The organism is Arenimonas sp. (assembly GCF_035721105.1).
Classification (GTDB): Bacteria; Pseudomonadota; Gammaproteobacteria; order Xanthomonadales; family Xanthomonadaceae; genus Arenimonas.
Genome location: NZ_DASTNG010000069.1, coordinates 1 through 40,814 on the forward strand (window position 1 = coordinate 1; position 40,814 = coordinate 40,814).

Annotated in this window: 35 protein-coding genes; 20 read left to right on the plus strand and 15 right to left on the minus strand. The window is 70.8% G+C overall.

What is annotated here, in order from left to right; translation table 11 throughout:
• The coding region (gene rhlB, locus VFQ84_RS11285; protein WP_325131730.1) for an ATP-dependent RNA helicase RhlB at positions 1 to 1,390 on the minus strand (1,390 nt) is incomplete at its 3' end.
• A gap of 168 nt (positions 1,391 to 1,558) precedes the next feature.
• Between rhlB and trxA the strand changes: the two genes are divergently transcribed.
• The 3 genes from trxA (at position 1,559) to VFQ84_RS11300 (ending at position 5,779) form a co-directional block, all read left to right on the plus strand.
• Positions 1,559 to 1,885, plus strand: coding sequence for a thioredoxin TrxA (gene trxA, locus VFQ84_RS11290; protein ID WP_325131731.1), 327 nt, complete (start codon positions 1,559 to 1,561; stop codon positions 1,883 to 1,885).
• Between the two features lie 158 nt (positions 1,886 to 2,043).
• Positions 2,044 to 3,810: a transcription termination factor Rho gene (rho, locus tag VFQ84_RS11295; protein WP_325131732.1), complete on the plus strand. Its 1,767-nt coding sequence runs from the start codon at positions 2,044 to 2,046 to the stop codon at positions 3,808 to 3,810.
• Positions 3,811 to 3,973: 163 nt separating this feature from the next.
• The gene (locus VFQ84_RS11300) at positions 3,974 to 5,779 is read left to right on the plus strand and encodes a monovalent cation:proton antiporter-2 (CPA2) family protein (RefSeq protein ID WP_325131733.1); all 1,806 of its coding nucleotides are present in this window, start codon (positions 3,974 to 3,976) and stop codon (positions 5,777 to 5,779) included.
• Between the two features lie 32 nt (positions 5,780 to 5,811).
• Here the strand turns inward: VFQ84_RS11300 and VFQ84_RS11305 are convergent, their stop codons facing one another.
• Both VFQ84_RS11305 and VFQ84_RS11310 read right to left on the minus strand, forming a co-directional pair.
• Complete coding sequence (locus VFQ84_RS11305) at positions 5,812 to 9,108, minus strand: ankyrin repeat domain-containing protein (RefSeq protein WP_325131734.1); 3,297 nt, start codon at positions 9,106 to 9,108, stop codon at positions 5,812 to 5,814.
• Positions 9,101 to 9,355: a YcgL domain-containing protein gene (locus VFQ84_RS11310; protein WP_325131735.1), complete on the minus strand. Its 255-nt coding sequence runs from the start codon at positions 9,353 to 9,355 to the stop codon at positions 9,101 to 9,103. The genes VFQ84_RS11305 and VFQ84_RS11310 overlap by 8 nt, the downstream gene beginning before the upstream one ends.
• A gap of 120 nt (positions 9,356 to 9,475) precedes the next feature.
• On the opposite strand from VFQ84_RS11310, the gene VFQ84_RS11315 reads away from it, so the two are divergent.
• A complete protein-coding gene (locus VFQ84_RS11315; RefSeq protein ID WP_325131736.1) occupies positions 9,476 to 11,824 on the plus strand; it encodes a S9 family peptidase in 2,349 nt (782 codons plus the stop codon).
• 157 nt (positions 11,825 to 11,981) lie between these two features.
• Here VFQ84_RS11315 and VFQ84_RS11320 read toward each other — a convergent pair whose 3' ends face one another.
• Positions 11,982 to 12,935 carry a pteridine-dependent deoxygenase gene (locus tag VFQ84_RS11320; RefSeq protein WP_325131737.1) on the minus strand — a complete coding sequence of 318 codons (954 nt, stop codon included), beginning with the start codon at positions 12,933 to 12,935 and terminating at the stop codon, positions 11,982 to 11,984.
• 67 nt (positions 12,936 to 13,002) lie between these two features.
• On the opposite strand from VFQ84_RS11320, the gene hemF reads away from it, so the two are divergent.
• Positions 13,003 to 13,929 carry an oxygen-dependent coproporphyrinogen oxidase gene (gene hemF / locus VFQ84_RS11325; protein WP_325131738.1) on the plus strand — a complete coding sequence of 309 codons (927 nt, stop codon included), beginning with the start codon at positions 13,003 to 13,005 and terminating at the stop codon, positions 13,927 to 13,929.
• A 341-nt stretch (positions 13,930 to 14,270) separates the two neighbouring features.
• Here hemF and polA read toward each other — a convergent pair whose 3' ends face one another.
• Positions 14,271 to 17,003: a DNA polymerase I gene (polA, locus tag VFQ84_RS11330; RefSeq protein ID WP_325131739.1), complete on the minus strand. Its 2,733-nt coding sequence runs from the start codon at positions 17,001 to 17,003 to the stop codon at positions 14,271 to 14,273.
• 100 nt (positions 17,004 to 17,103) lie between these two features.
• Here polA and VFQ84_RS11335 point away from each other — a divergent pair, with 100 nt between their 5' ends.
• Genes VFQ84_RS11335 through VFQ84_RS11345 form a run of 3 tightly spaced genes read left to right on the plus strand, consistent with a single transcriptional unit; the run spans position 17,104 to position 19,312 of the window.
• Entirely contained in the window at positions 17,104 to 17,421 is a 318-nt protein-coding gene (locus VFQ84_RS11335; RefSeq protein ID WP_325131740.1) for a DUF2782 domain-containing protein, read from the plus strand.
• The gene (locus tag VFQ84_RS11340; protein WP_325131741.1) at positions 17,412 to 17,933 is read left to right on the plus strand and encodes a TRAP transporter small permease subunit; all 522 of its coding nucleotides are present in this window, start codon (positions 17,412 to 17,414) and stop codon (positions 17,931 to 17,933) included. Before VFQ84_RS11335 ends, VFQ84_RS11340 begins: the two co-directional genes overlap by 10 nt.
• Positions 17,930 to 19,312, plus strand: a complete 1,383-nt coding sequence (locus VFQ84_RS11345; protein ID WP_325131742.1) for a TRAP transporter large permease subunit — start codon at positions 17,930 to 17,932, stop codon at positions 19,310 to 19,312. Before VFQ84_RS11340 ends, VFQ84_RS11345 begins: the two co-directional genes overlap by 4 nt.
• 6 nt (positions 19,313 to 19,318) lie before the next feature.
• Here VFQ84_RS11345 and VFQ84_RS11350 read toward each other — a convergent pair whose 3' ends face one another.
• The 7 genes from VFQ84_RS11350 to VFQ84_RS11380 form a co-directional block, all read right to left on the minus strand.
• Entirely contained in the window at positions 19,319 to 20,218 is a 900-nt protein-coding gene (locus tag VFQ84_RS11350; protein ID WP_325131743.1) for a c-type cytochrome, read from the minus strand.
• A 115-nt stretch (positions 20,219 to 20,333) separates the two neighbouring features.
• Complete coding sequence (locus VFQ84_RS11355) at positions 20,334 to 21,431, minus strand: TRAP transporter substrate-binding protein (protein WP_325131744.1); 1,098 nt, start codon at positions 21,429 to 21,431, stop codon at positions 20,334 to 20,336.
• A 116-nt stretch (positions 21,432 to 21,547) separates the two neighbouring features.
• Positions 21,548 to 23,722 (minus strand): DNA helicase II, encoded by a 2,175-nt coding sequence (gene uvrD / locus VFQ84_RS11360; RefSeq protein ID WP_325131745.1) that lies wholly within the window; start codon positions 23,720 to 23,722, stop codon positions 21,548 to 21,550.
• A gap of 96 nt (positions 23,723 to 23,818) precedes the next feature.
• On the minus strand, positions 23,819 to 24,454 hold the full coding sequence (locus tag VFQ84_RS11365; protein ID WP_325131746.1) for a TIGR00645 family protein: 636 nt from the start codon (positions 24,452 to 24,454) through the stop codon (positions 23,819 to 23,821).
• Positions 24,455 to 24,466: 12 nt separating this feature from the next.
• On the minus strand, positions 24,467 to 24,685 hold the full coding sequence (locus VFQ84_RS11370; RefSeq protein WP_325131747.1) for a hypothetical protein: 219 nt from the start codon (positions 24,683 to 24,685) through the stop codon (positions 24,467 to 24,469).
• 86 nt (positions 24,686 to 24,771) lie between these two features.
• On the minus strand, positions 24,772 to 25,815 hold the full coding sequence (locus VFQ84_RS11375; protein ID WP_325131748.1) for a saccharopine dehydrogenase family protein: 1,044 nt from the start codon (positions 25,813 to 25,815) through the stop codon (positions 24,772 to 24,774).
• Position 25,816: 1 nt separating this feature from the next.
• A complete protein-coding gene (locus tag VFQ84_RS11380) occupies positions 25,817 to 26,614 on the minus strand; it encodes an SDR family NAD(P)-dependent oxidoreductase (RefSeq protein ID WP_325131749.1) in 798 nt (265 codons plus the stop codon).
• A 100-nt stretch (positions 26,615 to 26,714) separates the two neighbouring features.
• On the opposite strand from VFQ84_RS11380, the gene VFQ84_RS11385 reads away from it, so the two are divergent.
• The 9 genes from VFQ84_RS11385 (at position 26,715) to VFQ84_RS11425 (ending at position 35,592) form a co-directional block, all read left to right on the plus strand.
• The gene (locus tag VFQ84_RS11385; RefSeq protein ID WP_325131750.1) at positions 26,715 to 27,476 is read left to right on the plus strand and encodes a glucose 1-dehydrogenase; all 762 of its coding nucleotides are present in this window, start codon (positions 26,715 to 26,717) and stop codon (positions 27,474 to 27,476) included.
• 12 nt (positions 27,477 to 27,488) lie between these two features.
• Complete coding sequence (locus tag VFQ84_RS11390; RefSeq protein WP_325131751.1) at positions 27,489 to 28,175, plus strand: glutathione S-transferase N-terminal domain-containing protein; 687 nt, start codon at positions 27,489 to 27,491, stop codon at positions 28,173 to 28,175.
• A 25-nt stretch (positions 28,176 to 28,200) separates the two neighbouring features.
• Positions 28,201 to 29,118, plus strand: a complete 918-nt coding sequence (locus tag VFQ84_RS11395) for an MBL fold metallo-hydrolase (protein WP_325131752.1) — start codon at positions 28,201 to 28,203, stop codon at positions 29,116 to 29,118.
• Positions 29,115 to 31,334: a S9 family peptidase gene (locus tag VFQ84_RS11400; protein WP_325131753.1), complete on the plus strand. Its 2,220-nt coding sequence runs from the start codon at positions 29,115 to 29,117 to the stop codon at positions 31,332 to 31,334. Before VFQ84_RS11395 ends, VFQ84_RS11400 begins: the two co-directional genes overlap by 4 nt.
• A 209-nt stretch (positions 31,335 to 31,543) precedes the next feature.
• Positions 31,544 to 32,068, plus strand: coding sequence for a hypothetical protein (locus VFQ84_RS11405; RefSeq protein ID WP_325131754.1), 525 nt, complete (start codon positions 31,544 to 31,546; stop codon positions 32,066 to 32,068).
• Positions 32,065 to 32,745, plus strand: a complete 681-nt coding sequence (locus VFQ84_RS11410; RefSeq protein ID WP_325131755.1) for a PspA/IM30 family protein — start codon at positions 32,065 to 32,067, stop codon at positions 32,743 to 32,745. Before VFQ84_RS11405 ends, VFQ84_RS11410 begins: the two co-directional genes overlap by 4 nt.
• Before the next feature lie 59 nt (positions 32,746 to 32,804).
• A complete protein-coding gene (locus VFQ84_RS11415; RefSeq protein ID WP_325131756.1) occupies positions 32,805 to 33,464 on the plus strand; it encodes a YqiJ family protein in 660 nt (219 codons plus the stop codon).
• A gap of 11 nt (positions 33,465 to 33,475) precedes the next feature.
• Positions 33,476 to 35,332, plus strand: coding sequence for a flotillin domain-containing protein (locus tag VFQ84_RS11420; protein WP_325131757.1), 1,857 nt, complete (start codon positions 33,476 to 33,478; stop codon positions 35,330 to 35,332).
• 17 nt (positions 35,333 to 35,349) lie between these two features.
• Positions 35,350 to 35,592, plus strand: a complete 243-nt coding sequence (locus VFQ84_RS11425) for a hypothetical protein (protein ID WP_325131758.1) — start codon at positions 35,350 to 35,352, stop codon at positions 35,590 to 35,592.
• Positions 35,593 to 35,660: 68 nt separating this feature from the next.
• Here VFQ84_RS11425 and xth read toward each other — a convergent pair whose 3' ends face one another.
• Positions 35,661 to 36,440 carry an exodeoxyribonuclease III gene (xth, locus tag VFQ84_RS11430; protein ID WP_325131759.1) on the minus strand — a complete coding sequence of 260 codons (780 nt, stop codon included), beginning with the start codon at positions 36,438 to 36,440 and terminating at the stop codon, positions 35,661 to 35,663.
• 110 nt (positions 36,441 to 36,550) lie between these two features.
• On the opposite strand from xth, the gene VFQ84_RS11435 reads away from it, so the two are divergent.
• The 3 genes from VFQ84_RS11435 to VFQ84_RS11445 all read left to right on the plus strand — a co-directional run bounded on the left by VFQ84_RS11435 (position 36,551) and on the right by VFQ84_RS11445 (position 38,824).
• Entirely contained in the window at positions 36,551 to 37,084 is a 534-nt protein-coding gene (locus tag VFQ84_RS11435; RefSeq protein WP_325131760.1) for a cytochrome b, read from the plus strand.
• A 62-nt stretch (positions 37,085 to 37,146) separates the two neighbouring features.
• Entirely contained in the window at positions 37,147 to 38,163 is a 1,017-nt protein-coding gene (gene ltaE, locus VFQ84_RS11440) for a low-specificity L-threonine aldolase (RefSeq protein ID WP_325131761.1), read from the plus strand.
• A gap of 31 nt (positions 38,164 to 38,194) precedes the next feature.
• On the plus strand, positions 38,195 to 38,824 hold the full coding sequence (locus VFQ84_RS11445; protein ID WP_325131762.1) for a class I SAM-dependent methyltransferase: 630 nt from the start codon (positions 38,195 to 38,197) through the stop codon (positions 38,822 to 38,824).
• Between the two features lie 186 nt (positions 38,825 to 39,010).
• Here VFQ84_RS11445 and VFQ84_RS11450 read toward each other — a convergent pair whose 3' ends face one another.
• Both VFQ84_RS11450 and VFQ84_RS11455 read right to left on the minus strand, forming a co-directional pair.
• A complete protein-coding gene (locus VFQ84_RS11450) occupies positions 39,011 to 40,441 on the minus strand; it encodes a DHA2 family efflux MFS transporter permease subunit (protein WP_325131763.1) in 1,431 nt (476 codons plus the stop codon).
• A 142-nt stretch (positions 40,442 to 40,583) separates the two neighbouring features.
• Positions 40,584 to 40,814: M3 family metallopeptidase (locus tag VFQ84_RS11455; protein ID WP_325131764.1), on the minus strand; the 231-nt coding region annotated here is incomplete at its 5' end.

Consider the following 40,814-nt stretch of genomic DNA (forward strand, 5'->3'; position numbering starts at 1 on the left):
CGCGCTGCGCGCCCGGCCGCGGGCCGCTGCGCTCGCGCGAACCGCCGCCCGGACGACCGCCGTCACGACCGCCACCGCTGCCGCCGCGGCCACCGCGGCCGCGCTTCTCGTCCTCGGCGGCCTTGGCCTCGCGCACTTCGCGGAAGATCGCGGTCACGCTCTCGGCCTCGCCGTCGTCCTCGCCCTCGACCTTGGGTCGCGGCGCGCGCGGCTTGGCGACCAGCAGCTCGGGCTCGACCTGGGCCACCGGCAGCTTCTGCTCGATGTAGGCCTCGATGTCGGGCAGCGACATCGCGTAGCGCTCGCAGGCGAAGCTGATGGCGTCGCCCTCGGCGCCCAGGCGCGCGGTGCGGCCGATGCGGTGCACGTAGTCCTCCGCGTCGAACGGCAGGTCGTAGTTGTAGACGTGCGACACGCCGTCGATGTGCAGGCCGCGGGCGGCCACGTCGGTGGCGACCAGCAGGTCCAGCTGGCCCTTCTGGAAGCGGGCCAGCAGGGTTTCGCGCTTCTTCTGCGGCACGTCGCCCGAGAGCACGCCGACCCGGAAGCCGGCGCGCTCGAGCGCCTTGGCCACGCGCTCGACCCACACCTTGGTGTTCACGAACACCATGGTGCGGTGGCCCTCGCTGCGGGTCAGCAGGCCGATCAGCAGCGGGATCTTCTCTTCGTCGGACGGGAAATAGACCAGCTGGCGGACCTTGGCGGCGGTGATGAACTCGGTCTCGACCACGAGCTTCTCGGGCTCGTTCATGTGTTCGTAGGCCAGCTCCAGCACGCGGTGGCTGAGGGTGGCGGAGAACAGCAGGGTCTGGCGCTCGGTGCGGATCGGCATGCGGCGCAGCAGGAAGCGGATGTCCTTGATGAAGCCGAGGTCGAACATGCGGTCGGCCTCGTCGAGCACGCAGACCTCGCAGGCGTGCAGCGAGACGACCTTGTGCTGCTTGACGTAGTCGATCAGGCGGCCGGGGGTGGCGATGATCACGTCCACGCCCTGCTGCAGCAGCTCGCGCTGCTTGTCGTAGTCGACGCCGCCGTAGACCAGGGCGAAGCGCAGGCCCAGGTCGGAGCCGAACTTCACGGCGTCCTTGTGGATCTGGATGGCCAGCTCGCGGGTCGGCGCGAGGATCAGGGCGCGCGGGTCCTCGGGCTTGCGGTCGGCCAGGGCCGGGCGCGTCAGCAGCCGGTTGATCAGGGCGACCAGGAAGGCCAGGGTCTTGCCGGTGCCGGTCTGGGCCTGGCCGGCGACGTCGCGGCCGCCCAGGGCCAACGGCAGGGTCAGGGCCTGGATCGGGGTGCAGCGGGTGAAACCGGCGGCTTCGAGGCCAGCCTGCAGGGCCGGATGCAGCTCGAAGTTCGAAAATGCGATATCAGTCAGGGGTTTATCGGACATGGGACTCTCTTGGGGCGCGTCTCTGCGCTTGCGCGGCCTGTCCGGGAATCGCAAACTCGTGGCGTCCGGGGGTGCCGCTGGCGGTTGTTTGTCGGTGAAAGCGCCCCAGTTTAACCCAACGGCGGCGGCAACCGGCCGCATCCCCCAAGAAAATCAGGAGTTTGAGGCATGAGTGACCAGGTGCTCCACGTGGGCGACACCGACTTCGAAGACCAGGTGCTCAAGTCCGACACCCCGGTGCTGGTGGATTTCTGGGCCGAATGGTGCGGCCCCTGCAAGATGATCGGCCCGATGGTCGACGAGCTGGCCGGCACCTACGCCGGCAAGGTCAAGGTCGTGAAGATCAACATCGACCACAACCCGCAGACGCCGCGGCAGTACGCGGTCCGCGGCATCCCGACGCTGATGATGTTCAAGGACGGCAAGGTGCACTCGACCCAGGTCGGCGCCGTCGGCAAGTCGCAGCTCGCGCAGTTCATGGACAAGGCGCTCTGAGCGCCCGCGCCCCGGCCACGCCGGGGCGTTCCGCCCCGCGCGGGTTGTCGCCGCGGGGCGGCCAGTGTTAGCGTAAGGCCGTCGTGGCGCCCCGGGCGCCCACTCTCTTCTGCAAGAACCCCTCCCTCCCCCACGCTCGCTTTCGCGAGGTGAATCCTGTGTCCGATAACGAAAACGAATCCGGCGCCAGCGCCGAGAAGCGCCCGCGCAAGCCGCGCAGCGCCCCCGCCCAGAACCCCGCTGAATCGGCACCCGCCGCGGCTCCCGAGCGCGCTTCCGCGCCGGCGCCCGCGTCCGGTGGCGGCGATGCCCCGTCCGCGGCCAGCGGCCAGGAGGGCGGCCCGCCGCGCTCCGGCGGCGGCCAGGGCGGCCGTGCCGAAGGCGGAAGCCAGGGCGGCAGCGAAGGCGGCGGCGCCGGCAACGGCGGCCCGTCCGGCGACGGCGGCAATGCCGGCGGCGGCGGCGGCCAGGGCGGCGAAGGTGGCGAAGGCGGCTTCCGCGAAGGTCGCCGCAACCGCCGCGACCGCTTCCGCGACAAGCGCGACCGCTTCCGCGACCGTCCGCGCGACGGCGGTGGCGACGACGAGGCCGGCAACGGCGGCGGCAATGGCGGCGGCGAGCGCAACGATCGCCCGATGCCGCAGCTTCCGCCCGACTTCCCGACCTACAGCCTCAACGACCTCAAGCGGATGCCGGCGCACAAGCTGCTGGAGATCGCCGACAAGCTGAACCTGCATGAGGGCGTCGCCCGCATGCGCAAGCAGGACGTCAACTTCGCCCTGCTCAAGGTGCTCACCCGCCACCCCGCCGGCGTGGCCGGCGACGGCGTGCTGGAGATCCTGCCCGACGGCTACGGCTTCCTGCGCAGCGACGACGCCAGCTACCTGGCCGGCCCGGACGACGTCTACATCTCGCCCAGCCAGATCCGCCGCTTCAACCTGCGCACCGGCGACCACATCGCCGGCCGCATCCGCAGCCCGAAGGACGGCGAGCGCTACGTCGCGCTCAACATCGTCGACACCATCAACGGCGAACCGCCGGAGGCGTCGAAGGGCAAGGTGCTGTTCGAGAACCTGACGCCGCTGTTCCCGCGCGAGCGCTTCCGGCTCGAGCGCGGCAACGGCTCGTCCGAGGACATCACCGGCCGGGTGATGGACCTGATGTCGCCGCTCGGCAAGGGCCAGCGCGCCCTGATCGTCTCGCCGCCCAAGGCCGGCAAGACGGTGCTGATGCAGAACCTGGCCCAGGCCATCATCCACAACCACCCCGACGTGCACCTGATCGTGCTGCTGATCGACGAGCGGCCCGAGGAAGTGACCGAGATGCAGCGCACCGTCCGCGGTGAAGTCATCTCGTCCACCTTCGACGAGCCGGCCGCGCGCCACGTGCAGGTCGCCGAGATGGTGATCGAGCGCGCCAAGCGCCTGGTCGAACACAAGCGCGACGTGGTGATCATGCTCGACTCGATCACCCGCCTCGCCCGCGCCTACAACACCGTGGTGCCCAGCTCCGGCAAGGTGCTCACCGGCGGCGTCGACGCCAATGCGCTGCACCGCCCGAAGCGCTTCTTCGGCGCGGCCCGCAACGTCGAGGAAGGCGGCTCGCTGACCATCATCGCGACGGCCCTGGTGGAAACGGGCTCGAAGATGGACGAAGTGATCTACGAAGAGTTCAAGGGCACCGGCAACAGCGAAGTGCACCTGGACCGCCGCATCGCCGAGAAGCGCGTCTACCCGGCCATCAACATCAACCGCTCCGGCACCCGCCGCGAAGAGCTGCTGATCGAGCCGGACATGCTGCAGAAGATCTGGATCCTCCGGAAGCTGCTGCACCCGATGGACGAGCTGGCCGCGATGGAGTTCCTGCTCGAGAAGATGAAGAACACCAAGTCCAACGACGAGTTCTTCTCTTCGATGAAGCGCTGAGGCCCCGGCCCCGGCAAGAAAAAGCCCCGCCTAGGCGGGGTTTTTTCGTTTCCCCTGTGGGAGGGACTTCAGTCCCGATGCTTCTTGCCGGAAAGCATCGGGACTGAAGTCCCTCCCACAGGGGCGGTTCCGTGGCGACGGGCGGGCAGCGCATAATCCGGCCATGCACGGCTCGGGCTACCTATCGATCATCCTTGTCTTCCTGGTCGCGGCCGTGGTCGCGGTGCCGCTGTTCCGGCGGCTGGGCCTGGGCGCGATCCTCGGCTACCTCGCCGCCGGCGTCGCCATCGGCCCGATGGGGCTGGGCGTCGTGCCCGACCCGGAGGACGTGCTGGCCGCGTCCGAGTTCGGCGTGGTCATGATGCTTTTCATCATCGGCCTGGAGCTGAGCCCGCCGCGGCTGTGGGTGATGCGCCGGCAAGTGTTCGGCACCGGTGGCCTGCAAGTGCTGGTGTCGGCCGCCGCCATCGGCCTGCTGGCCGCGACGTTCCTCGAGGGCTGGAAAGCCCCCTTCGTGGTCGGCATGGGCCTGGCGCTGTCGTCCACCGCGGTGGGCCTGCAGCTGCTGGCCGAGCGCAAGGAGCTCACCGCGGCGCACGGCCGCGTCGCGTTCGCGATCCTCCTGTTCCAGGACCTGGTCGCGATCCCGCTGCTGGCCGCCATCCCGCTGATGGGCGAGGCCAAGGCACTGGCGCGGTCGGCGCCGCCGCTGGAATCGGTCCTCAACGCCGTGGTGGTGATCGCGGCCGTGGTGGTCGGCGGGCGCCTGCTGCTGCGGCACCTGCTGCGCGTGGTCGCGCGCGCCAATTCGGTCGAAGTGTTCACGGCCACGGCGCTGCTGGTGGTGGTGGGCAATGCCTGGCTGATGCAGTGGGCCGGGCTGTCGATGGGCCTGGGCGCCTTCCTGGCCGGCGTGCTGCTGGCGGACTCGGAATACCGGCACGAGCTTGAATCGCACATCGAGCCGTTCAAGGGCCTGTTCCTGGGCCTGTTCTTCATGGCCATCGGCATGAGCATCGACCTGGGCGTGGTGGCGCGCGAGCCGGCCGTCATCCTGGGCGGCGTGGTCGCGCTGCTGGCGCTCAAGACCGGGCTGCTGTTCGCCGTGGGCCGCTGGACCGGCGGGCTGCCGGTGCGCGAGGCGCTGCGCCTGGGCGCGGTGCTGGCGATGGGCGGCGAGTTCGGCTTCGTCATCTTCGCCGAGGCGCTCAAGGCCGGGCTGATCGAAAGCGACCTGCGCGACAAACTGTTCGTCGTGATCGGCCTGTCGATGGCGGCCACGCCGCTGGCGCTGCTGGCGGTGTCGCGCTGGCTGCGCACCCACCCCGAGCACGTCGAGAAGCGCGCCCCCGACACCATCGACGACGCCCATCCGCGGGTGATCATCGCCGGCTTCGGGCGCATGGGCCAGATCGTCGGCCGCATGCTGCGGGCGCAGAAGATCCCGTTCACCGCGCTGGAAACCAGCGCCGAGCAGGTGGACTTCCTGCGCCGGTTCGGAAACAAGATCTACTTCGGCGACCCGGCCCGGCCCGAGCTGCTGCGCGCGGCGCGGGCCGACCTGGCCGAGGTGTTCGTGCTCACCACCGACGATCCCGACGCGAACGTGCGCACGGCGCGGCTGGTGAAACGCATGTACCCGCACCTGAAGGTCTACGCCCGCGCCCGCAACCGCCAGCACGCCTTCAAGCTGATGGACATGGACGTGCAGGTGACGCGCGAGACCTTCCACTCCAGCCTGGTGCTGGGGCGGCGGGTGATGGAGGCACTGGGCGTGCCGGCCGAGGAGGCCGCGCGCAACACCGAGACCTTCCGCGCGCACGACGAGGCGCTGCTGCGCCAGCAGCACCTGGTCTACGACGACGAGGCCGCGCTGGTGGCCTCCGCGCGCGAGGCGCAGCGCGAGCTGGAAACGCTGTTCGAGGCCGACATCGAGCCCGCCGACGACGACGGCGACGCCGGTCGCTGAGCCGGCGGTCCGGGCGGCAGTGCGCGGCCGACCTACCTGGGGTCGCGCAGGAAACGCGCCAGCGACGGGGTTCCCGTGCGCGCGGGCTCGAACTCGGCAGCGACGTCGACGAAACCGCGCAGCACCGCCAGGTCGTGCGGCGTACGGCCCAGGCCGTCGCGGGCCTGGCGGTTGCCGCCCTCGCGCAGCAGGCGCTGCACCACCCGCGGCAGGCCGTGCATGGCCGCCAGGTGCAGCGGGGTGTAGCCGCGCTGGTCCTGCGTGTCCAGGCTCACGTCCTCGGCCAGCAGGCGCTCCAGCGCGGCCAGCAGCACGTCTTCGTCGCAGGCGGCGCCGGGCTCGGCGCGCGCGCCCAGCAGCAGCAGCAGCGGCGTCTGCCCGAGCGCGCTGGCCTCGTCGGGCGCGGCGTCGGCCAGCAGCAGGATGTCCATCAGGGCCAGCACGCGCTGGCGATCGCGCGAAGAGAAGGCATGCAGCGCCGCGCAGTGCAGCGGGCCCAGGCCCTGGGCGTCGCGCGCCTGCGGGTCGGCGTCATGCGCCAGCAGGCGCGACACCAGTTCGGGCTGGCCCAGCGCGGCCGCCAGCATCAGCGGCGTGACTTCGCCGGGCAGGGCCAGGTCGGGCTCGGCGCCGGCGCGCAGCAATTGGTCGACGACGCCGACATGGCGCATCGAGATCGCCGCGGACAGCGGCGTGGCGCCGGTCCGCGCGGCCCGCCGGGTGTCGGCGCCGCGCTCGAGCAGCAGCGCTACCACCACGTCGTGGCCGCCGCCGGCCGCGCGCAGCAGCGCGGTGCAGCCCTGGGTGTCGGTGCCGTCCACCGGCAGGCCCAGTTCAAGCAGGCGCAGCACCGCCTCGGCGTCGCCGGCCATCGCCGCGGCCGGCAGGTCGGCCGCCTGCAGCGTCCGGCCCGGCAGCTGCCACTGCCGCCATTCCAGCCAGTGCGACAGCTCGCGGCGGTCGGCCGCCAGCGCCAGGCCCAGCGGCGTCTGGCCGTCGGGCGCGGCCAGGGCCGGCGAAGCGCCGTGGCGGATCAGGACCCGCAGCGCGCTTTCGCGGCCCAGCGTGGCGGCGACGTGCAGCGCGGTGTGGCCGCGGCCGTCGCGGGCATTGGGATCGACGCCCGAGGCCAGCAGGGCCTCGGCCAGGCGCAGCCAGCCAAGCTGGATCGCCAGCCCCAGCGGCGGGTCCGACGGCGCGCCGCCGAAGGCATCGGCGCCGCGTTCGAGCAGCGCCAGGGCGAAGTGTTCGTGGCCGCGCGTGGTGTGCTCGCCGGCCAGGCAGGCCTGCAGCCAGCGGGCCAGGCCGCCGCGTCCGCCGACCGGATGCGCGACTTCCAGCAGCCGCTGCAGCGCGCCCATGGCGTGCCCGCCGCGGCCCAGCAGATGGAAGAAGACGCTGAGCTCGCCGTCGATGACGACGTCGGCGCGGGCGCCGTGGCCCAGCAGCCAGTCGAAGCTGGCGGCATCGCCCTCGCCGGAGAACTCCAGCAGCAGCGAGGCCAGCCCCGCCGCGTCGGGACCGGCGCCCAGGCGCTGCATCGCCTCGGCGGATTCGCGCCGGCCGGACTGCAGCGCCTCGCGCAGCAGTTCGCGCGGGGTCTTCTCGAAGTGGCCCTCGGACAGGCCCTCGGCGACGCTCGCGGGCAGCGGGTAGGACGGATCCAGCACCGCCACCAGCGGCCAGCGGCCGGCGCCCAGCGCGTGCTCGAGAGCGCGGCGGCCGTCGCCGTCGCGCTGTTCGGGATTCACGCCGAGCGCGATCAGATGCCGCAGCAGTTCGGGGGGCGCCCCGGCCTCGGTCGCCAGCACCAGCGCGTTGCGGCCGTGGCCGTCGACCGCGGCGACGTCCGGCCGCGCCAGCGCCAGCCGCGCCAGTACGCCGGCGTGGTTGCCGCGCGCGGCCTCCAGCAGCGGGGTGATGCCGTCGGCATCGTGGGCGTTGCGGTCGGCGCCGGCGTCGAGCAGTTCACCGACGATGTCGGCGTTGCCGGCCGCGCAGGCCAGCAGCAGGGCCGTGCGCTGGCGGGTGCCGCGGGCGTCGACCCGCGCCTTGTGCCGCAGCAGCAGCTGCACGCCGGCGGTGTCGTCGTCGCCGACCACGGCGGCCAGCAGGGCCGGCTGGCCGTCCTTGGGCTCGGGCTTGGCGCCGCGCTCGATCAGGAAGCGCGCGAGCCGCCAGTTACCGGCGACGCAGGCGACGCCCAGCGGGCTGAAGCCTTCGGCGTTGAGCGCCTCGAGGGTGGCGCCGGCATCGAGCAGCAGCGCCGCCACCGCGGCATCGGTGCTGCGCGCGGCGTGGTGCAGCGGCGTGTTGCCCTCGGCGTCGGCGCGGCGGGCGTCGGCGCCGTTCGCCAGCAGGGTCATCACGGCCTCCGGTCGGCCGTGCCAGCTGTCGCGGGTAGCGGCCAGCAGCGGAGTCAGGCCGGCGTGTTCGTCGTTGAGGTCGACGCCGCGGGCGATCAGTTCGCGCAGCAGGCGCAGGTCGCCCAGCAAGGCTGCCAGCATGGGCAGGGTGCGCTGGTCGCGGTCGGCGGGATCGGGCTCGGCGCTGGGATCGACGCCGGCTTCGAGCAGGGACAGCGCGGCCTCGATACGGCCGGCGCGGGTGGCGGCATACAGCTCGGCCTCCGGGGACAGGCCCTCCTCCGCGGCGGACGGGATCGCGACGGCGTCTTCGTCGTCATCGCCGTAGATCGGCAGGCTGGCCAGCGACGGCGCCGCCGGCGGGCCGCCGAAACGCTGCACCAGCGCATGCGCCGCCAGCGCGGCGGCCAGCAGCCCGCCCGCCGCCAGCCAGCGCGAGGGCGCCGGCACCAGGCCAGGCCAGGCCACCAGCAGGCTGCCCGCCAGCACCGCGAACACCGCCAGCGCGACGACGAAGCCACGCCCGGCCTCGGCCGGCCCGCCGGCGCCGACCGCGGCGGCCAAGGGCGGCAGCCGGCCGGATTCGCGCTCGGCGAGTCCGAACGCGGGCCAGGCGCGCCACAGGCAAAGCAAGGCGGCGCCCGCCATGCCGCTCAGGGCCAGCGCCGACAGCAGCGACCCGGTGTCGCGCAGCGCCGCCAGCGGCCAGGCCGTGGCCAGCACCACCAGGACCAGGCCCATCAGCCAGACCAGCGCGAGGCCCCGCGCTTCGCGCAGGCCGGCGCCGTCGAAGCCGGGCGTCGGCCGCAGCCCGCGCAGGCTGGCCAGGCCCAGCGCCAGCGCCGGCTGGGCCAGCCAGGCGCCCAACAGCCCGGCCGGATGCGGCCAGGCCACCGCCAGCGCCAGCCCGGCGCCCAGCAGCAGCCAGGCCCAGGCGACCGGGGCGCGACGGGATTCAGCCATCGACCAGTGGATCCAGCATGGTCGGCGGGAACTGCAGGTGGAAGCCGTGCGCCGCCAGGTTGGCGCGCACCACGGCGGCGTCCACCTGGGCCAGGCGCCTTTCGGGCGTCAGCGCCACTTCCAGCACGAAGGCGAGCTCGCCCAGGGGCAGGCGCACCGGATCGGGCAGCACCAGGAAGTCGTCCCGCTTGCGCAGGTAGACGTAGGTGTCGGGCTTCCTAAGGGATTTGTAGACGTAGGCTTGCATGGGCCCGCCGCAGGGTTCGGGCGATTGTCGCCGCAAACGCCACGGGGGAAAAGCAGCACGGGCGGTGGTCACGCCGGCTTTGCTAGGCTTGCGGGCCGTCATCGCACCCTGGGAGTCGCCATGCGCCATCGCCACCTCGCCCTCGCCCTGCTCGCGGCCTGCGCCGCGCCGGCCCTGGCGAACGACACGCCCCTGACCCTGGACCAGGCGATGGCGCATCCGGACTGGATCGGCCCGCCGGTGGAGCAGGCCTGGTGGTCGCTCGATGGCCAGCATGCGCTGTACACGCTCAAGCGCGAGGGGTCGCCGGTGCGCGACACCTGGACCCTGCCGGTGGCCGGCGGCACGCCCGCCCGGGTCGAAGGCGCGGCCCTGGCCGAGGTCGACGGTGCCCGGGTCGACTTCGACGCCAGCGGCCGGCGCGCGGTGTTCGTGCGCAACGGCGACGTGTTCCTGCGCGAGGTCGGCGGCGCGCTGCAGCAGCTCACCCGCAGCGCCGAGGCCGAGGCCAACGCGCGCTTCGCCGCCAATAACCGCGACGTGGTCTGGAGCGTGGGCAACGACTGGTTCCGCTGGTCGCCCGAATCGCGCCTGGCGCAGCCGGCGGCGCTGCCGCGGGCCGAGAAGGATCCGGCCGCCGCGCCCGAGGCCGATGCCCTGCGCGACCACCAGCTGCGCCTGAGCAGCACGCTGGCGCGCGAGAAGGCCCAGCGCGAGGCGCTGCGCGACAACGCCGAGGCGCTGCGCCGCGCCGACCCGACCCGCGCCGCCGCGCCGGTTTACCTGGGCGACAAGGTCGAGATCAGCAGCAGCGTGATGTCGCCCGACGGCCGCTGGCTGCTGGTGGTGACCCAGGCCAAGGGCGCCGAGGCCGGGCGCACCGGCAAGATGCCCAAGTACGTCACCGAGTCGGGCTACGAGGAATTCGAGGACGTGCGCGTGCGCGTCGGCCGCAACGCGCCGATTGCCCAGCAGCTCAAGCTGGTGGACCTGCGCGACAGCCGCGTGCGCGACCTGCCGCTGGCGGCGCTGCCCGGCATCGGCACCGACCCGCTGGCCGACCTGCGCCGCACCGCCGGCCTCGACCCGCTCAAGGGCGAGCGCGCCGTGCGCCTGGACGCCATCGAGTGGTCGGACGACGGCCGCGGCGTCGCGGTGATGGCGCGGGCCATCGACAACAAGGACCGCTGGATCGCCACGGTCGACTTCGAGGCCGGCGCGCTCCAGCCGCTGCATCGCCTCACCGACACCGCCTGGATCAACTGGAACTTCAATGATTTCGGCTGGCTGCCGGACAACCGCACGGTGTGGTTCCTGTCCGAGGAAAGCGGCTGGTCGCACCTGTACACCGCGACCCCGGGCGGTCGCGCCAAGGCGCTGACCCGCGGGAAATGGGAGGCTTCGTCGCCGCAGTGGACGCTCGACGGCGCCACCGCCTACTTCGTCTGCAACCGAGCGCGCCCCGGCGACTACGAAGTCTGCGCGGTGCCGCGCGACGGCGGCGACGTGCGCGAAGTGACGGCGCTCGACGGCGTCGAGGACTTCTCGCTCTCGCCCGACGGCCGCCAGCTGCTGGTCCGCTGGTCGGCCCACCACACGCCGCCGCAGCTGGCGGTGCAGCCGGTCGCCGGCGGCGAGGCGCGCAAGCTCACCGACACCCGCAGCGAGGACTTCAAGTCGCGCACCTGGCTGGCGCCGACCACGGTCGAAGTGCCGTCGACCCACGGCGCCGGCAAGGTCTGGGCCAAGCTCTACCGCCCGGCGACGCTGGAAGCGGGCCGCAAGTACCCGGTGGTGATGTTCGTGCACGGCGCCGGCTACCTGCAGAACGTCAGCGACCGCTACCCGAACTACTTCCGCGAGCAGATGTTCCACCAGCTGCTGGTCGAGCGCGGCTTCCTCGTGCTGGACATGGACTTCCGCGCCTCCGAGGGCTACGGCCGCGACTGGCGCACGGCGATCTACCGCCAGATGGGCCATCCCGAGCTCGAGGACTACGTCGACGGCGTGAAGTACATGGTCGCGCAGCACCAGGGCGACGCCGCGAACGTGGGCATCTACGGCGGCAGTTACGGCGGCTTCATGACCTTCATGGCCCTGTTCCGCGAGCCGGACACCTTCAAGGCCGGTGCGGCGCTGCGGCCGGTCACCGACTGGACCAGCTACAACCACGAGTACACCTCGAACATCCTCAACACGCCCGAGCTCGACCCGGAGGCCTTCCGCAAGTCCTCTCCGATCGAGTACGTCGAGAACCTGCGCGGCCACCTGCTGATCAGCCACGGCATGATCGACGACAACGTCTTCTACCAGGACTCGGTGCGCATGGCGCAGCGCCTGATCGAACTCAAGAAGCACGACTGGGAAATGGCCAGCTACCCGCTGGAGCGCCACGGCTACCAGCATCCGGAAAGCTGGTACGACCAGTACCGCCGCATCTTCGAACTGTTCGAGGACAACCTGAAGTAATGCGTTTTAACGCGGATCAGAGCGGAAAAGCACGATAGAAGCGGATTGAGCTGAAATTAAAAGCGGGCCCCGGTTGAGCCGTGGGCCCGCTTTTTTTCATCCAGAAATCCGCTCTTATCCGACTTTTCCGCTCTGATCCGCGTCCAAGTCCTGCCCCTCACCCCGCCGCGAAGACACCCTCGAGTTCGACGTCGAGTTCGCGGCGGCAGACGTCGCCGCGGAGGTAGCTGATGCGGTCGGCGGGAATGCCGCTGGTGGCCATCACGGATTGCGCCGCCGCCAGGTCGGCCTCGTGGCGCAGGTAGATGCGCAGGGCCTCGCAGCCGGTGACGTCGAAGCAGCGGCCGGTCTTGCCGGTCGCCTGTGCCATCAGCGCCTCGAGGTTGCGCAGGCTTTCGCGCAGCTGCTCGGCGCAGTCGCCGAGATGGAGCGAAACGTGGCCGACGATGCTGGCCGTGCCGGAGGCCAGCAGCCGCGGCGTGGCGGTGTCGGCGTCGAGCACCGCGCCGCGGGAGAAGCCGGGCGACACCGGGCCGTGTTCGCGCGGGTACTGCCAGGCCGGGGTCTGCCGCGGGTTTTCCAGCGCGATCGCCGGCGCCCGCGAGCACAGCGCGACCACTTTCAGCGTGCCCGGTTCGCCGGCGGTGCCGATCGCGGTGGCGGCCGGCGGCGGGTCGTTGAACATGCCGTCCACGGCGCGCGCGCGGCCGACGCAGAAGCGGCGGTAGCGCTCGTCGTCGCCGCTGCCCTGGTTGATGGCGGCGAAGTAGTTCCAGATCCGCAGCAGGTAGGGATGCGCCGACGGCCGCACCGCCACCAGCAGGCGCGCGTAGGCCTGGGCGGCGGCGGCTTCGATGTCGCCCCCGGCCTCGTCCACGGCCAGCGCCACGAGGGCGTAGTGCTCGCCGTGCGCGAGCGCGGCGCCGGCGGTTTCGGCCGATTCGGTGATGGCACCGGCCAGCCAGGCCTCGTCGGCGGGGCCGGCCAGCGGCGCACAGCCGATCGCCAGCGGCGAGGGCTCGCCGGACTGGAAGCGGAAGGGGATCAGGGCCTCGTCGTGCGGCTCAGTGACGATCCGAAGCCGGGCGGGGGCGGGCGTGGGCGAGTTCATGAATGGCCGGGATTATAGCGGGCGGCCGGGGCGGCTATCCTATCGACCCCTTCGCTGGTGACGCCCGATGACCGACTTCAACGCCGTCCAGGACTACCTGCGCACGCTCCAGGACCGCATCTGCGCCGGGCTAGAGGCCGTAGACGGCGGCCGCTTCGCGCAGGACGAATGGCAGCGGGGAGCCGAGGGCCCGTCCCTGGGCGGCGGTGGCCGCAGCCGGGTGCTGAAGGAGGGCGCGGTGTTCGAGCAGGCCGGCGTCGGCTTCTCCGATGTCTCCGGCGCCACCCTGCCCGCCTCCGCCACCGCGCACCGGCCGGAACTGGCGGGCGCGCCCTGGCGCGCCGCCGGCGTTTCGCTGGTGATCCACCCGCGCAACCCCTACGTGCCGACCTCACACGCCAACGTGCGCTTCTTCGAGGCGCGCCCGGAGGGCCGCGACCCGATCTGGTGGTTCGGCGGCGGCTTCGACCTCACGCCCTTCTATCCCTTCGACGAAGACGTGCGGCACTGGCACCAGGTCGCGCACGACACCTGCGCGCCCTTCGGCCCGACCCGCTATGCCGAGCACAAGGCGTGGTGCGACAAGTACTTCTTCCTCAAGCACCGCGACGAGGCCCGCGGCGTCGGCGGCCTGTTCTACGACGACCTGCACGCCGACGGCTTCGAGCGCAGCTTCGCCTACACCCGCGCGGTCGGCGACGCGTTCCTCGACGCCTACCTGCCGATCGTCGAACGCCGCAAGGACACGCCGCACGGTGAGCGCGAACGCGAGTTCCAGCTCTACCGCCGCGGCCGCTACGTGGAGTTCAACCTGGTGTGGGATCGCGGCACGCTGTTCGGGCTGCAGAGCGGCGGCCGCACGGAATCCATCCTGATGAGCCTGCCGCCACGCGTGCGCTTCGAATACGCCTACACCCCGGAACCCGGCACCCCCGAAGCCCGTCTGGCCACCTACCTCAAACCCCGCGACTGGCTCACCGACATCCCCGCCTGAAGGCCGTGCGCCCTGCGCACGTAGAGCGCTGCGGCGTGACTTCGCGGCAGCGCTCTACGTGCGCAAAGCGCACGCCCAAACGCCGGGCAATAAAAACCCCGCGGGCCAGGGGAAGCCCGCGGGGTCAGGGGTTGGGAACCTGAGGCTGGGGAGAGCCCGGTTCCCGGTGGATCCACTCAGGGGAGGGAGTGATCCTTGCGCCGGACCTTGCATCCGACGCGCCTAGTAGACCCCCGGGACCATGAGAAGTTCGTGAACAGGTCCGCTAATCGGGAAACGGATTCAGGACGCATTCATGCCTTCGGCAAGGCGCTGATAAACAAGGCGAAATCCGTCACAGTTCAATGCGCCTCGTCCCAGTTCGCGCCGGTGCCCACGTCCACCACCAGGGCCACGCGGAGGTCGGCGGCGGCCACCATCCGGCGCCGCACCTCGTCGACCAGCGGCTCGACGAAACCGGCATCGACTTCGAACACCAGTTCGTCGTGCACCTGCATCATCATGACCGCGCGGTCGCCCTGCCCGTCCAGCCAGTCCTGCACCGAGACCATGGCGCGCTTGATGATGTCGGCGGCCGTGCCCTGCATCGGCGCGTTGATCGCGGCGCGCTCGGCGCCGGCGCGCTGGGCCTGGTTGCGCGAGTGGATCTCGTTGAGCTGCAGGCGGCGGCCGGACACCGTCTCCACGTAGCCCTGCTCGCGCGCCTGCTGGCGCACGCGCTCCATGTAGTCGCGCACGCCCGGGTACTTGCCGAAATACAGGGCGATGTAGTCCTGCGCCTCGCCGCGGCCGATGCCCAGCTGCTTGGCCAGGCCGAAGGCGCTCATGCCGTACATCAGGCCGAAGTTGATGGCCTTGGCGGCGCGGCGCTGGTCGCTGCTGACCTGGTCCAGCGGCACGTCGAAGACTTCGGCCGCGGTGGCGCGGTGCACGTCCAGGCCGCCTTCGAAGGCGCTGAGCAGGCCGGGATCGCCGGAGAGGTGGGCCATGATCCGCAGCTCGATCTGCGAATAGTCGCAGGCGACGATGCGGCGGCCCTCCGGGGCGATGAAGGCCTTGCGGATGCGGCGGCCGTCCTCGGTGCGGATCGGGATGTTCTGCAGGTTCGGATCGTTCGAGCTCAGGCGGCCGGTGGCGGCGCCGGCCTGGTGGTAGCTGGTGTGCACGCGGCCGGTGTCGGGGTTGACCATGTCCGGCAGCTTGTCGGTGTAGGTGTTGCGCAGCTTGGCCAGGCCCCGGTAGTCGAGCACCAGGCGCGGCAGCTCGTGCTGGTCGGCGATGGCTTCCAGCGCCTCCTCGTTGGTGGACGGCGCACCGGTCGGGGTCTTCACCAGGGCCGGCAGCTTCAGCTCGTCGAACAGCAGCTGGCCGAGCTGCTTGGGCGAATCGAGGTTGAAGGCGCGCCCGGCCAGCTCGTGCGCGCGCTGCTGCGCGGCCATCATCCGCTGCGACAGGTCGGCGCTCTGGCGGCGCAGCTCGGCGACGTCGATCAGCACGCCGGTCGCCTCCATGCGCGTGAGCACCGGCACCAGCGGCATCTCGATGTCGCGGTAGACGGCCTGCAGGGTCGGCTCGGCCGCCAGCCTGGCCGACAGCACCCGGTGCAGGCGCAGGGTGACGTCGGCGTCCTCGGCGGCGTACTGGGTGGCGTCGTCCAGCGCCACCTGCGAGAACAGGATCTGCTTGGCGCCCTTGCCGGCGATCTGCTCGTACTTGATGGTGGCGTAGCCCAGGTATTTCTGCGCCAGCGTGTCCATGTCGTGGCGCTGGCCGCCGGCGTTGTACACGAAGCTCTCGAGCATGGTGTCCTGCGCGTAGCCCCGGACGTCGACGCCGTGGCGGCGCAGCACGTGCAGGTCGTACTTGCCGTGCTGGCCGACCTTGGGCTTGCCGGCGTCCTCGAGCAGCGGCCGCAACGCGTCGAGCACGGCGGCGCGATCGAGCTGCGCGGGCGCGCCCGGGTAGTCGTGGCCAACCGGGATGTAGCAGGCCTGGCCCGGCTCGACGCAGAAGCTCAGGCCCACCAGGTTCGCGCGCATCGGGTCCAGCGAATCGGTCTCGGTGTCGAAGGACACCAGGTCGGCGGCCTGCAGCCGGGCGATCCAGCGGTCCAGGGCGTCCCGGTCGAGGACGCACTCGTACTCGCCGGCCGCGGACAGCGCGGGATCCGGCGCCTCATCGGCGGGCGCGGGCGCCGACACCGGTCGTGCGCCGCGCGCGGCCGGCGCCGCCGTGCCGTCGAGTTCGCGCAGGGCGCTGCCAAAGCCCAGGCGGCTGTAGATCCCGCGCAGCGCCTCGACGTCACGGGGACGCAGGGCCAGCCCGGTGGGCGCCTGGTCGAGGGCGACGTCGGTCTTGATGGTGACCAGCTGCTGGTTCAGCGGCAGCCGGTCGAGCGCCGCGCGCAGGTTCTCGCCGATCTTGCCGCCGATCTTGTCGGCGGCGGCGATCACGGCATCCAGCGTGCCGTATTCACCCAGCCACTTGGCCGCGGTCTTGGGCCCGCATTTGTCGACGCCCGGGACGTTGTCGACGGTGTCGCCCATCAGCGCCAGCAGGTCGACGATCTGGTCCGGGCGCACGCCGAACTTCTCGACCACGCCGGCGTCGTCGAGCACGCTGCCGGACATGGTGTTGGTCAGCGTGATGCCCGGCCGCACCAGCTGGGCGAAGTCCTTGTCGCTGGTGGAGATGGTGACCGGGATCCCGGCGGCATGCGCCTGCAGCGCCAGGGTGCCGATGACGTCGTCCGCCTCGACGCCGGGCACGCAAAGCAGCGGGAAGCCGAGCGCCTGCACGATCTCCTTCATCGGCTCGACCTGGGCGCGCAGGTCGTCGGGCATCGGCGGGCGGTTGGCCTTGTACTGCGGGTAGAGCTCGTCGCGGAAGGTCGGGCCGGAGGCGTCGAGCACGAAGGCGGTGTAGTCCGGGTTTTCCTTCAGCGTCGCGCGCAGCATGTTGACGATGCCGTGCAGGGCGCCGGTGGGCGTGCCGTCGGGTGCCGTCAACGGCGGCAGCGCATGGAAGGCCCGGAACAGGTAGGACGAGCCGTCGATCAGGACAAGGCGGGACATGGCGGGGCCTTTCAGGACAAGGCCCCGATTTTAAGCCCCGCGGGCCTTGAGCGCCCGCCCGGCATTTGCCATCCTCGAAGGCCCGCGCGAGGACATCTCCATGGCCATCCTGCTCCCCCTGCTGCTGGCCCTGTCGCCCCAGGCCGAACCGGCCCGCGAAGAAGCCCCCATTCCCGAAAAGGTCCAGGCCCCGGCGCCGGCCGAGGATGCCGTGCCCGAGGTCGCCATCCGGGTCGAGCGCAATGGCGACCGGGTCGAGGAGTACCGCCAGAACGGCGTGCTGTACATGGTCAAGGTCACGCCCGAGCGCGGCCCGCCCTATTACCTGATGGATACCGACGGCAACGGCAAGTTCAACCGCGACGAGCGCGACCCGCGCATCCAGCCGGTGCACTGGGTGATCTACGAATGGGATTGAGCCGCCTGGCGCCGCTGCTGCGCGCCATCGATGCCGTCAACGGCGCCGCCGGCCGCCTGGCCGGCGTGCTGGCGGCCGTGCTGGTGGCGCTGGTGTTCGGCCTGGTGCTGGCGCGCTATGCCTTCAACGCCGGCTCGGTGGCGGCACAGGAGGCGATGCTGTGGCTGCACGCCGCGATCTTCCTGCTGGGCCTCGGCTACACGCTGCGGCAGGACGGGCACGTGCGGGTCGACGTGTTCTCGCAGCGCTGGTCGGCGCGACGCCGGGCGCAGGTGACCCTGGTCGCGACGGTGCTGCTGCTGTTGCCCTTCTGCGTGTTCATGCTGGCGATGAGCTGGGACTACGTCGCCGCCAGCTGGTCGGCGCGCGAAGGCTCGCGCGACCCCGGCGGCCTGCCCGGCTGGTACCTGCTCAAGTCGCTGCTGCCGGTCTCGGCGGGGCTGCTGTTCCTGCAGGGCCTGGCGCTGGCGCTGCGGGCGCTGCCGCCGGCCTTCTCGCGCGAGGCCGGATGAGCCTGCACGACCAGCACATCCTGATGCTCGTGTTGCTGCTGCTGGGCCTGTTCGCGGGCCTGGCCAGCGGCTTCCCGGTCGCCTTCGTGCTCGGCGGCGTGGCGCTGCTGGCCGCGGGCGCGGGCATCGCGATGGGCAGCTTCGACCCCAGCTTCCTCGAGGCCTTCCCGAACCGCGTGTTCGGGGTGATGACCAACGAGACGCTGGTGGCGGTGCCGCTGTTCGTGTTCATGGGCGTGATGCTGGAGAAATCGCGGATTGCCGAATCGCTGCTCGAGGCCCTCGCGTCGCTGTTCGGCAAGAAGCGCGGCGGGCTGGTGGTGGCGGTGCTGCTGGTGGGCGCGCTGCTGGCCGCGTCCACCGGCATCGTCGGTGCCACCGTGGTGGCGATGGGCCTGATCTCGCTGCCGACGATGCTGCGCAACGGCTATTGCCCGCGCCTGGCCAGCGGTGCGATCTGCGCCTCGGGCACCCTGGGCCAGATCATCCCGCCCTCGATCGTGCTGGTGCTGCTGGGCGACCAGCTGGGCAATGCCTACCAGCAGGCGCAGCTGCGCCAGGGCGTGTTCGCGCCGGAAACCATTTCCGTCGGCGACCTGTTCGCCGGCGCGCTGGTGCCGGGCCTGGGGCTGGTCGTGCTGTACCTGGCGTATGTGCTCTGGGTTGCCTGGCGCCAGCCGGAGCGGGCGCCGGCGATGCCTTCCGCCGCGCCGCGCAGCGCGCTCTCGCTGGTACGCGCGATCGTGCCGGCGCTGTCGCTGATCCTGCTGGTGCTCGGTTCGATCCTGGGCGGCTTCGCCACGGCCACCGAGGCCGCGGCGGTGGGCGCGGTCGGCGCCACCCTGTTCGCGGCGCTGTATGGACAGCTGGGCTGGGCGCGCCTGCGCGAGGTGTCGGAGCAGACGGTGAAAGTGACCGCGATGGTATTCGCCATCCTGCTCGGCGCCGCGCTGTTCTCGCTGGTGTTCCGCGGCTACGGCGGCGACGACCTGGTGCACGAGGCGCTGAGCGCGCTGCCGGGCGGCAAATGGGGCGCGGTGGTGGCGGTGATGCTGCTGATGTTCCTGCTCGGCTTCGTGCTCGACTTCATCGAGATCGTGTTCGTGGTCGTGCCCATCGTCGGCCCGGTGCTGCTGGCGCTGGGCGTGGACCCGGTGTGGCTGGGCGTGATGATGGCCATCAACCTGCAGACCTCGTTCCTGACGCCACCGTTCGGCTTCGCGCTGTTCTACCTGCGGGGCGTGGCGCCGCCGGAGCTGGCCACCGGCGACATCTACCGCGGCGTGCTGCCCTTCATCGGCCTGCAGCTGCTGATGCTGGCGCTGGTGGCCGCGTTCCCGGCGCTGGCCACCGCGCTGCCGGACTGGCTCTACGGCTGAGCCGGCTCAGCCCCCGGCCTGTCCGGGCATCGGCGGCAGCGTGGACAGGTGGCGCCAGATCGCCTGCAGCTCTTCGTCGGTCATCGCCGCATAGACCCGCCAGGGCATGAAACCGTGCAGCTCGCGCCCGTCGGGGCGCTTGCCCTCGCGGATGACCCGGATGAAGTCCGCTTCGGTCCAGCCGGCCAGGCCATTGGCGTGGGGCGTGAGGTTGCTGGCCGGCGGCAGCTCGGGCGGCGTGCCCGGCACGCGCTGGCCGGCCCAGTCGGCGCCGTGGCAACCGGTGCATACGTGGGCGAGATAGGCGCCGTACTCCGCACTCGGGCCCGGCACGGGGCCGCTGCGCGCCCGGCGCTGGTGGTCGATGTGCTCCGCAGGCGCCAGGTCGAACTTTCCGAACAGGTGCAGCACCCGGCCCACCGGACCGATCACCGTGTCGCCGGGCGCATGGTCCGACGGCGGCAAGGACTGCAGGTGGCGCACCAGGGCTGCGGTATCGGCATCGGACAGATGCTGGAAATCGCCGGCCGGCATGAAGCGCAATGCCCGGCCATCGGCGCGGACACCGTGCCGGATCGCGGCCGCCAGCTGGTTGGCGTCGTAGCGCTCGGCGAGAGCGGCGGGCGTCAGGTTGGAGCCCACGACGCGGGCCACCGGACCGGCGTCGAAGACGAGCTTGCCGCGGGCGTCGGCGCCATGGCATTCGACGCAGCCGAGCACCGAGTAAAGGTGCGCACCGCGCGCGGCCTCGGCGGCGTCGCCGGCGAAGACCAGCGAGGGATCGTGGATGGTGTAGACGCGCGCAAGCGCCTGCTCCGAAGTCCACCACGCCCCACCGTAGATCGCCGCCAACACCAGCAGCAGCGAACCCGCCAGCCAGGCCGATCGTTTGAAGAACTTTCCCATGACGCCATCTTCCGTTTTCGAGATGGCCCTGAATACGAAGAGGCCGGGGCAAACCGGCCCCGGCCCATTCAGCCGCTATTTTGCCTGCGCGGCGCGATCGTGACCTTCGGCAGGGTCAGCCGCGGGTGGCGTAGTAGGCCTCTTCAGACACGGCGTGCCAGGCCTTGGCCTGGGCCCGGAAGGCGCGCATGGAATCGAGCGCACGGCGGGCCATCGGGTCGGCGGCGGCGGTCTCCTCCAGCACCTTGTCGGACACGCGGCGCAGCGCCAGCAGCACGTCGTCGGGCAGCTGCCGCAGTTCGACGCCGTGCTCGCGCACCAGCACGTCCAGGGCCTGCTGGTTGCGCGCGGTGTACTCGGCCAGCATCGCGTCATTCACCGCGCGGCAGCACAGCGCGACGATTTCCCTGAGGTCGGGCGGCAGCGTGTCGTAAGCGGCCTGGTTGACCATGCACTCCAGCGTCGGCCCCGGCTCCTGCCAGCCCGGGTAGTAGCAGTACTTCGCGGCGCGGTGCAGGCCGAAGGCGAGGTCGTTGTATGGCCCCACCCACTCGGCGGCGTCGATCGCACCGGACTGCAGCGAGCTGAAGATCTCGGCGCCGGGCAGGTTCACCGGCGTGGCGCCGGCGCGCGCCATCACTTCGCCGCCAAGGCCCGGGATGCGCATCTTCAGGCCCTGCAGGTCGGCCAGCGAAACGATCGGCTTTCGGAACCAGCCCGCCATCTGCACGCCGGTATTGCCGGCCGGGAACGGCAGCAGGCCGAAGGGCGCGTACAGCTCGCGCCACAGTTCGAGTCCGCCGCCGTCGTAAAGCCAGCCGTTCATTTCCTGGGCGTTGAGGCCGAAGGGGACCGCGCAGAAGAACGGCGCCGCCGCGGCCTTGCCCTTCCAGTAGTAGCTGGCCGAATGGCCCATCTCGGCGGTGCCGCGGCTGACCGCGTCGAATACCTCGAAGGCCGGGACCAGTTCGCCGGCCCCGTACACCTTCACCGTGAGGCGACCGCCGCTGGCGGCGGTGATCATCTCGGCCAGGCGCGCCGCGCCGGTGCCCAGGCCCGGGAAGTTGGTCGGCCAGGAGGTCACCATTTTCCAGACGAAGGTCTCGGCCGAGGCCGCCGTGGCCGCCGCGCCCTCGGGACGCGCACCGCAGGCTGCCAGGCCGGTCGCCACCGCGGCCACGCCGGCACCGCGCAGGAGTTCACGTCGTTTCATGGAGTCGTCCCCGTTGAGCAGGCCCCGATTATGCCCGACGCCCCGGTAGGAGGGCCTTCAGGCCCGAAGCTGTTCGCCGAAAAGCTTCGGGCCTGAAGGCCCTCCTGCAGAAAGGGTCAGGCGGGACTGAGGTTGGCGTAGCCCAGGACCAGCCACTTGGCGCCGCCGCGTTCGAAATTGACCTGGACGCGGGCGTGCGGGCCGCTGCCTTCGGCATCCATCACCGTGCCCTCGCCGAAGGTGGCGTGGACGACGCGCTGGCCCAGGCGCAGCGCCGGGCCCGTCGAGGTTTCCAGCGCCGCGGCCCGCGGTGCGCCGTAGGAGGGCCGGCTGATGCTGACCTTCGGGCGGACCTCGCGCACCAGCGCCGGCGGGATCTCGCGCAGGAAGCGCGAGGGCGTGCCGTACATCTCCATGCCGTGCAGGCGGCGCGATTCAGCGTACGTGAGCACCAGCTTCTGGCGCGCCCGCGTCAGGCCGACGTAGGCCAGGCGGCGCTCTTCCTCCAGCCGGCCGCTTTCCTCGATCGACTTGCCGCTCGGGAACAGGCCTTCTTCCATGCCCACCAGGAACACCTGCGGGAACTCGAGCCCCTTGGCGCTGTGCAGGGTCATCAGCTGCACGCCGTCCTCGCCGGCCTCGGCCTGGCCTTCGCCGGCCTCCAGCGAGGCGTAGCTGAGGAAGGCGACCAGCTCGCTCATCTCGGCGCTGGCCTCGTCGTCGCGGCGCTCGAAGCGGCTGGCAACCGACACCAGTTCGTCGAGGTTCTCGGTGCGCGAATCGAGCTGGCCCTTCGACTCCTGCGCGTAGTGGACGCGCAGCCCGGAGGTGGCGATGACGTGGTCGAACTGCTCGTGCAGCGGCTGGTCGGCAGTGTCGGCCTGCAGCGCGTCCACCAGGTCGGCGAAAGCGCGCAGGGCGTTGCGCGCGCGGCCCGGCAGCGCGCCGCCTTCCGACAGCGCGACCGCGGCATTCCACAGCGGCAGCGCCTGCTCACGCGCGTGCCGGCGCACTTCGTCCAGGGTCTTGCCGCCGATGCCGCGCGGCGGCGTGTTCACCGCGCGCTCGAAGGCGGCGTCGTCGCTGCGGTTGGCCATCAGCCGCAGGTAGGCCAGCGCATCCTTGATTTCCATGCGCTCGAAGAAGCGCTGGCCGCCATACACGCGGTATGGCAGGCCGGCCTGCACCAGCTGCTCTTCGATCGCGCGCGACTGGGCGTTGGAGCGGTAGAGCACCGCGTTGTCGCCGGCGCTGCCGCCGTCGCGGATCCAGGCCTGCACGCGCTCGACGACGAAGCGCGCCTCGTCGACCTCGTTGTAGGCCGCGAACAGGTCGATCGGGTCGCCCTCGCCGTCGGCGGTCCAGAGCTGCTTGCCCAGGCGGTCGGGGTTGTGGGTGATCACGGCATTGGCGGCGGCCAGGATGTTGCCGGTGGAGCGGTAGTTCTGTTCGAGCTTGAGCGTACGCGCGCCCGGATAGTCGCGCAGGAAGCGCTGCACGTTCTCGACCTTGGCGCCGCGCCAGCCGTAGATGGCCTGGTCGTCGTCGCCGACCACGAACACTTCGCCGGTATCGCCGGCCAGCACGCGCACGAAGGCGTACTGGATGGCATTGGTGTCCTGGAACTCGTCGACCAGCAGGTGCCGGAAGCGCTGCTGGTAGTGGTGCAGCAGGGCCGGATGCTCGAGCCAGAGCTCGTGCGCGCGCAGCAGCAGCTCGGCGAAGTCGACCAGGCCGGCACGCTGGCAGCGCGCCTGGTAGGCCTCGTAGACCTTGAGCATGGTCTGGCCGTAGAAGTCGCCGCCGGCCGGCTGGATGTGCTGCGGGCGCCGGCCCTCGTCCTTCTGGGCGTTGATCCACCAGGCCATCTGGCGCGGCGGGAAGCGGCCTTCGTCGAGTTCGAGGTCGGCGCTGATGCGCTTGAGCAGGCGCACCTGGTCGTCCTGGTCCAGCACCTGGAAGGACTCGGGCAGGCCGGCCTCCTGCCAGTGCAGGCGCAGCAGCCGGTGCGCCAGGCCGTGGAACGTGCCGATCCACATGCCGCGGGCGCCGTTGCGCAGCAGCGCCTCGACCCGGGCGCGCATCTCGGCGGCGGCCTTGTTGGTGAAGGTGACGGCGAGGATGCCGTGCGCGGGCACGCCCACGACTTCGTTCAACCAGCCGATGCGGTGGGTCAGGACGCGGGTCTTGCCCGAGCCGGCGCCGGCCAGCACCAGGGCATGGCCCGGCGGCGCGGTGACGACCTCGCGCTGTGCCGGGTTGAGTTCATCGATCAGGTGGGAGACATCCATGGCGCCATTGTACCGGCGCGCAAGTGCAGGCGGGCCTTCAGGCCCGTAGCGACAGGGCGAAAAGCTTCGGGCCTGAAGGCCCTCCTGCAGGGTCGGTCAGTGCTTCTTGTTGGCGGCCATCGACTGCGACATGAGCTTGTCGGTCCAGGCAATGCCGATGGCGGACACGATGAAGGCCATGTGGATGATGGTCTGCCACATCACGCCGGTCTCCGTGACCGTGGTGCAGCCCTTGCCCTTGGCCGCCGCGGCCAACATGGCTTCCTGCGCCAGGAGGCCAGCCGGGGTGTCGCAGAGAGGCAGGCCGCCGATCGCGCCGGCCTCGATGAAGGTCTTGAGCAGGTGGATCGAGGAGATGCCAATGATGGCCATCGCCAGCTTCACCTTGAGCACCGAGGCGTTGACGTGGCTCAGCCATTCCGGCTGGTCCGGATGGCCCGCAAGATTCAGGCGCGAGACAAAGGTCTCGTAACCACCCACGATCACCATCACCAGGAGGTTGGAGATCATGACCACGTCGATCAGGCCCAGCACCAGGAGCATGATGCCCTGCTCGGTGAGGGTGTTCGCATCGGTCACCAGGTGGGTGAGTTCCTTGAGGAACAGGAACACGTAGACGCACTGGGCCACGATCAGGCCCAGGTACAGCGGCAGCTGCAGCCAGCGCGACGCGAAGATCAGGGTGGACAGTGGGCCGAGCTTCGGCGCCGCGCCGGGAGCAGTCTGGTTCATGGGGTCGTCCGCTTACTTCTTGCTGGCCACGCCGACCACGACCGCCACGGCGCCAGCGCCGAGCAGGATCCAGCCGAGGTTGAGGGGCGGGGTCTTGGTGTCGGTCTTGTTGATCTCGATCGGGCCCAGGTCGGCGACCTTCTCGGTGGTCTGGAACTTGAACACGCCGCCGGCGATCAGGCCGCCGAGGACGAGCAGGATGACGCCGATGACGATGGCGGGCATGCGCATGGTTCTACTCCAGTGTGGCCCGGGGAACGGGCAGGCGAAGCGTAGTGGCATTGCCCCGGCCTGCCAAGCCGGCCGGGGCGGGCGCTTCAGTCCAGGCTCACGCCGGGAAGCGACAGCACGTAATCGGCGCCCATCAGGGCCGAGGGCGTGTAGTAGCCACCCGCCGGGGCCGGGCCGCCGAGCAGGCGGGCGACGATGCCGAGCGCGGCGGTGACGGTGATCTCGTAACCGTTGGGCGTGCGCAAGCGACGCTTCACTTCGTGGCCCGCGGCATCGCGGGCCTCGCCCCAGACCACGCAGCCGGTCTTGCCGCGGGTGGCGTCGGACGGGCCGCGCACGCGCTTGGCCACTTGTTTCTTGAGCAGCGACTGCACCGGGCCCAGGCCCAGCAGCGGCCCCAGCAGCCGCAGCCGGCGCAGCTTGCCGGCGGTGTCCGGCGGCACGCCCATGTAGACCTCGACGTTGCCGATGCCGGTGGACACGAAGGCGGTGTAGACGTCGCCCCAGGGGATGGTCATGGCGAAGCGTGCCTCGCCGTCACGCTCGAAGGTGCGCGTTTTCCAGGCCAGCGGCACCCGCGTCAGCTTGCCGTCGATCCGGGCGCGACCGCCCTTGCCCAGGCCCTCGACGCTGGTCTTGGCGGTGCCGGGGCTGGGGCCGCCGCCGGCCTCGAAGGCCAGCACCAGCGAATCGGCCGTCGGCAGCTCCCGCTTGAGCTGGGCCGCCAGGCAGTCCGTGGGCACCACGTCGAAGCCCGAGCCCGGCAGCACCACCACGCCCTTGTCGCGGGCGCGGTCGTGCTGCGCGTGGCAGTGCGCGAACACGTCGATCTCGCCGGTGATGTCGAGGTAGTGCGCGCCGACGTCCAGGCAGGCGTCCAGCATCGGCGCGCAGGTGGCCGAGAACGGGCCGGCGCAGTGCATCACCAGGCCGATGCCGTTGAGCCCCGTGCGCAGCGCCTGCGGGTTGTCGAGCGCGAAGGCGCGCACCGGCAGGCCGTGCGCCTGCGCCAGCGGCTCCAGCGCGGCGGCGCTGCGGCCGGCCAGCACCGGGCGCAGGCCGCGCTTCACCGCTTCCTCGACCATCATCCGGCCGGTGTAGCCGTTGGCGCCGTAGATCATCCAGTCCATGTCAGTGTCCCGCCGTGCGCGACTTGACCATCTTCAGCAGCTGCCGGAAGTAGGTTTCGGGCAGCCAGCGCTTCAGGCGCCAGCGCATCGGCTCGCGCTTGGTCGGCATGACCAGGAACTCGCCGCGCTCGACGGCGGCGAAGGCGGCGTCGGCGACCGTGTCGAGCGTGTCGGGCGAGGTCGCCATCATCTTCGCCGCGAAATCCTTGAGCTTGGGATTGCCCTGCCAGCTTTCGAGCAGGTTGGTGCGGAAGAAAGCCGGGCACAGCACGCTGACCCGGATGCCCTTGTCGTGCAGCTCGGCGCGCAGCTGCTCGGACAGCGCCACCACGGCTGCCTTGGACACGCCGTAGCTCATGATGCTGGGCGCGCCGGCCAGGCCGGCGAAGCTGGCGGTATTGACCACCTGGCCCTGGCCGGCGGCGATCATGCCCGGCAGGAACAGCCGGCAGCCGCGCACCACGCTGAGCACGTTCACGTCGAGCACCGTGCGCCATTCGGCCATGGTGGTGTCGACCATGGCGCCACCGGTGGCCATGCCGGCGTTGTTCACCAGCACGTCCAGGCCGCCCCACTCGCGGGCCACGGTTTCGTGCACCTGCTCCATGGCCTCGTCGCTGGCGACGTTGGCGGCCATGGTGAGGTGGCCGCTGCCCGGCAGCGCGGCGCGGGTGAGTTCGGCGCGCGCGGCGTCGATGTCGACGCAGGCCACCCGGGCGCCGGCCTTGGCGTAACGCATCGCCAACGCCTGCCCCAGACCGCTTCCCGCCCCCGTGATCAGTACCCGTCGCTGCGACATGGATCGTTCCCCCGGTGTGTGCCAGGCCTCGACGGGGCCTGTGCTAGATTCCCGAGCATACCAATCCGTACGTCAACCACACGTTCCCGTGGAGATTTCCGTGCCTGATCCGCTGTTCGACCTCACCGGCAAGACCGTTCTCGTCAGCGGCGCCTCCCGCGGCATCGGCGAGGCCATCGCCCGCCTGCTGGCCCACTTTGGCGGCCATGTCATCTGCACCAGCCGCAAGCTCGAGGGCTGCGAGGCCGTGGCCGCCAGCATCCGGGCCGACGGCGGCTCGGCCGAGGCGCATGCCGTGCACGTGGGCGACCCGGCCGCGATCGAGGCCCTGTTCGCCAAGCTCGACGCCGCCGGCCGCCACGTCGACGTCCTGGTCAACAACGCCGCTGCCAACCCCTACTTCGGCCCTGCCATCGACATGACGCTCGACGCCTACGAGAAGACCGTCGAGGTGAACCTGCGCGGCTATTTCTGGACCACCGTACAGGCCGCGCGGCGCATGCAGGGCCGCGGCGGCAGCATCATCAACATCGCATCGGTGAACGCCGAACGCGCCGCGCCGGGCCAGCTGGTGTACTCGATGACCAAGGCCGGCATCGTCAACATGACCGAAGGCTTCGCCAAGGAGCTGGCGCCGCTGGGCGTGCGCGTGAACGCCGTGCTGCCGGGCCTGACCGACACCAAGTTCGCCTCGGCGCTCACCGGCAACCCCAAGATCATGGACATGATGCTGCGCCTGATCCCGCTGGGCCGGATGGCCCAGCCCGGCGAGATCGCGCCGGCGGTGCTGTTCCTGTCTTCACCGGCGTCCTCGTACCTTACCGGCGTCGCGCTGCCGGTGGACGGCGGCTACCTGGCCTGAGGACGCCTCCGCATGATCGACCTGTACTACTGGCCCACGCCCAACGGCCACAAGATCACCCTCTTCCTCGAGGAAGCCGGCCTGCCCTACCGGATCGTGCCGGTGGACATCGGCGCCGGTGACCAATTCAAGCCGGCGTTCCTGGCCATCTCGCCCAACAACCGCATGCCGGCGATCGTGGACCACGCACCGGCCGACGGCGGCGCGCCGATCAGCGTGTTCGAATCCGGCGCCATCCTGCAGTACCTGGCCGAGAAGTCCGGCCAGCTGCTGCCCGCCGCCCCGCGCGAGCGCAAGGCGGTGCTGGAATGGCTGTCCTGGCAGCTGGGTGGCTTCGGGCCGATGCTGGGCCAGAACCACCACTTCACCCGGTACGCGCCGGAGAAGGTGCCGTACGCGATCGAGCGCTACCAGCGCGAGACCGCGCGCCTGTATGGCGTGCTGGACAAACACCTGGCCGACCGCACCTTCATCGCCAACGACGCGCTGTCGATCGCCGACCTCGCCTGCCATCCCTGGGCCGTCTCGCACGCCTGGCACCACATCGACCTGGCCGACTATCCGCACGTGCGCCGCTGGCACGACGCCCTGGCCGCGCGCCCGGCGTTCGTGCGCGCCTACGCGCTGGAGCAGACCTACAAGCGTCCCGCCGGAATGACCGACGAGATGCGCCGCAACCTGTTCGGGCGCCCCGCCTGAACCCCTGACCACCCCGGAGTCCACCATGCCCCGCACCGTTCGCCTACCCGCCGCGATCGCGGCCCTGCTGCTGGCGCTGCCGGCGGCCGCGCAGGACTTCTCGAAGATCGAGGTTGAAAGCACGCAGGTCGCCGAGGGCGTGTATGCGCTCAAGGGCGCCGGCGGCAACCTCGGCCTGGTGGTGGGCGAGGACCGCGCCTTCCTCATCGACGACCAGTACGCGCCGATGGTGCCCAAGATCCGCGCCGCCATCGCCGCGATCACCGACAAGCCGGTCAGCTTCGTGCTCAACACGCACTGGCACGGCGACCACACCGGCGGCAACGAGGCCTTCGCGGACTCGGGCACGCTGGTGGTGGCGCACGACAACGTGCGCACCCGGCTCTCGTCCGACCAGGTGATGGCGGCCTTCGACCGCACCGTGCCGGCCGCGCCGAAGGGCGCACTGCCGGTGATCACCTTCAACGACCAGATCACCTTCCACGTCGGCGGCCACACCGTGCGCACGATCCACATCCCCAGCGCGCACACCGACGGCGACGCCATCGTGCAGCTGCCCGAGACCAACGTCATCCACACCGGCGACCTGGTGTTCTACGGGCTCTACCCGGTGGTGGACTACAGCAACGGCGGCAGCCTCAAGGGCATGGCCGACGCCACCGCGCGCCTGCTGGCGATGTCCGATGCCGAGACCCGTTTCATCCCCGGGCATGGCCCGATGGTGATCGGGCGCCAGGAGCTGGCCGAGTACCTGGAGATGCTGCGGGTCGTGCACGCGCGGCTGGAAACGCTGATCGGTGAAGGCAAGACGCTGGAGGAAGTGATCGCCGCACGCCCCACCGCCGAGTTCGACGAGAAGTGGGGCAAGGGCTTCCTGCCGCCCGACCGCTGGGTGCGCATCAACTACCAGGGCATGGCCCCGACCAAGGACGCGAACCGATGAAGAGCCTGCTGCTGGCCACGATGATGACCCTAGCCCCCGCCGTGCACGCCGACCAACTCACGCTCGAAGCCATCACCGGCGGCGCGCCGCTGTCCGGCCCCAGCCTGATGAAGCCGGCGATCTCGCCGGATGGCGCCCGCGTGACTTTCCTGCAGGGCAAGGCCGAGGACCGCTTCCAGCTCGACCTGTGGGAGTACGCCATCGCCGACGGCGAGCGCCGGCTGCTGGTGGACTCGGCGGTGGTGCTGCCCGGCGACGAGGTGCTGTCGGACGAGGAGAAGGCGCGGCGCGAGCGCCAGCGCATCGCCGCCTTCCGCGGCATCGTCGAGTACCAGTGGGCGCCCGACGGCAAGTCGCTGCTGTTCCCGCTGGGCGGCGAACTTTACCGCTATGACCTCGCCGAGGGCGTCGACGACCCGGTCCGCAAGCTCACCTCGGGCACCGGCTTCGCCACCGACCCGAAGGTGTCGCCGCGCGGTGGCTTCGTCAGCTTCGTGCGCGACCGAAACCTGTGGGTGATCGACCTGGCCACCGGCCGCGAGCGCGCGCTGACCACCGACGGCAGCGACGTGATCGGCAACGGCGTCGCCGAGTTCGTGGCCGACGAGGAAATGGGCCGGCACACCGGCTACTGGTGGGCGCCGGATGATTCGGCGATCGCCTTCGCGCGCATCGACGAGTCGCCGGTGCCGGTGCAGAAGCGCCCGGAGGTCTACGCCGACCGCACCGAGATCGTCGAGCAGCGCTACCCGGCCGCCGGCGATCCGAACGTGCGCATCAGCCTGCACGTCGCCTCGCTGGGCGCCGGCGGCGGCATCACCGAGGTCGACCTGGGCCCGGAAACCGACATCTACCTTGCGCGCGTCGACTGGCGCGACCCGCAGCGGCTGACCTTCCAGCGCCAGTCGCGCGACCAGCGCCGCCTGGACCTGGTGGAAGCCACGCTGGCCACCGGCCGCCAGCGCGTGCTGCTGACCGAGACCAGTCCGACCTGGGTGCCGCTGCACGACGGCCTGCGCTTCCTCGCCGACGGCGGTTTCCTGTGGCTGTCCGAACGCAGCGGCTTCGAGCACCTGTACCTGCACGACGCCGACGGCCGGCCCGTTCGCGCGCTGACCACCGGCGACTGGACCGTGGAAGCGCTGCTGGGCGTCGACGAAGCCGCGGGCCAGGCCTACGTGGCCGGCACGCGCGACTCGCCGCTGGAGAACCACGTTTATGCCGTGCCGCTCACCGGCGGCGAGCCGACGCGCCTCACCCGCGCCGCCGGCATGCATCAGGCGGTGTTCAGCGCCAACGCCGCGGTGTTCGTCGACCTGTGGTCGAACCCCACCACGCCGCCCCAGACCGAGCTGCTGCGCGCCGACGGCACGCCGCTGGCGACGCTGGTGGCCAACGACCTGTCCGATCCGGCGCATCCCTACGCGCCCTACCGCGCCGCGCACCGCTCGGTGGCGTTCGGTGAGCTCACCGCCGCCAGCGGCGAGACCCTGCACTACAGCCTGGTCAAGCCGGCGGACTTCGATCCGGCGAAGAAGTATCCGGTGGTCGTGTACGTCTACGGCGGCCCCGCCACGCAGACGGTGACGCGCGCCTGGCCGGGCCGCGCCGATGCGCTGTTCAACCAGTACCTGGCGCAGCACGGCTACGTTGTGTTCTCGCTCGACAACCGCGGCACCCCGCGGCGCGGCGCGAAGTTCGGCGGCGCGCTGTACGGCAAGCAGGGCACGGTGGAGGTCGAGGACCAGAAGGCCGGCGTCGACTACCTGCGCACGCTGCCCTGGGTCGACGGCGACCGCATCGGCGTGCACGGCTGGTCCAACGGCGGCTACATGACGCTGATGCTGCTGGCCCAGGCCAGCGACCACTACGCCTGCGGCGTGGCCGGCGCGCCGGTGACCGACTGGGCGCTGTACGACACCCACTACACCGAGCGCTACATGGACCATCCCGAGGCCAACCCCGAGGGTTATCGGGTCGCGTCGGTCTTCACCCACCTAGACGGCCTGCGCTCGAAGCTGCTGCTGGTGCACGGCATGGCCGACGACAACGTGCTGTTCACCAACTCCACCAAGCTGATGTCGGAGCTGCAGAAGCGCGGCACGCCGTTCGAGCTGATGACCTACCCCGGCGCCAAGCACGGCCTGCAGGGCGCCGATGCCCTGCACCGCTACCGCCTGGCCGAGGCCTTCCTGGACCGCTGTCTCAAGCCCTGACGGCCGCGCGTCCCGACGAGGGGCCCGCGTCATTTTCCGGCGACGTCGGGAAATGGCGCGGGCCTCTTTTCATTGCGCCAACGTCGCGCCCTCCCACAGGATCCGGGCCGGGTCCGGGGCCAGGCCTGGCGGGCGCCGGCCGGACCATGGGTGTTGACAAGTGTTTTCATTCGTATACATTTGACTGCAATCCACGCGGACTTGCAGACATGGCCAGCAAGAGCACCCCCATCAGTGTCCGGATCACCGACGACGACGCCGCCTTCCTGGCCTCGCTGGAGCTGTCGGGCGCCGCCACCCCGAGCGAGAAGATCCGGACCCTGATCACCCGGGCCCGCACCGAAGCCGAGGAGGGCCGCACCTACGAGGCCAGCCTGGTCCGGATCCGCGAACTGCTCGAACCCACCAGCCAGCTGCTCCGTGCGCGTGAACTGACGTCGCGGCAGCGCTCCGAGCTCATCGCCGACACGCTTTACTGGCTGCCCGACCTCGTGGCCTACCTGATGGCCGGCCCCGAGCACGCCCCGAAGAAGGGCGACGATGGCCTCAAGGCCTTCGAAGCGGGCGTCGCCGACCGGATATTCCGTTACCTGGAGGCGGTGCTCCGATTGGCCGTCACTGAAAAAGCGCCTTGCTATGATCCCTCGATCGTCTCGGAAGGGGTCAGGGGCACGTTGGAACTCACCGAGGTCATCCTGACCCGCCGTCACTCAGCAGAGGGGAAAAAGTCATGAAAGAAGCCATCGGAACCCGCGTTGGCCGGCTGATCGCCGGTTCGGTCAATGCCCTGATCGATGCCGTTGAAAACGCCGCCCCCGAAGTCGTGATGGAGCAGGCGCTGCGCGAGATCGACGGCGCCACCGACGACGTCCGGGTCGAGCTGGGCAAGGTGCTGGCCACCAAGCACCTGGCCAACAAGCGCCTGCTGGAGGAGAACCGCAAGCACGAAGAGCTCGGCGACCAGATCGAACTGGCCGTCACCCAGGGCCGCGAGGACCTGGCCGAGGCCGCCATCGCGCGCCAGTTCGACATCGAGGCGCAGCTGCCGGTGCTCGAGGCCAGCATCACCGATGCCGCCAACCAGCAGAAGGAGCTGGAAGGCTACGTCGCCGCGCTGGCCGCGCGCCGTCGCGAGATGGAGACCGAGCTCAACCAGTTCCGCGCCGCGCAGAAGGCCGCCGCCGCGGCGGGTGCCGCTGCCGGCGCCAGCGGGCCGGGCGGCAAGAGCCCCAGCCGCAAGGTCGGCGAGGCCGAGAACGCCTTCAACCGGGTCATGAGCCGCGCGGGCGGCGTCCCGGGCTCAGCGGCGATGGGCGCGGATGCGGCCAAGCTGGCCGAGCTCGAGGACCTGTCGCGCAAGAACCGCATCCAGGAGCGACTGGCCGAAGTGAAGGCCAAGTCCGGCAAGTGACCGCCCCGCGGTCCCGGTGAATGCCGGGACCGTCGCCCACCCCCCATCGGATGCCCGACATGCTCGATTTCATCACCGCCGGCGCCAATCTCCCGTTCACGCTCGCGCTAGCGATGATGCTGGTGCTGGCGACGCTGGAACTGCTGGGCCTCCTGTTCGGGCTCAGCGCGTCCGGCTTCCTGGACGGCTGGTTCGACTTCGACCACGGCGAGGTGGACGGGTCGGAGCTGGTCACCGTGTCCCTGGTCGACAAGTTCATGGGCTGGCTGCACTTCGGCAAGGTGCCGGTGCTGATCCTGCTGGCCGTGTTCCTGGTCAGCTTCGGCATGGCCGGCTACGTCCTGCAGGGCACGCTCTGGGCCTTCACCGGCTGGCTGCTGCCCTGGTGGATCGCCGCACCCGCCGTGCTGCCGGTCACCCTGCCTTGCATCCGCGTGTTCGGCGGCGTGCTGGCGCGGGTGCTGCCCAAGGACGAAACCCAGTCGGTGTCGCAGTCGGGCCTGGTCGGCCGCATGGCGACGATCGTGCTGGGCACCGCAAGCCAGGGCTCGCCGGCGCAGGCCAAGGTCCGCGACCAGCACGGCCAGACGCACTACGTGATGCTCGAGCCGGACGAGGACGGCGCCCGTTTCCAGGCCGGCGACTCGGTCCTCCTGATCTCGCACCAAGGCGCCGTGTACCGCGCCATCCGCGACAACAACCCCGCACTGCACTCCTGAGGTAAACAACAATGGACTTCAAAGGTATGGACCTGGTCGGCATCCTGGTCATGGCGACGGTCGCCGTCGGCTTCCTGCTCTTCGTGCTGCTGGTCGTGGCGCGCCTCTACCGCCGCGCCACCAAGGAAGTCTCCTTCGTGCGCACCGGCTTCGGCGGCCAGAAGGTGATCGTCAACGGCGGCGCCCTGGTGTTCCCGGTGCTGCACGAGATCATCCGCGTGAACATGAACACGCTGAAGCTGGACGTGCAGCGCGCCCGCGAACAGGCCCTGATCACCCGCGACCGCATGCGCGTCGACGTGCAGGCCGAGTTCTACGTGCGCGTGCAGCCGGTCGAGGAATCGATCGCCAACGCCGCCCAGACGCTGGGCATGAAGACCATGGAGCCGGAGCTGCTCAAGGAGCTGGTGGAAGGCAAGTTCGTCGACGCCCTGCGCTCGGTCGCGGCCGAGATGGGCATGGAGGAACTGCATGAGCAGCGTTCGCTGTTCGTGCAGAAGGTGCAGCAGGTGGTGTCCGAGGACATCCTCAAGAACGGCCTCGAGCTCGAGTCGGTGTCGCTGACCGGCCTGGACCAGACCAGCCGCGAGTTCTTCAACCCCGACAACGCCTTCGATGCCGAGGGCCTGACCAAGCTGACCGAGGCGATCGAGCTGCGCCGCAAGAAGCGCAACGAGATCGAGCAGGACACCGAGGTGCAGGTCCAGCGCAAGAACCTCGAGGCCCAGCAGCAGCGCCTGCAGATCGCCCGCGACCAGGAGTACGCGCAGATCGAGCAGACCCGCGAGATCGAGATCCGCCGCGCCGCCCAGGCCGCCGAGATCGCCCGCGAGCAGGCCCAGAAGCAGCAGGAGGCCGAGGGCGCGCAGATCACCGCCAAGCAGCAGGTCGACTCGGCCAAGATCGCCGCCCAGCGCGCGGTCGAGGAGCAGCGCATCGCGATGGAGCAGCAGCTCAAGGAGCGCGAGATCGAGAAGCAGAAGAACGTCGATACCGCGCACGTGATGCAGCTCAAGATCGTCGAGCTGGCCGAGCAGGACAAGGCCATCGCCATCGCCGAGAAGTCCAAGGCGCAGTCCGAGGCCCTGGCCGCGGCCGACGCCGCCCGCGCCATGGCGGTGAAGGCCGCCGAGCAGGTGGACACCGTGCGTGAGGTCGAGCGCGCCGAGCGCCAGAAGCGCATCGAGCTGGTCGAGGCGGCCAAGGAAGCCGAGCGCGAGCAGATCTCGATCACGGTCGCCGCGACCGCCGACAAGGAAGCCGCGGCGCAGAAGGCCGAGGCGATCCGCACCATCGCCACCGCCAACGCCGACCAGCGCCGCATCGAGGCCGAGGGCAACGCCACGGCCGAGAAGCTGCGCGCCGAAGCCGACGCCACCGCCGAGAAGCTGCGGGCCGAAGCCGCGGAAGCCCGCTACAAGGTCGACGCCGAGGGCCAGCACGCGCTCAACGAGGCGGCGAACATGCTGTCCACCGACCAGATCGCGATGCAGCTGCGCCTGGCCATCCTCAAGCACCTGCCGGACATCATCCGGGAGAGCGTCAAGCCGATGGAGTCGATCGACGGCATCAAGATCATCCAGGTCGAAGGCCTCAACGGCGGCCATGCCGCGGCGGCCGGCGGCCAGGGCGGCGGCGAGGGCGGCGGCAACGGCGGCGGCCAGGGCAACCTGGCCGAGCAGGTCGTGGCCAGCGCCCTGCGCTATCGTGCCCAGGCCCCGCTGCTGGATTCGCTGATGCGCGACGTCGGCATCACCGGCGGTGACCTCGCGGGCCTCGCGGCCGGCGCCGGCGTCACCGAAGGCGACTGGCGGGCCAAGAAGCTCGATGACCTCGTCGGCAAGCGCGACGAGAAGAAGAAAGACTGAACCGGAGACCCCTGAACGTGATCAAGCCCCACAGCCACATCGAAATCGCCTACTCGTCCATCCGCGTCTTCAACGACGGCCAGATGGACCTGGGCGAACTGAACTTCCTGCTCGGCCTGGCCCTGCGTGACCAGCAGGTCGACGACGAGGAAAAGCGCGTCCTGGCCAAGATCTTCGCCCAGGCCGAACAGACCAACCTGTCGCCGCTGGTGAAGGAGCGCATCGCCGAAGCCCGCAGGAACCACGGCATCCCGGCCTGACCGCCGAGTCCCGCAAGAACGGAAAAGCCCGGCTCACGCCGGGCTTTTTCATACCCGCCGGCAAAGGCTCAACGGGCGATCTTCACCAGCGCCGGGGCGTGGTCGCTCGGGCGCTCCCAGGTGCGCGGCTCCTTGTCGATGCTGGCGCCGACGCAGCGCTCGCGCAGGGCGTCGCTGACCAGGCACAGGTCGATGCGCAGGCCCAGGTTGCGGCGGAAGCCGGCGGCGCGGTAGTCCCACCAGCTGAACACGCCGCCTTCCTCGTTGTGCAGGCGGTAGCTGTCGTGCAGGCCGAGGTCGAGCAGCCGCCGCAGCGCCGCGCGCTCGGCGGTGGAGGTCAGGATGCAGGCGTCGTTCCAGACCGCCGGGTCGTGCACGTCGCGGTCGTCGGGCGCGATGTTGAAGTCGCCCAGCACGACCAGCTGCGGATGCGCCTTGATCTCCCCGGCCAGCCAGCCATGGACCGCGTCGAGCCAGCGCAGCTTGTAGTCGTACTTGTCGGTGCCGACGTCCTGGCCGTTGACCACGTACAGGTTGACGATGCGCAGGCCACCCACGGTCGCCGCGATCACCCGCTTCTGTTCGTCCTCGAAGCCGGGGATGCCGACCTGGACGTCGGTGGCCGGTTCGCGCGAGACGATGGCGACGCCGTTGTAGGTCTTCTGGCCCGCGAACACGCTGCGGTAGCCGAGCGCCGCCAGCGCGTCGTCCGGGAAGCGGTCGTCCTCGAGCTTGGTCTCCTGCAGCCCGACGATGTCGGGCGCGCGCAGCTTCAGCCAGTCCTCGAGATGGGGCAGCCGGACGTTGAGGGAGTTGACGTTCCAGCTGGCGATCGTGGTGGTGTCCATGCGCGAATGCTAACGGTTCGCGCTGCCGGCCGCGACCGCTTGACGCGGGTCAAGGCGGGCGGCGACGCTGGGCGCAAACTGGCTTCCAACGCCCCCTCAGGATGACCGCCATGGCCTCCCCCCGCCGCTACGCCCCGTCCCGCCGCGCCCTGCACTGGCTGATGTTCCTGGGCGTGGTGCTGGCCTTCGTCTTCATCGAGGGCCGCGTCTGGTTCGAGCGCGGCACGCCCGCGCGACTGGCGATGGTGCAGGCGCATTTCTGGGTCGGCATCACCCTGCTGGCGCTGATGCTGCCGCGCCTGCTGCTGGCGTTCTCGCGGCCCGCGCCCGCGGTGCTGCCGCCCCTGCCGGCCTGGCAGGCGCTGCCGGCCAAGGCCGGGCACCTTTTGCTGTACGCGATGCTGCTGGTGCAGCCGCTGCTGGGCCTGGGCACCGCCTGGACCGACGGCAAGGACATCTTCATTCCCTTCACCCAGGTCGTGCTGCCGGCGCTGATGGCGCCGGATGCCGCGCTCGCGGGCCAGCTCGAGGACCTGCACGAGTGGGTGGGCACGGCCTTCTACTACGTGGTCGGCCTGCACGTGGCGGCGGCGCTGTACCACCACTTCATCCGCCGCGACGACACCCTGCGCCGCATGGCCTGAGCGTTGCCTTCGGGGCGCGGCTCGGCCAGAGTGGCGGCTCGTTTCCGCCACGCAGGCCGCGCATGGACCCGGTAGACCTCCGCAGCGACACCGTCACCCGCCCCACCGACGCGATGCGCGAGGCCGGCCTGCGCGCGCCGGTCGGCGACGACGTGATGGGCGACGACCCGAGCGTGAACGCGCTGCAGGATCGCCTGGCCGGCGAGCTGGGGTTCGCCGCCGGCCTGTTCGTGCCCAGCGGCACGCAAAGCAACCTGCTGGCGCTGATGGCGCACTGCGAGCGCGGCGACGAGTACCTGGTCGGCATGGACGCGCACACCTACAAGTACGAAGGCGGCGGCGCCGCGGTGCTGGGCTCGATCCAGCCGCAGCCGATCGTCAATGCGCCCGACGGTACGCTGCCGCTGGAGGCCGTGGCCGCCGCGATCAAGCCGGCCGGCGACCCGCACTTCGCGCGCACGCGGCTGCTGGCGCTGGAGAACACCTGGCACGGGCGCGTACTGCCGCTGCCCTACCTGGCGCAGGCGCGCGAGCTGGCAAAGGCCAACGGCCTGGGCTTCCACCTCGACGGCGCGCGGCTCTACAACGCCGCGGTCGCCGGCGGCGTCAGCGCGGCCCATATCGCCTCGCACTTCGATTCCGTGTCGGTGTGCCTGTCAAAAGGCCTGGGCGCGCCGGTGGGCTCGGTGCTGCTGGGGTCGCACGCCCTGATCGACAAGGCGCGGCGCTGGCGCAAGGTGCTGGGCGGCGGCTGGCGCCAGGCCGGCCAGCTGGCGGCGATGGCGCAGCACGCGCTGGACCACCACGTCGAGCGGCTGGCCGACGACCACCGCCGCGCGGCGCAGTTGGCCGAGGCCCTGCGCGACCTGCCGGGCCTGCAGGTCGAAGCGCCGCAGACCAACCTGGTGTTCATCACCGTGCCCGAGGGCCGGCAGGCGGCGCTCGCCGCGCACCTCGCCGATGCCGGCATCCGTATCTCCGCCGGACGCAGCGCACGGCTGCGGCTGGTGACCCACCTCGACATCGACGATGCCGGACTGGCGCGCGCGATCTCGGCCTTCCGGGCCTACTTCGGGTGATGCCCGGCGGCGTCTTGGGCATACTCGGGGCATGACCCCCCCCGATACGCACCTCGATCTCGGCTGCGGCACCCAGCCGCGCAACCCCTACGGCCGCGGCACGCTCTACGGCGTCGACATCCGCGCACCCGCCGGTCCGGTGGATTACGAGCACCGCGTCGCCAACCTGGTGCTGCAGCCCATTCCCTTCGCCGACGACAGCCTGGGCTCGGTGTCGGCCTTCGACTATCTGGAGCACGTGCCGCGGCTGTTCCCGGACGGCGCCGGCGGCACCTGCTTCCCCTTCGTGCGCCTGATGGACGAGATCTGGCGCGTGCTGGCGCCTGGTGGCCGTCTGTACGCGCTGACGCCGGCGTATCCGCATCCGGAGGCGTTCGTCGATCCGACCCACGTCAACTTCATCACCGACGAGACCCACGCGTATTTCTGCGGCGATTCGCCGCTGGGGCGGATGTACGGCTTCCAGGGCAAGTTCCGCGCCCTGCGCGTGCTCCGCACCGAGCGCGCCAGCGCCTACAGCACCCTGGCCGGCTCGCCGCTCAACCACGGCCCGGGCAAGCGCTTCGCCCGCGCCCTGCGCCGCTGGGCCCGCTTCCTGCGCGGCAAACGCGCGCAGCTTTCGCCCGCGTGGCTGCTGTGGGAGCTTGAGGCCGTCAAGTGAGAGCCAGTGCTTTTTGACGCGGATGAACGCGGATAGAGCCAAGTCCGGATGGGCGCTCCGCCGGCTCGCAGGACTCGCCTTGAACCACTCAAAACGCTTTTGATCTATCCGCGTTCATCCGCGTCAATCCGCGTCCAAAACGCTTTCGCTCAAAACCTTCCAATCCGCGCCCGCCCCCCAACCCCCTCAGGTATTGGGCCGCTGGGCGGCCTTGGGTTCGGTGACTTCGTGGCCGGCCTCGGCGCGGCCGGCCATCTCGGCGCCGGCGTCATGCGGCAGGCGGAACATCACCCAGGCCGACAGCGCGGAGATCGTGCCGACGGTCAGGAAGGCCCAGCCGAAGTTGCTGGCGTCGGCATAGTCCTGGCCGGTGAAGGCGCCCGCGAGCTGCAGCGCGTAGCCACCGATCGCCACGCCCAGCGCCAGCGACAGCTGCTGCATCATTCCCGACAGGCTGCTGGCCTGGCCCATGCGCGCCGGGTCCACTTCGGCGTAGCTGATCGCATTGAGGCTGGTGAACTGCAGCGAGCGGAAGCAGCCCGACACCAGCAGCACCGCCATGATCACCCAGTGTGCGGTGTCGGCGCGGAACAGGCCGAAGCCCGCGAGCATCGCCGAGGCCAGCAGCGCGTTGATCCACAGCACGCGCCGGAAGCCGAAGCGCTTGAGCACGGTGGCCGCGATCGTCTTCATGAACATCGCGCCGACCGCCGATACGAAGGTCAGCAGGCCCGAGGCCAGCGGCGTCAGGCCGAAGCCGAGCTGCAGCATCAGCGGCAGCAGGAAGGGCGTGGCGCCGATGCCGATGCGGAACAGCATGCCGCCCATCACGCCGGCGCGGAACGTCGGCAGCTTCAGCAGCCGCAGGTCGATCAGCGGGTGCGGGTGCCGCAGCGCTTGCCAGACGTAGCCGGCCATGCCGCCCAGCCCGAGGACCAGGCAGACCGCCGCCACCGGCGTGGACACCATGTGCCGCCCCAGGCTGGAGAACCCGAACAGCGCCAGCGCCAGGCCCAGGCCCGACAGCGCGAACCCGGTCCAGTCCAGCGGCTTCACCGGCTCGCGCAGGTCGGGCACGAAGCGCCAGGCCAGGAACAGCCCGAGCAGGCCCATCGGCAGGTTGATCAGGAAGATCCAGCGCCAGTCGCTGTAGGTGGCGATCAGGCCGCCCAACGGCGGGCCGAGGATCGGCGCCACCAGCGCCGGGATGGTGAGCCAGCTCAGCGCCTGCACCAGTTCGTTCTTGGGCACGGTGCGCAGCAGCACCAGCCGCCCCACCGGCACCATCAGTGCACCGCCCATGCCCTGGAGGAAGCGCGCCGCCACCATCTGCTCCAGCGTGCCGCTGGCGGCGCAGGCCAGGGACCCCAGCAGGAACACGGCGATCGCCGCCATGAAGGTACTGCGCGCCCCAAAGCGATCGGCGATCCACCCGCTGACCGGAATGAACACCGCCAGCGCCAGCAGGTAGGCGGTGAGCGCAAGCTTGAGCGCGATCGGCTCCGTGCCCAGGTCCGCCGCGATCGCCGGCAACGAGGTCGCGATCGCCGTCGAGTCCATGTTCTCGATGAACAAGGCACACGCCACGATGAGCGCAAGGCGTCGTCCCGGATTCATCGCCCGACGACCGTCCACGAATTGAACGCGGATAACAGCGGAAACCTCGGATAAGAGCGGATTCTCTTCAATTTAAATCGCTCTATCCGCTCTTATCCGTGTTTTCCGCTCTGATCCGCGCACCCGTGTTTGCGTTTGATCGTCAAGCCGCCAAACCATAAGGCCGGAGCAGCGCATCCGGCTGGGGTTCGCGGCCGCGGAAGGCGACGAAGCTTTCCAGGGCCGGGCGGGAGCCGCCGACGGAGAGGATCTCGCGGCGATAGCGGGCGCCGGTGGTGGCGTCGAACACACCGGCCTCCTCGAAGGCCGCAAACGCGTCGGCGCTGAGCACTTCGGCCCACAGGTAGCTGTAGTAGCCCGCCGCGTAGCCGCC

Bases quoted from the DNA above. Each gene is read 5' to 3' on its own strand.
- trxA (WP_325131731.1), top strand. From the start codon at position 1,559: ATGAGTGACCAGGTGCTCCACGTGGGCGACACCGACTTCGAAGACCAG.
- VFQ84_RS11300 (WP_325131733.1), top strand. From the start codon at position 3,974: ATGCACGGCTCGGGCTACCTATCGATCATCCTTGTCTTCCTGGTCGCG.
- VFQ84_RS11305 (WP_325131734.1), bottom strand. From the start codon at position 9,108: ATGGCTGAATCCCGTCGCGCCCCGGTCGCCTGGGCCTGGCTGCTGCTG.
- VFQ84_RS11310 (WP_325131735.1), bottom strand. From the start codon at position 9,355: ATGCAAGCCTACGTCTACAAATCCCTTAGGAAGCCCGACACCTACGTC.
- VFQ84_RS11315 (WP_325131736.1), top strand. From the start codon at position 9,476: ATGCGCCATCGCCACCTCGCCCTCGCCCTGCTCGCGGCCTGCGCCGCG.
- VFQ84_RS11320 (WP_325131737.1), bottom strand. From the start codon at position 12,935: ATGAACTCGCCCACGCCCGCCCCCGCCCGGCTTCGGATCGTCACTGAG.
- hemF (WP_325131738.1), top strand. From the start codon at position 13,003: ATGACCGACTTCAACGCCGTCCAGGACTACCTGCGCACGCTCCAGGAC.
- polA (WP_325131739.1), bottom strand. From the start codon at position 17,003: ATGTCCCGCCTTGTCCTGATCGACGGCTCGTCCTACCTGTTCCGGGCC.
- VFQ84_RS11335 (WP_325131740.1), top strand. From the start codon at position 17,104: ATGGCCATCCTGCTCCCCCTGCTGCTGGCCCTGTCGCCCCAGGCCGAA.
- VFQ84_RS11340 (WP_325131741.1), top strand. From the start codon at position 17,412: ATGGGATTGAGCCGCCTGGCGCCGCTGCTGCGCGCCATCGATGCCGTC.
- VFQ84_RS11345 (WP_325131742.1), top strand. From the start codon at position 17,930: ATGAGCCTGCACGACCAGCACATCCTGATGCTCGTGTTGCTGCTGCTG.
- VFQ84_RS11350 (WP_325131743.1), bottom strand. From the start codon at position 20,218: ATGGGAAAGTTCTTCAAACGATCGGCCTGGCTGGCGGGTTCGCTGCTG.
- VFQ84_RS11355 (WP_325131744.1), bottom strand. From the start codon at position 21,431: ATGAAACGACGTGAACTCCTGCGCGGTGCCGGCGTGGCCGCGGTGGCG.
- uvrD (WP_325131745.1), bottom strand. From the start codon at position 23,722: ATGGATGTCTCCCACCTGATCGATGAACTCAACCCGGCACAGCGCGAG.
- VFQ84_RS11365 (WP_325131746.1), bottom strand. From the start codon at position 24,454: ATGAACCAGACTGCTCCCGGCGCGGCGCCGAAGCTCGGCCCACTGTCC.
- VFQ84_RS11370 (WP_325131747.1), bottom strand. From the start codon at position 24,685: ATGCGCATGCCCGCCATCGTCATCGGCGTCATCCTGCTCGTCCTCGGC.
- VFQ84_RS11375 (WP_325131748.1), bottom strand. From the start codon at position 25,815: ATGGACTGGATGATCTACGGCGCCAACGGCTACACCGGCCGGATGATG.
- VFQ84_RS11380 (WP_325131749.1), bottom strand. From the start codon at position 26,614: ATGTCGCAGCGACGGGTACTGATCACGGGGGCGGGAAGCGGTCTGGGG.
- VFQ84_RS11390 (WP_325131751.1), top strand. From the start codon at position 27,489: ATGATCGACCTGTACTACTGGCCCACGCCCAACGGCCACAAGATCACC.
- VFQ84_RS11395 (WP_325131752.1), top strand. From the start codon at position 28,201: ATGCCCCGCACCGTTCGCCTACCCGCCGCGATCGCGGCCCTGCTGCTG.
- VFQ84_RS11400 (WP_325131753.1), top strand. From the start codon at position 29,115: ATGAAGAGCCTGCTGCTGGCCACGATGATGACCCTAGCCCCCGCCGTG.
- VFQ84_RS11405 (WP_325131754.1), top strand. From the start codon at position 31,544: ATGGCCAGCAAGAGCACCCCCATCAGTGTCCGGATCACCGACGACGAC.
- VFQ84_RS11410 (WP_325131755.1), top strand. From the start codon at position 32,065: ATGAAAGAAGCCATCGGAACCCGCGTTGGCCGGCTGATCGCCGGTTCG.
- VFQ84_RS11415 (WP_325131756.1), top strand. From the start codon at position 32,805: ATGCTCGATTTCATCACCGCCGGCGCCAATCTCCCGTTCACGCTCGCG.
- VFQ84_RS11420 (WP_325131757.1), top strand. From the start codon at position 33,476: ATGGACTTCAAAGGTATGGACCTGGTCGGCATCCTGGTCATGGCGACG.
- xth (WP_325131759.1), bottom strand. From the start codon at position 36,440: ATGGACACCACCACGATCGCCAGCTGGAACGTCAACTCCCTCAACGTC.
- VFQ84_RS11435 (WP_325131760.1), top strand. From the start codon at position 36,551: ATGGCCTCCCCCCGCCGCTACGCCCCGTCCCGCCGCGCCCTGCACTGG.
- ltaE (WP_325131761.1), top strand. From the start codon at position 37,147: ATGGACCCGGTAGACCTCCGCAGCGACACCGTCACCCGCCCCACCGAC.
- VFQ84_RS11445 (WP_325131762.1), top strand. From the start codon at position 38,195: ATGACCCCCCCCGATACGCACCTCGATCTCGGCTGCGGCACCCAGCCG.
- VFQ84_RS11450 (WP_325131763.1), bottom strand. From the start codon at position 40,441: ATGAATCCGGGACGACGCCTTGCGCTCATCGTGGCGTGTGCCTTGTTC.